The sequence below is a fragment of the Streptomyces sp. NBC_01476 genome, assembly GCF_036227265.1.
Lineage (GTDB): Bacteria > Actinomycetota > Actinomycetes > Streptomycetales > Streptomycetaceae > Actinacidiphila.
The window spans coordinates 7,767,074-7,823,289 of the sequence record NZ_CP109446.1 but is presented as its reverse complement, the minus strand read 5'-3'; the positions used below and the strand labels follow the sequence as shown (position 1 = coordinate 7,823,289).

The window sequence follows — 56,216 nt, the reverse complement described above, 5'->3', positions numbered from 1 at the left end:
CGGCTGGTGGACCGACAAGCACAACCGTCACCATGCCAACCCCAACCACGTCGGGAAGGACCCGGATGTCGAGGTGGGCGCGCTGGTGTGGACCCGCGCGCAGGCGGTCGAACGGGAGGGCTTCGCACGGTTCCTGACGAAATACCAGGCATGGCTGTTCTTCCCGATGGTCCTGCTGGAGGGCCTGGCCCTGAAGGTGGCGAGCCTCCAGGACCTGCGGCGGCTCCCGGCGAGGGAGCGGGCGGTCGAGGGCGGTCTGCTGGTCGCCCACCTGGCGGGCTATACGGCGCTGCTGCTCAGCACGCTGCCGCTCGGGCAGGCGATCACCTTCGCCGCCCTGCACCACGCGCTCCTCGGCCTCCACCTGGGCTGCTCCTTCGCCCCCAACCACAAGGGTATGGCGATGCCGGAGGAAGGCGCCCGCTGGGGGCATCTGCGGCGCCAGGTCCTCACCTCGCGCAATGTCCGCGGCAATCCGCTCACCGACTTCTTCCTCGGCGGCCTCAACTACCAGATCGAGCACCACCTCGTGCCGAGTCTGCCCCGCCCCCATCTGCGCCGGGCGCAGCCGCTGGTCCGCGCGCACTGCGAGCGGCTCGGCGTGCCGTACACCGAGACCGGGCTGTTCACGTCCTACGCCCAGGCGCTGGGCCACATGAACGCGGTGGGTGCGCCGCTGCGGTGACCGGCCACGGGACAGCGCACCCCCGCCGGGACGCCCGCTGTCACAGCCGCGCGGGCTTCGTCCTGCCGTAGAGCCAGGTGGCGAAGAGGGGTGTGAGGTCCTTCGTGGTCAGCCGCCCGCAGAAGGCGGTGAAGTCGGCGGTGGAGACGTTGCCGTACCGGTGGGCGGCGGGCCAGGTGCGCAGCAAGGTGGCGAAGGCGGTGGCGCCGAGGGTGCGGCGCAGTTCGTACAGGACCAGGGCGCCGCGCTGGTAGACGGGCGGGTCGAAGAGGGTGGCGGGCGTCGGGTCGGCGGGCGGGAAGGCCCAGGTGGCGGGGTCGGCGAAGGCGTCGGCGGCGCTGCGGGCCACCGAACTGCCGCCTTCGTGCTCCTGCCAGAGCCATTCCGTGTAGGTCGCGAAGCCCTCGTTCAGCCAGATGTCCGGCCAGGAGCGGGGCGTGGCCGAGTCGCCGAACCACTGGTGGGAGAGCTCATGCACCAAGGTGGTGGTGTCGACGGCCGGCGGGCCGCTGTCACCGGGGAAGACCGGCCTGGTCTGGGTCTCCAGCGCGTAACCGCCCTGGCCGCTGGGCAGATGGGCGACGATCGCGCCGCCCGAGGCGAAGGGGTAGCGGCCGAAGAGCCCGCTCTCCCAGTCCAGGATCTCCGGGATGTGCCGGAGCGCGGCGGCGCTCCGCGGGTCGTCGGAGTGCGGGTCGACCGCGACGTAGAGGGGCAGACCGGCGGGCGTACGGGACCGGGTGATCCGGAAGTGGCCGATGGCGACGGTGGCGAGGTAGGTCGCCATCGGCTCGGTGGTCCGCCAGTGGAAGACGGTGCGGCCGGCGGAGCCGGTACGGCCGGCGAGTTCACCGTTCGAGACCGCGTTCAGGCCGTCGGGGACCGAGACGGTGATGTCGTAGGCGGCCTTGTCCGAGGGGTGGTTGTTCGCGGGGAACCATGTCATGGCGCCGACCGGCTCACCGAGCGCCACCGCCCCGTCGTCGGTACGGAACCAGCCCTCGTGGGAGCCGTCCGGGTCGGTGAGAAGTTCGGGGACGCCCGCGTAGGCGACGGTCGTCACGAAGCGGGCGCCGCGGGTGAGACGAGCGGCCGGCCGTACCACCAGTTCGGTGCCGGACCTGGCGGTGGTCGCGGGCCTGCCGTCGACGGTGACCCGGCCGACGGTGAGTCCGGCCAGGTCCAGGTCGAAGCGGCCGAGGTCGGTGGTGGCGGTCGCGGTGACGGTGGCGGTGCCGGTGAGGCGCCCGGACGCGGGGTCGTAGGAGAGGCCGAGTCCGTAGTGGGTGACGTCGTAGCCGCCGTTCCCGGCCTGCGGGAAGAGCGGGTCCCCGACGCCTGGCGCCCCCGCGGGCGCCCCTCGCAGGGGGGTCGGTACGCCTTCGCCGCTGCCGCCGCCGGTGCAGGACAGGCAGCAGGCCAGCAGCAGGGGTACGGCGGCCCGCCACCGGACACGTACCGCACGAGAGAGCATCCGGCCAGCGTACGGCCGCCGCGTCGCCTGCCACGGGCGGCCCCGGCGCTCTTTCACACGTCCGGTGGCACAGCGATACTGTCCCGGTGCCGCACAGCGCTCTCACCATCGACGAACTGGCCGCCCGCGCCGGGGTGACCGTACGGACCGTCCGGTTCTACAGCGGACGCGGCCTGCTGCCGCCGCCGGTCATCGGACCGCGCAGGGTGGGGCAGTACGGGCCCGGCCACCTGTCGCGGCTGGCGCTGATCGAGGAGTTGCGGCACCAGGGGCTGACGCTGGCCGCGATCGAGCGCTATCTGCGGCAGCTGCCGGCCGGCATCAGCGCCCATGACCTGGCGATCCACCGCGCCCTGGTGGCGTCGTGGCTGCCCGAGGATGTCGAGGAGATCGACCGGGAGAAGCTGGAGCACCGGGCCGGCCGCCGGCTGGCGGAGGCCGATCTGGAGCGGCTGGCGGCGATGAACGTGCTGGAACGCACCGCTGACCCGGACGCCTTCCGGGTGGACCCTGGCACTCTGCACCTGGGGATGCGGCTGCTGGACATGCCGGTCCCGCTGGAGGCGATCCTGGCGGCGCGCGAGGTGATGCTGGAACACGCGCGGGCGGCGGCCCGGGAGATCAGCCGGATCTTCCGGGCCGAGGTGTGGCGGCCAGAGCCGGAGCAGGCGGCGGCGATGCGGTCGCTGTCCGCGCAGATGCAGCCGCTCGTGGTGCAGGCGCTGGTGACGACCTTTCAGCGCTCGCTCCAGGAGGAGGTGCGGGCCTGGCCTGATACCCGGCCGGACGGGTGAACCGCCGCTGAGCCGTGTCCGACGGATGGCGCCGTTCCGCCCGCGGGGCGGGGCAGGCGGGAGGTGTCGGACACGGCCCGGCGCCGGCTTCAGTCCGTGAACCGCTCGCCGGCCTCGGCCTTGGCCACCAGCAGCGCCGGCGGGGTGAACCGCTCGCCGTAGGCAGCGGCCAGTTCCCGGGCGCGGGCGGTGAATCCGGCCACTCCGCCCTGGTAGCCGTTGATGTACTGCAGCACCCCGCCGGTCCAGGCCGGGAAGCCGATGCCGAGTACCGAGCCGATGTTGGCGTCGGCGACCGAGGTGAGCACGCCCTCCTCCAGCAGCCGTACGGTGTCCAGCGATTCGGCGAAGAGCATCCGCTCCTGCATGTCGCGGAACGGGATCCGCGCCGCCGGGGTGCCGGTCCGGTCCCCGGCGGTGGCGGGCGTCCCGAAGTGCTCGGCGAGACCGGGCCACAGGCCCGTCCTGCGGCCGTCCTGGTAGTCGTAGAAGCCGGCCCCGCCGCTGCGGCCGGTGCGGCCGAAGTCGTCCACCATCCGGTCGATGACCCGCTCGGCGGGGTGTTCCCGCCAGACGCCGCCCGCGGCTTCGACCGCTTCGCGCGCCTCGCGGCGGATCTTGCGGGGCAGCGTGAGGGTCAGCTCGTCCAGCAGCGCGAGCACCTTGGCGGGGTAGCCGGCCTGGGCTGCGGCCTGTTCGACCGATGCGGCGGCGATGCCCTCGCCGACCATGGCGACACCCTCGTTGATGAAGTGGCCGATGACCCGGGAGGTGAAGAAGCCACGCGAGTCGTTGACCACGATCGGGGTCTTGCGGATCTGCCGGACCAGGTCGAAGGCGCGGGCCAGCGCCTCGTCGCCGGTGCGCTCCCCGCGGATGATCTCCACCAGGGGCATCCTGTCGACCGGCGAGAAGAAGTGCAGACCGATGAAGTCCCCCTGCCGCTGCACCCCTTCGGCGAGCAGCCCGATGGGCAGGGTGGAGGTGTTGGAGCACAGCAGCGCGTCGGGAGCGACGATGCCCTCGATCTCCTGGAACACCTTGTGCTTCAGGGCCGCGTCCTCGAAGACCGCCTCGATCACCGCGTCGCAGCCGGCCAGTGCGGTGGGGTCGTCGGTGGGGGTGATCCGGGCCAGCAGCGCGTCGCGCTTCTCCGGGGTGGTGCGGCCCTTGGCGAGCGCCTTGTCGAGCAGTCCCGCGGAGTACGCCTTGCCGTGGTCGGCGGCTTCCTGGGTGACGTCCTTGAGCACCACGTCGATGCCCGCCCGGGCGCAGGAGTAGGCGATGCCGGCGCCCATCATGCCGGCGCCGAGCACCGCGACCTTGGTGACCTGCCGGGGCGGGATGCCCTCGGGCCTGCTGGCGCCGGAGTTGACGGCCTGCATGTCGAAGAAGAACGCCTGGATCATGTTCTTCGAGACGGGGCCGCAGGCCAGCTCGGTGAAGTACCGGGCCTCGATGGTGAAGGCGGTGTCGATGTCGACCTGGGAGCTCTCCACCGCGGCGGCCAGGATGCTGCGGGGCGCCGGGTAGGGCGCGCCGGCCAGCTGCTTGCTCAGGTTCGCCGGGAAGGCGGGCAGATTCGCGGCGAAGGCCGGGCTCTTGGGGGTGCCGCCGGGGATCTTGTAACCGGGGGCGTCCCACGGCTGGCGGGCTTCGGGGTTGGCGTGGATGAAGGCGCGGGCGCGGGCGAGCAGGTCCTCGCGGTCGGCGGCGACCTCGTGGACGAGGCCGGCTTCCTGGGCGCGCCGCGGGGCGTACTGGCGGCCCTGGAGCAGCACCTTGAGCAGTGCGTCGGCGATGCCGAGCAGCCGTACGGTACGGACCACGCCGCCTCCGCCGGGCAGCAGGCCGAGGGTGACCTCGGGGCAGCCGACCTTGGTGCCGGGCGCGTCGAGGGCGATGCGGTGGTGGCAGGCGAGCGCGATCTCGTAACCGCCGCCGAGGGCCGCGCCGTTGATGGCGGCGACCACCGGCTTGCCGAGGGTCTCCAGGCGGCGCAGGCAGCGCTTGATGCGCATCGAGCCGGCGAAGACCTGTTCCGCGGTGTCGGGCGTGGCGCGGATCAGGTCGCGCAGGTCGCCGCCGGCGAAGAAGGTCTTCTTGGCGGAGGTGATGATCACTCCGCGCACCGAGGCGATCTCGGTCTCCAGGCGGTCGAGGACCGCGTCCAGGGAATCGGCGAAGGCCGCGTTCATGGTGTTGGCCGACTGGCCGGGGTCGTCCAGGACGAGGGTGACGATGCCGTCGGTGTCCTGCTCCCAGCCGATGGTGGTGGACTCGCTCATGTCAGGGGCTCCGTAAGGGGGTCAGATGCGTTCGACGACGGTGGCGACGCCCATGCCGCCGCCGACGCAGAGGGTGGCGAGTCCGTACCGCAGGTCGCGGCGTTCGAGTTCGTCGATGAGGGTGCCGAGGAGCATCGCGCCGGTCGCGCCGAGCGGGTGGCCCAGTGCGATGGCGCCGCCGTTGACGTTGACCTTGTCGATGCCGACCCCCATGTCGGAGGCGAAGCGCAGCACCACGGCGGCGAAGGCTTCGTTCATCTCGATCAGGTCGATGTCACCGATGGTCAGTCCGGCCTTGGCCAGGGCCTTGCGGGAGGCGGGGGCGGGGCCGGTGAGCATGATGGTCGGCTCGGAGCCGGAGACGGCGGCGGAGACGATCCGGGCCCTGGGGGTCAGCCCGTAGCGTTCGCCGATCTCCTTGCTGCCGACGGCCACCAGCGCGGCGCCGTCCACGATGCCGGAGGAGTTGCCCGCGTGGTGGACGTGGTCGATCTTCTCCACCCAGTGGTACTTCTGCAGGGCGACCGCGTCGAAGCCGCCGGCGTCGCCGATCGCCGCGAAGGACGGCTTGAGGGCGGCCAGCGTCTCGGGGGTGGTGCCGGGGCGGAGGTGCTCGTCGTGGTCGAGGACGGTCAGTCCGTTGGCGTCCAGGACCGGGACGACGGAGCGGGCGAAGCGGCCGTCCTTCCATGCCTCGGCGGCGCGTTCCTGGGAGAGCGCGGCGTAGGAGTCCACGTCGTGGCGGGTCCAGCCGCCGAGGGTGGCGATCAGGTCGGCGCCGATGCCCTGCGGGACGAAGCCGGTGCTGAAGGAGGTCATGGGGTCCATCGCCCAGGCCCCGCCGTCGGAGCCCATGGCGACCCGGGACATGGACTCGACGCCGCCGGCCAGGATGAGGTCCTCCCAGCCGGAGCGGATCTTGGCGGCGGCCAGGTTGACCGCTTCCAGGCCGGAGGCGCAGAAGCGGTTCTCCTGGACGCCGGCCACCGAGTCGGGCAGTCCGGCGGCGATGGCCGCGATCCGGGCGATGTCGGAGCCCTGGTCGCCGATCGGGCTGACCACGCCGAGCACGATGTCGTCGATGGCCGCCGGGTCGAGGCCGGGGAAGCGGCGCCGCAGTTCGTGGATGAGGCCGACCACGAGGTCGATCGGCTTGGTGCCGTGCAGGGATCCGTTCGCCTTTCCGCGCCCGCGCGGGGTGCGTACGGCGTCGTAGACGTAGGCGTCGGTGCTCAACGTCGTGCCTTTCGGTGAGGGGGCGGTCAGGCTCGCGGTCCGGGTCTGCCGAGCAGTGCGGGTACGTCCCAGTCTGCGGCGACGTCCGCGGTGTGCGCCCCCGGTGGCGCGGGCGGCCGGCGCAGGGCGGCCGGGGTGGCGGAGAAGCGGGGTGCGGGCGCCGGCTGGACCGTCCCGGCGTCCTCGGTGAAGGTGCCCCGGGCGGACAGCTGCGGATGCCCGGGTGCCTCCGCGAGCGAGAGTACGGGGGCGACGCACGCGTCGGTGCCGGTGAACACGCCGGTCCACTCGTCACGGGTGCGGGTACGGAACCGGGCGGCGACGGCGGTGCGCAGCGTCTCCCAGCGGGCCGGGTCGGCGCGCAGCGCCGCCTCGGGGCCTGACAGGCCGAGCAGCGCGGCGAATTCGTCGTAGAACCGCTGTTCCAGGGCGCCGACCGCCATATGGCCGCCGTCCGCGGTCTCGTACACGCCGTAGAAGGGCGCGCCGCCGTCCAGCAGGTTGGCGCCACGGCGGTCCTGCCAGGCGCCGGCCGCGCGCATGCCGTGGATCATCGCGGTCAGGTGGGCGGTGCCGTCCACGACGGCCGCGTCCACCACCTGGCCGCTGCGGTGTTCGCGGGCGTGGTGCAGGGCGGCGAGCACGCCGGTGACGAGGTAGAGGGAGCCGCCGGCGTAGTCGCCGAGCAGGTTGGCGGGGGCGGACGGCGGCCCTTGCCTGCCGCTCAGGGCGAGGGCGCCGGTGACCGCGATGTAGCCGATGTCGTGGCCCGCGGTGGCCGCGAGCGGTCCGTCCTGGCCCCAGCCGGTGATCCGGCCGTAGACCAGCCGGGGGTTGCGGGCCAGACACGCGTCCGGGCCGACGCCGAGCCGCTCGGCGACCCCGGGACGGTAACCCTCGATCAGGATGTCGGCGCGTTCGGCCAGGCCGAGTACGGTGTCCGCGCCGTCGGCGGCCTTGAGGTCGATCAGGACCGAGCGCTTGTTGCGGTTGGTGACGTCGCGGGCCGGGTCGATGCCGAGGCCGGGGCCGCCGGGCCGGTCGACCCGGACCACGTCGGCGCCGAGGTCGGCGAGGAGCATGGCGGCGAACGGGCCCGGCCCGATCCCGGCCAGCTCGACGACGCGGATGCCTGCCAGGGGACCGGGCCCGGCGGTGGCCGGCGCCCGGTCTGACAGTTCTGATGTCACATCAGCGATGCTAAGAACGTGTTCCAGTTTTGGCAAGGGCCGGCTGAGCGCTTGCTCAGCCGGTCCCCCGGCCGGCCGCGCCCGCCCACGGAGCGTCAGGGGTGGCAGTGGTCCTGGTGGTCCGCGCCGCCGTGGCCCTGTTCCGCCGGCAGGTCGAGCGCCGGGTTGCGGTCGAAGAAGCCGGTCGGCTTGAGCGTGAAGCCGCACACGTCGACCGGCATGACCGGCCAGTCCTCCAACCGGGGCAGGTGGGTGGGGCCGAACGAGTGCCAGAGCGTGAGGTCGGTGTTCTCCAGCGACTCGCCCGGCTGTGCCCAGCTGACGACGCCGGTCCTGCCCGGGTGCTGGTTGGGGTAGTCGCCGTCCGGGTAGTGCCGCTCGGGCCGGTAGCGGGTCACCCAGAGGTTCCGGGTCGCGTACGCCACCCGTTCGGCGACCGGCGAACCCGGCTGCGCGAGCAGCAGCGGGTTCTGCTCGGGCAGCAGGGTGTACGCCACCGGGCGGCCCATCCGGTTGAGCGAGCCGGGGTTGGCGATGCGCCACCGCCGGCCGGCCGAGGCGTCCGCCACCCGGCCGCCGTCGCCGCTGTCGGTGATCGGGGTGGCCCGGCTGGTGAACGCGTTGCCGTTGGGGTTGTCCGGCCCCATCGGCACCCGCACCACGTCGACTTCCTCGACCGTGTTGGCCGGGCCGTCGACCGCCACGTCGAGCCGGGCGCAGAACAGGTGCTGGTGGTTGGGGGCGAGCAGCCCGGGTGCGATCTCGGTGCCGTACGGCGAGTCGGTGCCCGCTGCCACGGCCGAGGTCTGGACGAGCCCGGTGGCCTTGGCCTCGAAGGCGATGGTGCCGTCCTGGTGGAGGTACCAGTAGAAGCCGTAGTCGTAGTTGCCGAGGGTGGCGATGTACGAGATCACCAGGCGGCGCGAACGGCGGCTGTCCACGGCGAAGTCGTCGAAGATGTTGGTGTGCTTCCAGAGCAGCCCGGCGTCCTCCTCGTGGATGCAGATCGCGTTGGGCAGCGGCTCGGGGCGGCCGTGGTCGTCGGTGAGCAGCGCGTCGACGTAGGTGATCTCGCCGAGGCAGTCGCAGCCCAGCCGCAGTGAGTTGGCGTTGCGGCCCAGCAGGTACTCGCCGGCGTCCAGGTAGCAGACCCAGTTGCGGGCCGCGTCGGGTTCTGCGTACGGCACCGCCATCTCGGCGATCGAGGCGCGGTGCAGCACCGGCCGCTCGCGGTCGCCGTCGCGGTGGGTGAGCTGGTGCAGCACCAGGCCCTCACGGGCGTTGAAGTCCAGCCGCAGCCGCCAGTTCTGCCAGCTGAGCACCGGTCCTTCCAGGGTGAAGGACGGCCCCTGCGGCTGGGTGATCTCCAGCGGGCGCAGGTCGGTGCGGGCCGGGCCGGTGAACTCGGCCTCGTAGCGCCCGCATTCGGCCGGGGTGGGGACGACGCCGGTGTCGATCAGCCGCAGGACCCGGCGTTCGGTGAGGTCGACGTCGGCGACCAGGCCGCCGACCGGGTGCGCGAACGGGTTGTCGCTCTCGGAGCAGCGCAGGAAGGTCAGCGAGCGGAGCATCCGGCGGCCGGTCTCGGCCGCGATACCGAAGTTGCCGGCCGCCAGCGGCGCGGCGATCACCAGGGAGAGGTCGGTGACACCGCGGTCGGCCATCGCCTTGCGCCAGCCCGGGTCGGCCTTGACGATCTCGTCGCAGGATTCGTACTCCTCGAAGAGCAGCGGCGGTTGGCCGTCCGTCGCCGCGTCGAGTTCCCGGTACGACAGCAGCAGCCGGGCGGTGACGTCCACCAGTGCCTCGGCGCCGCGGCCGGTCGCGGTGTCCAGCAGGGTGACCCGGACCCGGCGGGAGAAGGGGTCGCCCTCCCGGTGGGCGTGGACCGTGTGCCGGTCCGGCTCGTCGCAGAGCACCAGCGGGAAGCGGGTGCCGGCGGTGACCCGGCCCTCGGCCACCAGCACCTCGCGGGCGGTGGTGATCTCGGCGGCGGTGAGCGGGTCGAGCGGGTGCGGGGCGGCTGACGCGGTCGTGGCCGCGGGGTCGGTGGAGCCGATGGAGCCGGTGGAATCTGTGGAGTCCGTGGAGCAGCAGGTCATGGCGCGTCCCGAGGGCCGAGGGCGGAAAGGGGACGGCCCGCCCGCGCCCGGGTGGGCGGGGCGGGCCGTCGGAGGTCGTTGTCAGGCGGTCGGCTCCGCGGCGGAGGCCGCCTTGTCGAGCTGGAACGCCTCGTTGCCCTGGCCGATCCGGGCGTGTGCGGTGGGGTTCTTCACCTTCAGCACCGTGCCGTAGACCAGGCCGAGCAGGGCGGCGATCCCGACGATGCCGGGCAGCCACCAGCGCAGGCCGTAGCCCGGGTCGACACCGAGCAGCACCTTGAAGTCCTTCACCGCGTAGAACGCGATGACCAGCAGGGCGACAGCCGCGACGGCGGAGGTGGCCAGCCGGAAGGCCTGCACCCGGGCGGCGCCGCGCTTGATGAAGAAGACGATGATCGCGATGGACGACACGGCCATCAGCAGCACCACGCCGAGCGCGCCGACGTTGCCCGCCCAGGTGAACAGCCGCAGCATCGGTGCGAACGACGGGTCACCGCCGGGCTTGTTGTCGGTGACCGCGAAGGCGATGACGACCACCAGGGCGATGACGGTCTGCATCATCGAACCGACGACCGGGGCACCGCCCCTGCGGCTGGTCCTGCTGACCGCGTTGGGCAGCAGACCGTCGCGGCCCATGGCGAAGGCGTACCGGGCGACCACGTTGTGGAAGCTGAGCAGCGAGGCGAAGATGCCGGTGATGAAGAAGACGTTCAGGATGTCGGTGAAGGTGTTGCCGATCCGCGCCTCGTTGAGGTCGAAGATCATGGTCGGGCTCTTCCGCGAGGCGTCGACGACACCCGACGGGCCGGCCGCCACGGTGATCGCCCAGGCGCTGAACGCGAAGAACAAGGTGGCGAAGCCGACCGCGAGGAACATCACCCGGGCGACGACACGCTGCGGCTTCTCGGTCTCCTCCGCGTAGACCGGTGCCTGTTCGAAGCCGGTGAAGCCGGCGATGCAGAAGCAGAGCGCGGTGCCGAAGCCGGCGCCGGTGACGGCGTCGGGCGAGAAGGCGTGCAGCGAGACGCCCTGCGGGCCGGGGTCGGAGAGAAAGCTGACGTCGAAGATCACGATGAGCGCGGTCTCGACGAGCAGCAGCACGCCGAGCACCTTGGCGTTGACGTCGATCTTCAGCGCGCCGAAGACGCCCGCGACGACCACACCGCCGAGGGCCGGCCACCACCAGTCGACGGTGTGGTTCCAGTGCACGGCGATCTGGCTGGAGATCTCGAAGCCGAAGATGCCGTAGATGCCGCACTGCAGGATGCTGTACGAGGCCAGGGCGACATAGGAGGCCGCGGCGCCGACGGTGCCGCCCAGTCCACGGGCTATGTAGGCGTAGAAGGCACCGGCGTTGTGCACATGCCGGCTCATCTCGGCGTATCCGAAGCTGAACAGGACCAGGACGATGCCGAGGATGAGGAAGATCAGCGGCACGCCCACGATTCCCACCGCGGCGAAGGTGGTGGGCACCACGCCTGCGATCACCATCAGCGGTGCGGTGGCCGCGAGGACCGACAGGAGGAGACCCGGAGTACCGATCCGGTCCGCGCGCAGTGCACGGTCCTCACCCTTGAACGTGCTGATCTCGGTGGTACTGCCCGTCAGCATGGCTGCGGTTCCTTCCGGTGGAGGCGTTGCGGATGCGGGACTTACGAGGAACCGAAACCGAGCGCGTAGTTGCGCGCGGCGCGGAATGTCTTCTTCGGGTCGCTGTCGAGATACGCCCACGGAACACGTGTCGCCTGCGGCCCGATCCGGTTGAAGAGGGCGGCGGCGGCGACCGTGTCACCGGAGTGGAATTTCGCGAATGCCAGGTAGTTCAGGTCCAGTGCGAGCCGCGGGTGCTTGCGCTCGTCCCAGTCCAGCCACCAGTCGAAGGCGGCGCGCATGGCGGTGCGGGCCCGCGGGCTGTTCCAGTAGGCCAGCCGGGACGGGTCGGGGGGCAGCGCCCCGGAGGCGGCCAGCGCCCGGTACCGCTCCACCAGGGCGACCAGCGGCAGCACCTTCAGCGGCGAACCGGGTTCCGCCTCGCCCGCCGCCCACTCGGCGAACTCGTACACCTCGTGGAAGGGGTCGTCCCCGTCGGTCTTCTGACGCTCCGCCAGGCACTGGGTCATCAGGTAGTGCGCGTGGTGGTGGCCGCGGTGCCGGCCGCGCACCTGGTCGAAGGCGCGCACCTGCTCGTCGTCGGTGCCGGTGCGGCGGGCCAGCACCAGCAGGCCGAGCCAGGGCGTCGGGTCGGCCGGGGTCATCCTGGCCACCCGCAAACACGCGTCGCGGGCGGACTCGGCGCTCTGCTTGCCGATGGCGGCGCGGAAGACAGCGGCGGAGGCGGTGAGCGCGGCGGCGTCGGCGCTCTCCGGCTCGGCCAGTTGCCACTCGTCGGCCCAGGCCGCGGTGGATTTTCCCTCGCCGAGTACAACCAGACGGTGCCCACGGCTGTCCCACTCATCGCCGGTACGGGCGAGGAGCGCACGGACCCCGTCCCAGCGCCCCTGCGTCAGGGCCGCGCGGGCGGTGACGAGTTCCTCGTCGCCGAAGGCGGGGTCAAAGGCCACGTCGTCCTTGCCACGCGTGAAGCGGAAGGGTGGCGGCGGTGGGGTCATCCGCGGGCAGCCCTCCACGGCAGCGCGTTACGTCGAGTGATCGCGAACAGCCAACCGGTAGGCGGCAGTCTGCTACAAGCCCGCATCTGTTGTCTCGGTGTAGTCCCGTATCGTTACCGGGGTTTGGAACGCGAACAGGCACTGGTGGCGCGCTGCCGGGTTGGCGCGCAGGGCAGGATCGCTGATAAGCGAAAGCCTGATCGCAGGCAAGCGGGGCAGCACGGGCGTGCGACGGCAGGGCGTGTGGGGCGCCGTGCAGGGGGGACCGGACGGAATGGACGGCAGCAACGTGGCAGCGGAAGGCTCCGCCGCGTCCGCGCACCCGCTCGCCTATGTGCGGCGAAGACATGGCTGGAGCTACCAGGACCTGGCGCGGGTGATCGCCGACCACGCCAGGGCCCTCGGGGTGCCGATGGCGGCCCGCCGGGAGAAAGTCTGGCGGTGGGAGCACTGGGGGGTGGTGCCGGAGGCCGACAGCCAGCGGGCGCTGGCCCGGGCGCTCGGCATCCCGCCCAGGGAGCTGGAGTTGCGCCCCTGGCCACGCTGGCTGCCGGCGCACGGCGGTATGCCGGACGGTCTGCCCTGGACCGCCGGGGGCAGCCTCGACGCGCTCACCGCCCTGGTGGACGACGGCGGTTCGGATCCGCGCGGCTTCCCGATCACCGACGGGACGGGGCTGCGGGACGCGATAGCCGACTGGGACGCGGCGGTGTCGCAGGCGGCGCCGGCCGCCGACGCCGACACGGCTGCGGGCGCGCGGACGTCGGCGGTTCGGCCGCCCGGTGCGCCGGCGCCGGGTCGCCCCGAGACCTCCCGCGGCCGCGCCGCCGGGCGGGTGCCGGCGCAGAGCGCCGGGCCGGCGTGGGAGCGGGGGAACTCCCCGGAGGTGGTCGACGGCCCGGTCGTCGCGTGGCTCGAAGCGGGCGTGCTCGGCCTGCGGCAACTGGACGACCGGCTGGGCGGCGGCGCCGTACGGCAGCGGGTGGAGGCCGATCTGCGCCTGGTGCACGGGCTGTTGACCCGCGGTACGCAGCCGCCCGCCACCCGGGCCCGGCTGCTGGGGGTGGCCGCCGACCTGGCGCAGCTCGGCGGCTGGGCGGCCACCGACACCGGGCGCCACAGCGCCGCGCAGCGGCACTATCTGACCGGGCTGCGACTGGCCCACACCGCGGGCGACCGCGGCATGGCGGTCTCCTTGTGGAGCGGCCTCGCGCTGCACGCGGTGATCGCGGGCCGCCCGCAGGACGCGGTGGCCGCGGCGGAGGCCGCCGTCCGGGCGGCCGGCGGTACTCCCCCGCTGGTACGGGCGCTGGCCGCCAGCCGGCTGGCCCGGGCGGAGGCCGCCGTCGGCTCCGACGGGGGCTTCCGGCGGGCCGCGGCTGAGGCAGAACGCCGCCTCGAAGCGGCCGGCCGGGACGAGGCACCGCAGTGGCTGTACTGGTTCGACGGCGCCGAACTCGCCGCCCAGAACGGGCAGTCGCTGCTCGACCTCGGGCAGCCCGCAGAGGCCAGGCCACTGCTGGAGCGGGCGCTGGCGACACAGTCTCCGACCTTCCTGCGGGACCGCAGCCTCTATGCCGCACGGGCCGCCGAGGCCCGGGCGGTGACCGACGACATCGACGGCGCGCGGGTGCTCGGCCGGGAGGCCGCCCGGCTCTCCCGGCAGTGCGGCTCCCCGCGGCTGGCCGCCGCGCTCGACGCCCTCAAGCCGCACCTCGATCTCCGCCCCTGACACCGCGGAACGCGGACGGTGCGGTGTCACCGGCCGCCGGCTCAGACCCGGCGCAGTCTGATCACCGGAATGTCCCGGTCGGTCTTTTCCTGGTACTCCGCGTAGGGCGGGTACACCTCCAGCAGGTGCGGCCAGACCCGGGCCTTCTCCTCGGGCGGGAGCACCTCGGCGCGGGCGGTGAACCGCTCGCCCAGCACCCGCAGATGCACCTCGGGGTTCTCCTGGAGGCTGAGGAACCACTGGGGGTGCTCGGGTGCGCCGCCCTTGGACGCGACGATCAGGTAGTCGTCGCCGTCGCGGCCGTAGATCAGCACGGTGCGGAGCCAGTCGCCGCTGCGGCGGCCGAGGTAGTCAAGCAGCAGGCAGGGCGAACCGTTCAGGTCGGTGGCCTCGGTGCCGTCCGACTCCTCGTAGCGGGTGGCCTGTTCTGCCACCCAGCTGGAGGGGCTGATCTTCACGGTGGCCGGGTCGTATGCGGTGGTCATGCGGGTGCCTCCGGGGCGCGGTCTCACGTGGTGGTGATCACCACTGTAAGGTCATCCGCCCGCATCGGGGCAGCTCACAACCCCGGTGCGCCCCAGACCGGGAACCAGCGGGACAGATCGTTCTCCAGGCGCAGGTCGTTGACGACCAGCGCCTTGATCTGCAGTTCCAGCGCGCTGTCCCGCTTCTCGCCCGGCAGCGGCGCGAACGGGTAGAAGGAGCCGCGCTTGTAGAGATAGACCAGCGCCAGTGAGCGGCCGGCCGGGTCCTTGAAGCCGACCAGCGAGCAGAGCAGCTGCGGGCCGAAGCCGCGTTCCTCCAGTGCGGAGTTGATCGCGTGCAGATCGGTGACGAGGTCGGTGACCGCCTCCGGGTCGTGCCGGGTCAGCAGCCAGGTGTAGCCGTACGTGTCCTGGGACGTCTCCACCGGCACCAGTGCGCGCAGGTCCTGCTGCATCTCGGCGAAGGCGCCCCCTTCGACGGCGGCGAAGCAGACCGAGCCCAGCCCGGTGGGCCGCAGTTCGCTCGCCGCCCGCAGCGTGATCGCCGCGGAGCTGAGGCCGAAGAGCTGGTCGAGGTCGGGGCGGACCGGTCTGGTCCGCCCCAGCAGCACATCCAGCAGGCCCATCAGCGGCGGTCCAGTTCGAGGGTGATCCTGCCGAGCTGGGCCAGGCGCTGTTCGATTGTGGGGTGGGTGGCGAAGAGCCGGCCGAGGGAGGCGCCGTTGGTCAGCGCGGGGGCGAAGAAGAAGGCGTTGAACGGCTCGACCTTGCGCAGGTCCTTGGTCGGGATGGCGGCGATCTGGCCGCTGACCTTGGTGAGCGCCGAGGCGAGGGAGGAGGGGCGGCCGGTGAGCAGCGCGGCGCTGCGGTCGGCGGACAGCTCGCGGTAGCGCGACAGCATCCGGGTGAGCAGGAAGCTGATCACGTAGACGACCGCGGCGACCAGCGGGACGAGCACCGCGAGAGCGGCGGTGCCGGGGTCGCGGGCCCGGCGGAAGCCGCCCCACAGCCCGATCCGGGTGACCACGCCGGCCAGGATGCCGAGGAAGGAGGCGATCGTCATCACGGCCACGTCCCTGTGCGCGACGTGCGAGAGCTCATGGGCGATGACGCCTTCCAGCTCGTCGGGCTCCAGCCGGCGCAGCAGGCCGGTGGTGGCGCAGACCATGGTGTTCTTCTGGTTGCGGCCGGTGGCGAAGGCGTTGGGCACATCGGAGTCGGCGATGGCGACCCTGGGCTTCGGCAGGTCGCCGAGCGCGCAGATCCGGTCGACGACACCGTGCAGTTCGGGTGCCTGCTCGGGGGTCACCTCATGGGCACCCATGCTGAAGGCGGCGATCTTGTCGCTGAACCAGAACTGTGCAATGAACAGCACGGCGGCGATGATCAGGATCAGCGGCCAGGCGCTGTTCAGCAGGACGAGCAGTGCGCCGACGAAGACGACATAGAGCAGCCCGATCAGGAACATCGTGACGACCATGCGTGTCGTCAGTCCTCGATCCGCCGCGAAGCGGTTGCGGTTCATGGCCCCTCCCGAGTCGTGCGGGGCGCGGGTCGCAAGGCCGCGGCCCGACATACTCCGTGGGGTTGGTACAGCCCGTGGGTCGTATCTACCCATGGTTGCAACGACCAGCACACCCCGAACCGTTCCGCACTTCGGGTGGCTTACCGGAGCTTTACGATTCCCCGGCCGGCCCACCTCGGCGACATGCACAGATATGCACTGATTGCATGAATTGTCACACGTGACACGGTCAGCTGCGTACGTCGAGCACCAGCTTGCCGACCGTGCGCCGCGCGCGCAGGTCCTCATGAGCGCGGGACGCTTCGGAGAGCGGGTAGATTCCGCCGAGCTGGGGCCTGAGCCGGCCGGCCGCGACCATGGTGAGGAGTTCGGCTATCGGCTCGCGGTACATCCCGGGGCGCCCCAGGCAGTGCGCGAGCCAGAAGCCGACCACCGCGCGGGAGCGGCCCATCAGCTGCGCGGGCCGCACCGGGGTGGCCGGGACCCGGGAGGCCATGCCGTAGGTGACCAGCCGGCCGAAGGCCGCGAGCGCGGCGAGCGAGGCGTCGAAGACCGGACCGCCGGTCATCTCCAGCACCACGTCCACCTTCCGCCCGCCGTTCGCCTCGATCAGCCGTTCCTTGAGCCCGTCGGAAGCACCGTCGACCGCCACGTCGGCGCCGAGTTCCAGCGCCAGGTCGCGCTTGTCCTTGGTGGAGGCGGTGGCGATCACCCGCCCGGCGCCGAAGGTCCTGGCGAGCTGGACGGCCAGCGATCCGGTGCCGCCGGCCGCCGCGTGCACCACCACGCTCTCGCCCTCGGCGAGCCGGGCGGAGGTCCGCAGCAGGTGCCAGGCGGTGAGGCCCTGGACGACCACCGCCAGCGCCTGCGCGTCGGTGACGTCGTCGGGCACCTCGTGCGCCAGCCGCTCCTGGACGACCGCCCGCTCCGCGTAGCCGCCGTTGTCGGTGAGCGCGACGACCCGGCGGCCGTCCGGGGTACGGCCGACCACCTCGGCGCCGGGCACCATCGGCAGCGCCGCGCGGGAGAGGTAGGAGTTCTCCACGGTGTGGGTGTCGGCGTAGTTGAGGCCCGCGCTGTCGACCGCGATGACCATCTGGCCGGGGCCGGCCACCGGATCGGGCAGTTCGACCTGCCGCAGCACCTCGGGGCCGCCGAACTCGGTGATCTGGATGGCACGCACAGGGGACTCCTCCGTCGGGGCCGGGGTCCTACCGGCCGGTAGGAACGCTCCCCAGAGACTACCGACTGGTCGGTATGCGACGCACGCCCCTGCGCTCAGCCGACCGGGAGCGGCCGCGCCGGCGGCGGGCCGACATAGCGGGCGGCCGGCCGGATGATCTTGCTGTCCTCGGCCTGCTCCAGGATGTTGGCGCTCCAGCCGACCACCCGGGCCGCGGCGAAGGTGGGTGTGAACATCTCCCGCGGCAGCCCGCACAGCTCCATCACCACTCCGGCGAAGAACTCCACGTTGATGTGGAGGTCGCGGCCCGGCTTGAGCTCCGCGAGTATCGCTTCGGCGCGCTCCTCGACCCGCACCGCGAAGTCCACCAGGTCGCCGCCGAAACCGCGGGCGATGCGCTTGAGCAGCCGGGAGCGCGGGTCCTCGGTGCGGTAGACGGGGTGGCCGAAGCCCATGATCCGGTCGCCCGCCAGGATGTGCTCGCGCAGCCAGCCGTCGATCCGGTCCGGGGCGCCGATGGCGTCGAGGGTGTCCAGCGCGCGGCTCGGGGCGCCGCCGTGCAGCGGCCCGGAGAGCGCGCCGATGGCGCCGACCAGACAGGCGGCCAGGTCGGCGCCGGTGGAGGCGATCACCCGGGCGGTGAAGGTCGAGGCGTTGAAGCCGTGGTCGACGGTGGAGATCAGATAGCTCTCGACCGCCCGCGCCCTGGCCGGCTCCGGCTCCTGCCCGGTGAGCATGTAGAGGTAGTTCGCCGCGTACGGCAGGTCCTCGCGCGGCTCGACCGGGTCGAGGCCCTGTCCGAGCCGGTGGAGGGCGGTGAGCAGGGTGGGGACGACGGCGCAGGCGGCCAGCGCGTCGGCACGGCGGCGCTCGGGGCCGAGGTCGTACAGCGGGCGGAATCCGGCGGCGGCGCCGGTCAGCGACAGGGCGGTCCGCAGCCCGGCGAGCGGCCCGGAGAGCGCGCAGCCGCGGGCCATGGCGGGCAGCGCGTCGCGCACCTCGGCCGGCAGCCGGCGCAGCGCGGCGGTCTCGGCGGTGAAGGCGGCGCGCCGCGCGGCGTCGGGCAGCGTGCCGTGAAACATCAGATGCCAGACGTCCTCGAAGGTGCGCTGCTCCGCCAGCTCGACGGCGGAGAACTCCCGGTAGTGGTAGAAACCCTCGGCGCCGCGGACGTCGCCGAGCACCGTGTCGGTGACGATCACGCCCTTGAGACCTCGGGGTACGTCGACGGGGGCGTTGTGTTCAGTGGTCGGCATCGTCTTCCTCCTTGACTATTGACTTGACTGTCCATGATTGATTGAGTGGCTGTCAATGTTGATTGAATCAATGTGTATGCGGCTGCGGATCCCGGTACGGTGAGCGCATGACGGAGGGATCGGCGGACCTGGCCGGCACGGGTGCGGACCGCGGCGACGACGGCCGGATCTCCACGCGGGAGGCGGCCGGGCGGCTCGGCGTCAAGCCGGAGACGCTGTACGCGTACGTCAGCCGCGGCCTGCTCGGCAGCAGGCGGGCAGTGGGCGGCCGGGGCAGCACCTTCGATCCGGCCGAGGTCGAGGCGCTGGCCCGCCGCGGCCGGCCGGCGCCGCCGGAGTCCGCCGGTGGTCCGAGCGGCGGGACCGCCGACGGCTGGGCGCAGGTGCGCACCGGGATCACGCTGATCGACACCGACCGCTACTACTTCCGCGGGGTGGACGCGGTCGCGCTGGCCGGGGCGTACTCCTTCGAGGAGGTCGCCGAGTGGCTGTGGACGGGGGTGCTGCGGCGCGGGGTGCGCTTCACCGCTCCCCCGCAGCCGCTGGCCGCCGCACGGCGGACGGCCGCTTCCCTGCCCGCCGACTGCGGGCCGGTGGACCGGCTGCGGGTCGCGGTGATCGCGGCGGCCACCGCCGACCCGCTGCGCTTCGACCTGTCGCAGGAGGCGGTGCTCGGCTCGGCCCGCGCGCTGATCCCGACGCTGGTCGACGCGCTGCCGCCGGCCGGGCAGCCGCAGCGCGCCGGCGGCCCGCTGGCCCGGCGGCTGTGGTCCCGGCTCACCGCGCGGCCGTCCGACGAGGCGTCGCTGCGGGTGCTGGACGCGGGCCTGGTCCTGCTCATCGACCACGATCTGGCTGCCTCCACGCTGGCCGCGCGGGTCGCCGCCTCCGCCCGGGCCAACCCCTACGCGGTGGTGTCGGCGGGGCTCGGCGCGCTCGACGGGCCGCTGCACGGGCAGGCCAGCGCACTGGCCCACCGGATGCTGGTGGAGGTGCTGGAGCGGGGCAGCGCCGGTCCGGTGGTGGCGGAGTACCTGCGGGCAGGGCAGCGGATCCCGGGTCTCGGCCACCGCCATTACCAGGGTGAGGACCCCCGGGCCCGGCTGCTGTTCACGCTGCTGGACCAGGTGCCGGCCGCGGCCGGGGCACTGGCCGCGGCCCGCGACGTGGTGGCGACCGCCGCCCGGCACAGCCCGCTGCACGCCAATGTCGATCTGGCCCTGGGTGTGCTCTCGGCGTCCTCCGGAATGCCGGTCCAGGCCGGCGAGACGGTGTTCGCGGTGGCGCGTACGGCCGGCTGGATCGCGCACGCGCTGGAGGAGTACGGGGAGCGGCCGCTGCGGATGCGGCCGGACGGTTCGTACGACGGCCCGCGCCCGGGCCGGCCGCTGCCGTGAGACGGCGGACGGGCCCCGCGGTCAGACGCCGGTGAGGCGGGGGATGCGGCCGACCAGTTCGGCCCACTCGGTGTCGGCCTGGCCGGGCACCATCCGGCCGGCCGACTGCCACTGGTCCACCAGCGCGGCGAAGACGGGGGCGTCGCGGCTCTGCAGAACCGTTCCCCCACGGGCGGTCCGCCATGGGCGGACAGGGTCCGCGTCGCCGGAGCAGTCGTCTTGTGCGATCCACTGCGTTGCTGCCATGTGCCGACCAACGAGATGACCGCCGGCATGCCACCGGGTGGCCGCTCGGCACCACTCTGATGAGTGAACCGGCGGTGCGGGAAGGAGCGGAATTTCCGCGCGGTGGTGCTCGTTGGGGGGGACATGAGCACTGTGGAGCTGACCAAGGAGAACTTCGACGAGGTCGTGTCATCCAACGACTTCGTCCTCATCGACTTCTGGGCCGACTGGTGCGGGCCGTGCAAGATGTTCGCGCCTGTCTACGACAAGTCGTCGGACAAGCACCAGGACCTGGTCTTCGCGAAGGTCGACACGGAGGCACAGCCGGAGCTGGCCGCGGCCTTCCAGATCCAGTCGATCCCGACGCTGATGATCGTCCGCGACAATGTGGCGGTCTTCGCCCAGCCCGGCGCGCTCCCCGAGCCCGCCCTGGAGGACATCATCGCCCAGGCCCGTGGGCTGGACATGGAAGAGGTCCACAAGTCCGTGGCGGAGGCTCAGCAGCAGGCCGAGTGACCCCGCTCGGACCGCGGAGCCCGGCGCCCACCGGATCCCGGTCCGCGGCGGCTTGACCCCATCACCGAATCCCGGCGGTGCCGGGCCGGACGCAGCCACATGCGGCCGGTCCGGCACCGCTTGTGCTTGCCCCGCGTGATGTTCTCGGCCCTTCGCCCGTCAGGGGGCACCTTCGCCGGCACCGGCACCGGCATTGTCAGTGGTCACGCATACCCTCAGCTGGTGGGTACCGGAACCGTCGCCGTAGTGGCCGATCCCGTGGGGAGCGGAGGCCGGCTCCAGGCTGTCCGGGAGACCGGGGAAGCCGCCGCCCCGGTCGAGGTGGTGCGGGACCTGGCCGGCGCGGTCGCCGCCAGGGAAGCGGCCCAGGGCCCGCGGTGGGTGTGGGCGGCGACCGACGAGATCTACCCGGGGCTGCTGGACCGCGGCGGGATCCGGGTCGCGCGGTGCCACGACGTCAAGCTGGTGGAGTCGCTGCTGCTCGGCCAGGAGGGACGGCACGGGCGGCCCCGGTCCCTGGGCGCGGCGTGGGCCCGGCTGAACGAGCTGCCGGAGCCGCCCGACGCGCCGGAGTCCGGCGCGGACGACCAGCCGGTCCTCTTCGCCGCCGACCGGCAGCATCTGCCGCAGGACACCGACCCGCTGACGGCTCTGCTCGCCGTGCACGCCGGCCAGCTCCGCCGGATCGCGGCCGGCGAACACCCGGACCGGATGCGGCTGCTGGCCGCCGCGGAGTCCGCGGGAGCGCTGGCCGCGGTGGAGATGGGCCGCGACGGCCTGCCGTGGAGCGCCGCCGCACACGACGAACTGCTCACCGGTCTGCTCGGCCCGCGCCCGGCCGGCGGCGCCCGGCCCGCCCTTCTCAACGACCTCGCGGCCCAGGTCCAGCAGGCGCTGGGACAGCAGGTGAACCCCGACTCCCCGGCCCAGGTGCTGCCCGCGTTCGCCCGGGTCGGCGTCCAGCTCACCAGCACCCGCTCGCACGAACTCCAGCAGACCGGACACCCGGCCGCCGCCCTGCTGCTGCGCTACAAGGAACTCTCCCGGATCCATGTCGCCCATGGCTGGGCCTGGCGCGAGCGGTGGGCGCCCGGCGGCCGTTTCCGGCCGGAGTACGTGGCCGGCGGCGTGGTCACCGGCCGCTGGGCCACCCGCGGCGGCGGCGCGCTGCAGATCCCCCGGCTGCTGCGGGGCGCGGTGGTCGCCGACCCGGGACACCGGCTGGTGGTGGCCGACGCCGGCCAGCTGGAGCCGCGGGTGCTGGCCGCGATGTCCGGCGACGCCGGCCTCACCCGGGCCGCGACGGCCGGCGACCTGTACGCGGCGCTGGCCTCGGACGCCTTCGGCGGTGACCGGCCGCGGGCCAAGATCGGCCTGCTCGCCGCGATGTACGGCGGCACCGGGGGTGAGGCGGGGCGGCAGCTCGCGGTGATGCGGCGCCGTTTCCCGGACGCGCTGGCGCTGCTGGAGACCGCGGCCCGCACCGGAGAGGCGGGCGGCGTCGTCCGCTCGCAACTGGGCCGTACCTCGCCCGCGCCCTCCGCCGACCGTTTCGCCGACGACCCCGACGACGGAGCCGACGGAGCCGACGGAGCCGACGGAGCCGACGGTGGTGACGGTGCCGGCAGCGCCTCCCGCGGCCGGCAGGCGGCCCGCTCCTGGGGGCGCTTCACCCGTAACTTCGTGATCCAGGCGAGCGCTTCGGACTGGGCGCTCGCCATGCTGGCGTCGCTGCGGCGGCGGCTGACCGCGATCGGCCCGCAGCCCCGGCTGGTCTTCTTCCAGCACGACGAGGTGATCGTGCATACGCCCACCCCGCTCGCCGCGGAGGTCGAGGCGGCGGTGACGGCGGCGGGCGAGGAGGCCCGCCGCCTGGTCTTCGGCACCACACCGGTGCCGTTCCCGCTGCACACGCACACCGTGGAGTGCTACCAGGACGCCAAGTAGCCCGGCTCCTGGGCCGCCGGCGTCACTTGTCGCCGGCGGCGTCCGCGTCCGCGGTGGCCGCCGCCGCGTCGGCGTCGTCCACCAGCTTGCGCATGTCGGCGAGCCGGGACGCGGAGCCGGCCGGGCTCGGGGTGCCCGCGGCCGGTGTGTGGTGCCGGCCGCAGCCGGCCAGCAGGGCCACCGTCAGTGCGGCGGTGGCGGCTGCCGCCGGCAGCCGTGCCGCGCGGGTCACGTGGCGTCCGCCGTTCCGCACCAGGTGCGCACGGCGTCGAGGTCGGCGCTGCGCTGATTCAGCGTCGGGACCAGCGACTTGCGGAAGGTCAGCTTGTCGTTGAGGTACTTCTCGACCGCGGTGTCCCCCTTCGCCGTGGCGTTGTCGACCCGCTTCTGCAGCCGGGCCACCGAACCCCGCACGGTCGCGGGGCCGTTGAGGCGCCTCAGAGCCCGGTCGATGCGGGCGTCGACCTTCGGCAGCCGTGTGCAGAGCGCTGCGGCGCCGTCGCCGGCGGGCGCCTTGGCGGTGGCCTCGCCGGGCGTGGTCGCACCGGGCGTGGGGGTGTTGGGCGCAGGGGTGTCGGCGGCAGCCGCGCCGGCGGCACCGAGCAGTGCGGCGGCGACGGCCGCGGTCACCGCGACCGCGCTTCGGGTGGTGCGCATGGTTCTCCTCCTCCGGGTCGGCAGGCGCGGTGGAGCGCCCGCCGGGCCGGAGCGTAGGAAGGGTCTTTGTGGAAACTCTGTGGGTCGCGGCGGAGCGCCCGCTGCCGGGTTCAGCGCGGCAGCAGACGGCCCTCGCGGCCGAGCAGGAAGCGTTTGAAGGCGGCGACCGGCGGGGTGTCGCGCTGACCGGCCGGCCAGGCGACGCCGATCTCCCGGACCGCCCGGACGCCGGTGACGTCCAGTTCGACCACTCCGGGCCGGGCGACCGTCGGCTGCGGCAGCAGGGCGACGCCCAGGCCGGCCGCGACCAGGCCGCGCAGGGTCTCGGCCTCTTCGCCCTCGAAGGCCACCCGCGGGGTGAACCCGGCCTCGGCGCACAGGGCGTCGGTGATGTGGCGCAGGCCGTAGCCGGGTTCCAGTGTCACGAAGGGTTCGCCCGCGGCCTCCGCCAGCCGGACCCTGCGGCGGCCCGCGAGCCGGTGGTCGGCGGGCACCACCAGCCGCAGCCGCTGCTCGTCGAGCCGCCGTACCACCAGGCCGGTCTCGTCCGGCAGCGGCGAGGTCAGGCACAGGTCCAGGTCACCGGCCCGCAACCGCTCCACCATCGCCTCGCCGTAGGTCTGCACGAGCTGGAAGCGCACCCTCGGGTGCTCGGCCCGGAAGGCGCGCAGCAGCGCGGGTACGGTCTCCGGCCCGAGCGTGTGCAGGAAGCCGAAGGCCACCCGGCCGGCGTCGGGGTCGGCGTCGAGCCGGACCGATTCCGCGGCGCGTTCGACGTCGGCCAGGGCGCGTTCGGCGGCGGCGCGAAAGGTGGCGCCGGCCCGGGTGAGCCGCAAGGTCCGCCCCTGCCGGGCGAAGAGGGTGACCCCGAGGTCGGCCTCCAGCCGGGCGAGGGTCCGGCTGAGGGTGGACTGCGGCATCCCGAGCTGTTCGGCGGCGCGGGTCATGTGTTCCTGCCGGGCGACGGCGACGAACTGGGCCAGCCGGGGGGCGAGCAGCGGCGCCCAGGCACCGCCGGACAGATCGGCGGCCGGTACGCCGGTCCGCACGAGTGGATTTGCCTCGCTCTCCTGCGGCATGCAAGCCCTCCATGGTGCGCTGATGCGTCAGTGGATCGATTCTGCACCTTCCCCGTATTGGACGCATCGAAAGCGCCGGCTCTAGCGTCGGTGCCATGAACCCCGCTGCCACCGGGGCGGCCGCACGTTCGCACGGGGACGCCCGGCCGCCCGCCCCCGCCGCCGACGACCGGCTCCGGGCGGGCACCGCCGCCTACCGCCGGGCGAACCTCGCGCTCTTCGCGGCCGGCCTTGCCACCTTCGCGATGCTGTACTCGACCCAGGCCCTGCTGCCGACCCTCTCCAGCGGGCTGCGGCTCTCGCCTGCGCAGGCCAGCCTGACGGTGTCGGCGACGACCGCGGCGCTGGCCGTCGCGCTGCTGCCGATGAGCGCCCTCAGTGAGAAGTACGGTCGCACCACGGTGATGACTGCCGCCGTCTTCGGTGCGGCACTGCTCGGCCTCGCGGTGCCCCTCGCTCCGGACCTCGGCACGCTGGTCGCCCTGCGCGCGGCCCAGGGCATCGCGCTCGCCGGCCTTCCGGCCACCGCGATGGCGTTCCTGGCCGAGGAAGTCCACCCCTCCGCCGTTCCGTCCGCGATCGGCCTCTATGTGGCGGGCAACTCCATCGGCGGCATGAGCAGCCGGGTGGCGGGCGGCGCGCTCGCCCAGGCCTGCGGGTGGCGCGTCGCGCTGCTGGTCCTCGGCCTGACCGCCCTCGCCTGCGCCACCGTCTTCCGGGTCCTCGTCCCGCCGGCCCGTCACTTCGTCCCGGGGCCGCTGCGTCCCGCCGCCCTGTGGCGCACCGTCACCTCGCACCTCGGCGACCCGCGTCTGCGGCGGCTGTACGCGGTCGGCATGCTCTTCATGGCGGTCTTCGGCGCGGTCTACACGGTGCTCGGCTACCGGCTCACCGGGGCGCCGTACCACCTGTCGCAGACCGCGATCGGCGCGATCTTCCTGGTCTACCTGGTCGGCACCGGGACCTCCGCGGCCTCGGGCGCCCTCACCGCGCGGATCGGCCGCCGCGGGGCGTTCTCGGTCGCCCTGGCCTTGTGCGCGGCGGGCCTGCTGCTCACCCTCGCGGGGTCGCTGTATGCCATCCTCGCCGGTCTGGTGCTGGTCACCGGCGGCTTCTTCATCGGCCACGCGGTCGCCTCCGGCGCGGTCAGCCGTACCGCGACCACCGGGCGCGCCCAGGCGTCGGCGCTGTATCTGACGGCCTATTACATCGGCAACAGCGTCGGCGGCCAGCTCGGCGCCCAGGCCTACCACCTGGCCGGCTGGGCGGCGACGGCCGCGCTGGCCCTGGCCGTCACGGCACTGGCCGCGCCGGCCGCGCTGCGAACCGGCTCACAGCGCCGCGCGGCCCGCGCGGTCACCGGCGTGTCCTAGGCCGGCGTCTTCGCGGGCCCCGCGGCCGACCGCCGGTGTCCCCCGCAGGCCGTTTCCGTACGGCGCCGGGTCCGGTGCGCTACGGGATGAGCACGATCTTCCCGCGGGTGTGCCGCTGTTCCAGTTCGGCGTAGGCGTCGGCGACCCGGTCCAGCGGATAGGTGCCGGCGATGGGCATCTCGATCGCGCCGGAGGCGGCCAGTTCGGCCATCTCGGCGAGGACCTCGCGGGTGGAGGCGTCCTGGCTGCCCTCGGCCTTGGTGCCGAGTTCCTGCGCTTCCTGGAAGGAGATGATCGTCTCGATGCGGTTCCTGGGGATGCCCAGTTCGACGGCGAGCCGGACGTACTGCGGGCCGAACAGGTCGATGAAGGCGGCGATCCCCTCGGGCGCGGCAGCCGTCAGGCGTTCGCCGAGGCCGTCGCCGTACGCCACCGGGGTCGCGCCGTGGGCCGTCAGCCAGGCGTCATTGGCGGGCGAGGCGATGCCCAGCACCCGGGCCCCGCGCAGCGCCAGGAGTTGCACCACGATCGACCCGACACCGCCGGCCGCGGCCGACACCGCCACCGTCTCGCCGGGTTTGGGGTCCACCGCCCGGACCGCCGCGTAGGCGGTGCACCCGGCGACATACAGCGCGCCGGCCACTTTCCAGTCGAGCCGGGGCGGCTTGGGGACCAGCTGCGTCACCGGCACCGCCACATGGGTGGCCTGGCTGGAGCGCCCGAAGGAGAAGCCCAGCACCTCCGCGCCGACGCCGAACTCGGTCACTCCCTCGCCGACCGCGGTGACCACGCCGGCCAGGTCACTGCCCTGCCCTGACGGGAAGGTCGCGGGGTACCTGTCGTGCATCGCCCCGGCCCTGACCGCCGCCTCACCGGGGTTGATCCCGGCGGCCTTCACCTCGACCACCACTTCGCCGGCCGCCGGTTCCGGTGTGGCCACTTCAGCCACGTAGAGGACATCCCGGTCGCCGTACCTGTCGAACCGCACCGCTCGTGTCATCACGTTCTCCTTGTCCGGCCTGTTCCCGTACGTTTCCGCCGATCGCGCCGTGGCCGGTCACCGGCCGTCCGCCGCGCCCCGGGTGCCTGCCCCGCGCAGCGCCGCGAGCGCGGCGCCCAGCTGCCGCAGCTCGTCGTCCCCGAGCGTTCCCCGGAACCACCGCTCCAGCTCCTGGTCGAAGACCCGTCCGGCGCTGTCCACCACGGCCCGCCCCTCGTCGGTGAGTTCCACCACGGAGGACCGCCGGTCCACCGGGTGGGGCCGCCGGGCGAGCTGTCCGCGCCGCTCGATCCGGTCCACCGCCTGGCTCGCCCCGCCCACCGTGATGGACAGGGCCGCGGCTATCTCGTTCACCCGGCAGCCGGGTGTGCGGGCCACCACGTTCAGGACGTCCAGGCCGCCCATCGACACCCCGCACTCCTGCCGCAGCCGCGCGTCCAGCCCGCTCCACAGGTCGGTCTCCAGGCGCACGAGATCGTCGAACAGCCGCCGCAGGTCCATGGACCCTCCGATGAGCAGAATGGATTAGCTCTAACTATATTAGCACTATCCTACTGCGTGATCGGAGGCCACGCCTCTCAGGACGGGGTGGTCGGTCCGGCCAGCCAGTCGCGGCGGCGCGGCAGCACGGCGGCCCGCTGCGGCAGGTCGAGGGTGAAACAGGCGCCCTGAGCGCCGTCGGGGCGGTCCGTCACGGTGATCGTGCCACCGTGCAGTGCGGTCTGCTGGCCGACGAGCGTCAGGCCGAGACCGGTGCCGGGGCTGTCGGGGTGCCGGTGGAACCGGTCGAAGACGTACGGGCGGGCGGCGGGCGGGACTCCCGCACCGTGGTCGGCGACGGTGAGGCGGACGGTGCCGGCCCCCGGCGGCCCCGCGGCGCCCAAGGTGATGTCGAGGGCGGCGGTGCCGTCCGGACCCGCGCCGTGGACGGCCGCGTTGGTGAGCAGGTTGTCGATCGCCGAGCGCAGGCCGGGCGGCCACCCCTGGACCACGCAGCCGGACCGGACGGCAAGGCGGACCCCGGCACCCGGGTGCTCCTTGCGGAAGTCGCCGACGGCCGCGTCCAGCAGGTCGGCGAGGTCCACCGGGACAAAGGCGTCGGCCTCCACCAGATCGCCCTGGGCGAGGGTGCGCAGCATGACCAGCAGACCGAGCAGCCGTTCGTGCTCGGCCCGCAGATCGGCGGCGATCTCGGCACGCTCGGCGGCCGAGGGCGCCGGATCCCCGTCGAGGACATCGAGGTTGATCCGCATGCTCATCAGCGGGGTGCGCAGTTCGTGGGAGGCGGCGGCCGCGAAGGAACGGGCGGTGGCCAGCGCCTCCCCGGTTCGGGCGGCCTGCTCGTCGTACCGGTCGAGCACGGTGCGCAGGGTACGGGCCAGGCCGTCGATCTCCGGGACACCGGTCGGGGTGTGGTCGAGGCGGACCGCGCTGGTCCGGGGGTCGATGCCGGCCGTCCGGCGCTCCAGGAGCAGCAGCGGGCGGGCCAGCCGGGCCGCGGCCAGCCACGCGGCGGCGCCTGCCACCGGGGCGGTGAGCAGCGCGACGGTGAGCACCCGCCGCCGTACCTGGGCGATCTGTGCCTGGCCCGCGGTGTCGGAGGAGAAGAGCCACAGCGTGCCGGCAGCGGCGGGCCGGGCCACCGTCACCGGGACCGCCAGCACCCGCCAGCTCTGCGCGCCGGCCCGGACGGTGACCGGCAGGGCCGCTGCCGGGGCGGCGGGCAGCGGCACGCCTGTGGCGGGCTGGGGTCCGCCGGAGACTGTTCCGCCGGGTCCTGTGACGCGGATGCCGACGTCGAGGGCGGCGGTGAAAAGCCTGCGCTGACGGGCCTGTTCGACGCTCGGCGGCCGGTCGTTGGCCATCGCCCGCAGCAGGTCGCGGGCCTGCGGTCCGACGTCCGCGGCGCGGGCCCGCAGATGGGCGTCCGCCGCACGGTGCACGTCGTCGCCGACCAGCCGGACCATGATCCAGCCGGAGGCGAGGACGAGCAGCGGGACGACGGCACCGACGGCCAGCGCGATCCGGGTGGAGAGCCTCATGCCCTTCGCCCCTCGCCGCCGGCCGGCCGCAGAACGAAGCCGACGCCCCGCACGGTGTGCAGGATCCGGGGACGGCCGCCTGCTTCGAGCTTGCGCCGCAGGTAGCTGACGAAGGTGTCGACGGCGTCGGTGCGGACGTCGAAGTCGTACCCCCAGACGCGGTCAAGGAGCTGGACCCGGGTGAGCACCAGGCCGGCGTTGCGGGCCAGGATCTCCAGGAGTTCGAACTCGCGCCGGGTCAGGTCCAGCGGCTCGCCGTCCCGGGTGGCGGTCCTGGCGGCCGGGTCGAGGACCAGGCCACAGGCGCGGACCTGGTCGTCGGGGCGGGGCGGCCGGCGGCGCAGCAGGGCGTGCAGGCGCAGCACCAGTTCTTCGAGGGCGAAGGGTTTGACCAGGTAGTCGTCGGCACCGGCCTGGAGCCCGGCGACCCGGTCGGCCACCTCGTCACGTGCGGAGAGCACCAGTACCGGCAGGTCGCTGCCGCCGTCGCGCAGCGTACGGCAGACCCGGATGCCGTCGACGCCGGGCATCGAGATGTCCAGTACGAGGATGTCGGGCGGTGCCGTGCCGAGCAGGTCGAGAGCGGCTGCGCCGCCCGCCGCCTCGGTGACGGTGAAGCCGCGCAGCCGCAGGCCCCGGCCGAGCGAGCGGCGGATGGCCGCGTCGTCGTCGACCACCAGCACCCTGCCCGCGCCGCCCCCAGCGCCCCCACCACCACCAGTTGTCGCCGTTTCCATCCGGACACACCTCCGCTCCCCGGCCGTGCAGCATGGTTGCATCGCGGGAACCATGACCGCACGGCGGGGAGCGGAGAGCTCTGTCACCCGGGTGGGTGAGGCGGCCTCAGCCCTGGTACTGGGCGAAGGTGCGGGTGAAGTCCCAGGCCTGCTGGGAGACCCCGGAGCAGGTGTCGTCGTTGGGGTAGGCGCCGGAGCAGGGCCGGTCCCGGTTGGCGGACCAGAAGGTCAGCCGGGCCAGGTGGTGGGCCTGTGCGTAGGCGAGGATGGTCCGGAAGTCGTTGACGGTGACGGTCTCGTTGTTGTCGGTGATGCCGTTCATCGACGAGATGCCGCTGTGCCGGTACGCCTGGTCGTCGCTGTAGCCGTAGGCGCTCTTGAGGGCGTTCTTCAGACCGTCGGCGGCCCGGGTGGTGAGGGTGCCCATGTTCTGGCCGGCGCCGCCGAAGTCGAACGGCATGATCGTCCAGGCGTCGACGGTGAGCCCGGAGGCAGCCGCCTTGTTGATCAGGCCGGTGTCGGGGCCGCTCTGTCCGGTGCCGATGGTGACGTAGACGGCGATGCCGGGGTTGTTGGCCTTGACGGTCTTGAGGGCGTCCACCGTGCGCTGCTGGACGGTGCCGTTGCTGTAGGCGTCGGCCTCGATGTCGATGTCGATGGCCTTGAGCCCGTAGGCGCTGATCACCTTCTGGTAGGCGCCGGCCAGCGCGCTCGCGCTGGTGCAGGACTGCTCCAGCTTGTTGCCGCTGTAGCCGCCGAAGGACGGGACGACGTCGCCGCCGGCCGCCCTGATCTTGTTGATGGTGGTCTGGTCGACGCCACCGGTGAGTGCCCGGCCGCCGTCCCACTGCGGGTTGCAGGTGCCGTTGCTGAGCACGAAGGCGAGGGTGAACCACTTGACGCCGGTGGCGTTCATGACGGTCGTGGGGTCCGGCGGGTTGCCCCAGCCGTTGTAGAGGTAGGGCGCCACGGCCTGGACGCCGCCGCCGGACGGTGGCGGGGTGGTGCCGCCGCCACCGGTGGGCAGGGTCCACTGCTGGTTGGCGCCGGTGCCGCAGGTCCAGATCTGCAGCCGGGTGCCGTTGGCCGAACTCGGCCCGGTGGCATCCAGGCACTTCCCCGACCCCGCGTTCACCAGCGTGCCACCGCTCGCCGCCCACTTCTGCGCGGCAGTGCCGTTGCAGTCGTACAACTGCACCGTCGTCCCGTTCGCCGTCCCGGCCGCCGTCACATCCATGCACTTGCCCAGCGCCCGCAGCGAACCGTCAGAACCCACCGTCCAGCTCTGCGCATCGGTGCCGTTGCAGTCGTAGAGCTGCACCGCCGCCCCGTTCGCACTGCTCGCCGCCGCGATGTCCACACACTTGCCGCCGTACCCGACGATGGCTCCGGTGGCGTCGGCGCCGGAGGCGGCCTGGGTGATGCCGAAGGCACCGAGGGCTCCCGCGGCGACGGCCACGGAGGTGAGGATGCCGGTTGACCGCTTCATCAGCCGTTCACCGTCCACTTCTGGTTGCTGGTCCCGGTGCAGGTCCAGATCTGCAGCCGGGTGCCGTTGGCGGAGCTGTTGCCGGTCGCGTCGAGACACTTGTTCGCGGCCGGGTTGACGATGTCGTGGGCGGCGGTGACGACCCACTGCTGGGCCGCGGAGCCGTTGCAGTCGTAGAGCTGTACGGGGGTGCCGTCGGCGGTGCCGGCCGCGGTGACGTCCAGGCACTTGCCGAGGGCGCGCAGGGTGCCGCCGGTCACGGTCCACTGCTGGGCGGTGGTTCCGTTGCAGTCGTAGAGCTGGATCGGGGTGCCGTTGGCGCTGCTGGCGCTCGCCACGTCGACGCACTTGCCGGCGATGCCGGTGATGGAGTGGCCGCCGCCCGGGGCGCCGCTGTCGCTGGTGGTGACGTGCACGTAGTCCACGACGAGCTGCTGGGGGAAGGTGGTGCTGCCGTCCGGGTCGCCGGGCCAGTAGCCGCCGACCGCGAGGTTCATGATGAGGTAGAACGGGTGGTCGAAGACCCAGCGGTTGCCGTTGAGATCGGCCGGGGTGCGGGTCTCGTAGACGTTGCCGTCGACCGACCAGGAGATGGAGTTCGGCGCCCAGTCCACGGCGAAGGTGTGGAAGGCGTCGGAGAAGCTCTGTCCGTTCGGCAGGGAGTAGCCGGCGCCGATGCCGCCCGAGCCGGAGTAGCCGGGACCGTGGATGGTGCCGTGCACGCTGCCGGGCTCGAAGCCGACGTTCTCCATGATGTCGATCTCACCGTTGCCCGGCCAGCCGGCCGAGCCGGTGCCCAGCATCCAGAACGCGGGCCACATGCCCTGTCCGCGCGGGAGCTTCATCCGGGTCTCGAAGTGGCCGTACGCCTGGGTGAACTTCTGCGGGGTGGACAGCCGCGCCGAGGTGTACTGGCAGGTGCCGTACCAGCACTGGTAGTTGGCGGGATTCTCCTTGCGGGCGGTGATGACCAGGTCGCCCTGGCCGTCGAGCGCGGCGTTGTGGGTGCCGCTGGTGTAGTACTCGCGCTCGTGGTTGTTGACGTTGTCACCGGTCTCGTAGCCCCATTTGGAGCTGTCGACGGCGCTGCCGGCAGCGCCGTTGAAGTCATCGGTGAAGGTGGCGGTCGCCGCGGCGGGGGCGGCGTCCAGGGTGCTCGCGCGGCCGGGGGCCGCGGTCAACTGCAGCCAGCCGCAGAGCAGCAAGGCGGCGGCGGCGAACACCGCGAAGGGTCGTATGCGCCGGGTGGGGGGTGATGCCGACATGGAACGGACTCCTCAGTGGGGGGAGACGGCAGAACGCCAGAAACCGGAAGGGGGGTCATGCTCCTGACAGTCCGTGAGGTGCGATGCACCCTGTGAGACTTCCATCACGTCTTAGTTCAGGACGTGATTTAAATGGCGGGAGACGACGGCCGTCAATACTTCCGGCAAAGGTCTGTACCTTAAAGTTCGCGGTACCGCACGAGCCCCGCCAGTACCAGCACCCCCGGGACCAGTGGCAGCCAGGCCGTGAAGAGCCGGTAGCCGAGGACCGCGGAGGTCGCGGCGACCGCCGAGGCACCGGCGGTGACCAGCGCCAGACCCAGCGCCGCGTCGAGCGAGCCGAGGCCGGCCGGCGTCGGCAGCCAGCCCGCCGCGGTGCTCGCGAAGAGGTACGCCACCACGACACCGCTCACCGGCACCGGCGCGTCCACCGCGCGGACCACCGCGACCATCACCGCCGCGTGCATCATCGGGAAGGCCAGCGAGCCGCCCCACAGGACCGCGACCCGGGTGCGGTCACGGTGCAGCGCCCGCAGGTCGTCCGCGACCGACGCCAGGAAGAGCCGCAGCCGGCAGCGTACGAGACGCGCGCACCGCGGCAGCAGCAGGACGACCACCAGCAGCGTCGCACCGACCCCGGCGATCAGCAGCGGCTGGCCGGGCATCACCAGGCCGCCGGGGGCGATCCGGTGGAAGTGCAGCGCGTCCGGGAAGACCGACAGCAGCGCGAGCAGCAGCATGATCCTGGCCACCGCGGCGGCGCCGGCCCGCACCGCCAGCGAGGTCAGCCCGCGGGTCGGGGTCAGTCCGCGGCGGATCAGGAAGCGCAGGCTGACCGCGTTGCCGCCGACCCCGGCCGGCAGCACGTGGTTGGCCGCCGAGGCGGCGAACTGCGAGGCCAGCAACCGCAGTGGCGGCAGCCGCTCCACCACCGCGCCCTGCAGTGCGGTGGACGAGCAGACCCAGGTCATGAACGCGGCGAAGGCGGCCACCGCCAGCCAGGTGTGGTCGGCGGAGCTCAGCCGGCCGGCGCTGGAGTCGATCAGCGGCCACTGGCGGACCAGGAAGAGCGCGACCAGCAGGATCGGCAGCAGAATCGCCACGGACCGTACGGAGGCGCGCTGCCAGGCCGAGCGCCCCGGAACTCGCTGCCAGGCAGTGCCCTCGGTACGGGTGATGGTCACGGGGACTCCTCGGCGCGGGGAGGTACGGCGGCGGGGGACCGCCGTGAGCGGGACTCTGCGTGGCGAAGAAGGCGGCGGGGCCGGGGCGGTGTGCCGGCCGGGGAAACGGAGGGTGAAGCGGAGGGTGAGGGTGGCGGCGGGCGGCGGGGCGAAGGGGCGGAAGCGCCGCAGGACAGCTGACGGCCCGTTCAGATTAGGTGCCCGCAGCGCGCGCGACCTACCCGCGCAGGGCCACACGGGTCAACACACTCAGTGAACCCGGCGCAACGAACAGGTGCTTCCCGGCCATCCCTCCGGGCCTTGTCGCCCGCCCGGGCGGTCAAACGGGCGCCTTGGGCAATTCCTCCTATCGATGGGCATGGCGCGGGCCCCGGGCACGGAAAGTCACCGTCCCGGGGCATGGCGAGTCGCCGGTCCGCTTCGAGCGTTGCGGACCGGCGACTGCTTCCTTCAGCGCGGCACCCGGCGGTGAGAGGTCCACCGGGCGCCGTCCTGGGGTGTCAGCGGATCAGGCGGGTGCCGTCCACTGCTGGTTGGCGGCGCCGGTGCAGTCCCAGATCTGCAGCCGGGTGCCGTTGGCCGAGCTGGGCCCGGTCGCGTCCAGGCATCTGCCGGACTGCGGGTTGACCAGGGTGTTGTTGGCTCCCTTGGTCCACTGCTGCGAGCCGGTGCCGTTGCAGTCGTAGAGCTGCACCTTGGTGCCGTTGGCGGTGCCGGCCGAGGTGATGTCCATGCACTTGCCGAGCGACTGCAGGGTGCCGCCGGTGGCGGTCCACTGCTGGGCGGTGGTGCCGTTGCAGTCGTAGAGCTGGACCGCGGTGCCGTTGGCGCTGCTCGCCCCGGCGACGTCCACGCACTTGCCGCCGTAGCCGGTGATGGTGCCGGTGTGGCCGCCGCCGGTGGAGCCGCCGGTGCCCTGGGTGCCGGACCAGGTGAAGGTGGCCGAGGCGCCGCCGGGCAGGCTGTAGGAGAAGTTCTCGTTGCCCCAGTTGACCCGCACCGTCTGGGCGGCGGTGGACTCGTTGTAGGCGATGAGCGCCTTGGAGCCGTCCGGGTTCTGCCAGGCGACGTTGCGGATGGTGGAGTTGTCGGTGGAGGAGATCCGGGTGGCGCCCGGCTTCACGAACTTGGTCAGGTGGCCCATCGTGTAGTACTCGACGGTGTAGTCGACCTGTCCGCTGCGGCTGTCACCGTTGTGCACGGTGATCAGGCCGGTGCAGGTGCCGCAGCCGCCGTTGTGCGGGCCCATGTTCTGATCGACCGCCAGGCTCCACTTCACCCAGCTCTGCCCGTAGTTGCGGGTGTAGTCGATCAGGTTCTCCATGTCCTCCTTCTGCTGGTTGGCGATCCAGGTGCCGCCGGAGTGCTCGGTGTCGAACTGGGGCGTGTTCGGGTACTGGTTGTGGATCGTGGTCTGCGTCGGGATGTTCCCGGTGTACCCGTGCCAGGCGATGCCGCCGAAGTTGGGGTCGTTGCGGATGGCCGCGTCGTCCACCGTCGGTGCCGCGTAACTGGCGTACGAGTCCGGGTTCCAGTCCAGCGCGAGGACCTTGGTGGACAGGCCGGCGCTGTGCAGCGCGGGCAGCAGGTTGGTCTTGGTGAAGTACGCCAGCCCCGAGCCGTTCCAGTTCGCGCCCGGGTAGTCGCTGCCGACGGTCGGCTCGTTCTGTACGGACACGTAGTCGATCGGCACGCCGGCCGCCTGGTACGCCTGGATGTACTTCACGAAGTACTGCGCGTAGGCCGCGTAGTACTGCGACTGCAGCCACCCCTGTACGTAGCTGCCGTTGTCCTTCATCCACGGCGGCGGCGTCCACGGGGTCGCCATCACCTTCAGGCTCGGGTTGAGCTGCTTGGCCTGCTGGGTCAGCGGCAGCACATCGGCCTGGTCGTGGGCGATGGAGAAGTGCGTGAGCGACGGGTCGGTCTGCCCGGCCGGCATGTCGTCGTAGGTGTAGTTGCTGCGGGCCAGGTCGGAGGCGCCCATCGGGTTGCGCAGGAAGTCGATGCCGATGCCGTTGACCGGGTCGAAGAGCTTCTGCATGACCGAGGTGCGGGTGCTCGCCGACAGGGCGCCGCTGGAGTTCATCAGCCAGGCGGCGGTGTCGGTGAAGGACGCGCCGGCGCCGGTGAACTGCTGGTACTTGGTGTTCTCGTCCACCGTGATCTGCTGGCCGGCGCCGCCGGTGCCCGCGGCGAAGGAAGTGGCGGTCTGCTGCTGGAGGCCCTTGGTGACGGTACGGCCGTCGGAGCCGCTGGTGGTGGTCAGGTAGACCTGCACGGCCTCGTTCGCGGCGTTCGCGGAGGACGGGAGGACCAGGGCGGGGGTGACGGCCGCCGCAGTGGCGGCCAGCACTCCGATGAGGACGCGTCGCAGGGTGAATCTGCCCGCACGGCGGCGGGTTGCTGAGCTCATGGTCGTTGCCCCTTCGGCAGTGGCATGGGCCTGACATGAACGACCGTGCAGCGAGGGGGTCTGCACGCTTGTTTCATCACTTGTTTCACGACTTATATCGCGTCGTGATTTAACTAGCGGTCAGGAGGGCCGTCAAGGCGTCAGGAGGGGTGGAAATCCATGAAACACCGTGAAACAACGGGGTGTTGGGGAGGGCAGGCCCGATGACCTGCGCAGTATTGGTCCAGACCGATGGAGGCCGGACGGCGGCCTGCGGAACGGCTCGATCCGTTTCCGGCCGCCCGGGCGGCACCGACCCTCAGCGGCGGGCCGGCGCCGGGGCGGTACTCCCCCGCGGCACCAGCACCGGGGCGTCCAGCAGCATGTCCGCCACCTTCTCGCCGCGGATGAGCGCGAGCAGCGCCGCCGCGGCCCGCTCGCCGTACTGCGGCACCCGGCGGCTGACCGCGGTGAGCGCGGGGTGCACCAGCCGGCACAGCTCGCTGTCGTCCCAGGCGACGAGGGAGAGTTCGCCGGGGACCTGGATGCCCATCTCCTGGGTGACGCTCAGCGCGGCCACCGCCATCACGTCGTTGTCGTAGACGATCGCGGTGGGCCGGTCCGGTCCGGACAGCAGCCGCCGGGTGGCGCGGGCGCCGTCCTCACCGGAGTAGTCGGTGTGCACGCACGGCACGCCCGGCAGGGAGAGTTCGGCCGCGCACGCGGCGAAGACCTCGCCGCGCTCGCGGGTGTGCACGAACCGCGCGGGGCCGGCGACGCGGGCGATCCTGCGGTGTCCCATCGCCGCCAGGTAGGCCAGTGTCTCGCGGACTGCGGCGGCGTCGTCGATCCACACCGAGGGAGCGCCGTACGCACCGGCCGCATGGCCCACCACCACCGCGGGCAGGCCCAGTTCGGCGAGCAGGCCGGGCCGCGGGTCGTCGTCCCGCAGGTCCACCAGCAGCACCCCGTCCACCCGCCGCTCGCCCCACCAGCGGCGGTACGCGGCCTCCTCGGCGCCGGCGTCCTGGGTGACCTGGAGCAGCAGCGCGGTTCCGGTCGCGGCCAGGCCCGCCTCGACCCCGGAGATCAGCTGCATGAAGAAGGGCTCGATGCCCAGGACCCAGGCGGGCCGGTCCACCACCAGGCCGATCGCGCCGGCCCGCCCGTCGGACAGCGCCCGGGCGGCGCTGCTCGGATGCCACCCCATCCGCGCGGCAATCTCCGTGATCCGCTCGCGGGTCTGCGCCGAGACGCCCGGTTTGCCGTTGAGCGCGTACGACACCGCGCCCTTGGAGACCCCCGCCGCCTCGGCGATGTCGGCGATGGTGGGACGCTTCATCGGGCTCATACGTCCTGCACGTCCTCGGTACCGGCGGACCCGCGCGGCGGACCGCCGGCGGTGCTGACCGGCCACACCTTAACAACGCTGAACCGGCCAAGAGCCGCCGGTCGGCCGATCCGGACGTGTCGCCCCGCTCAACCGGTTCAGCGCAGCTCCCCGTGTCACAGCGGCCCGGGCGTACGGCCGGTGCCCGCGTTCACGGCGTGGCGCCGGGTACGGAATCCGGCCGCGGCCGGGGCCCGGCGGCTCAGGCCCGGGTGGCCGAGATCTCCAGCCGTACGTAGTCCACCACGGGTTCGGCCAGCCGTCCGGCGACGGCTTCGACGAATGCCTCGTGGTCGCCCTGCGCCATGCCGTCCAGGTGCGCGCCGAGGACGACGGTGGCCAGGAACGCCTCCAGTTGGGCGCCGGGTTCGAAGCGGGCCGGGTCGGGCCGCAGCCGGACGCCGATGCCGGTGAAGCCGGCCGCGGTCAGCCGGTCGCGGGTGTCCTCGACGCCGGCGAACTCCCAGGAGTGCTCGTCGGGCGCGGTGCCGAGCACATCGGCGACCGCCACGTTGACCGCGGTGACATTGCCCCGCCCGCCGCATTCGGTGACCAGCCGGGCGCCGGGCCGCATCCGGGAGTGCAGTGCGGCGAAGAGCGCGGCGTGGTCCTCGATCCAGTGGAAGGCGGCGACGCTGAACACCGCGTCGACCTCGCCGGCGAACGGCAGGGGCGCGGTCAGGTCGGCGCGCACCACCTCCACCCGGTCGAGCCGTCCGGCCAGCCGCTCCCGCAGTTGTTCCAGCATCCGGACCGAGCCGTCCACCGCGACCACCCGGCCGGCGGGCAGCCGGTCCAGCAGCCCCTCGGTGTCCCGCCCGGTGCCGCAGCCCGCGTCCATCACCCGCTCGTCGCCCCGCAGCGGCAGCCGGGCGAGGGTGCGGCGCCCCCAGCGGAGGTGGGGCAGCGGCAAGGAGTCATAGGTCCTGGCGTCCCATTCCCGGGGCATGGCGCTCCCATCACGGTCGTCCGGCCGGCACGGCACGCAGCACGCGGCACGCGGCACGCACGTTACGCCGCACGTCCGGATGCTGACACCCGCGTCTCACATGACGGGCTACGGATACGGCGACCAGGCCGGATCCCGGTCCTTGTCGATCAGTGCGGCCCGCACCCCTTCATGGAAGTCGGGCGCGTGGGCGGTACGGCGGGCCAGCGCCAGTTCGCGGGCCAGGCACTCCTCCAGGCTCGACCCGGCGCCGGCCCGCAGCAGGTCGAAGGTGATGGCGAGGCTCATCGGGGAGGCCCGGCGCAGTACCGCGAGCGTCTCGTCGGCCCACTCGCGGTCCTCGTCCTCGGCGGCCAGCCGGGCCCGCAGGGAGTCGAGGTCCGGGGCGGTGAAACAGCGCTCGATCGCCGCACGGTGCCCGGCCAGTTCCGACCGGGGCGGCACACCCGCCGAGCGGGCCAGTGCCGCGGCGGGCTCCTCCCCGGCCAGCAATGCCTCCTCCAGCGCGGGGAGTTCCGCGGCCGGCACGTAATGCGTGGCGAGTCCGCACTCGACCGCCGCGGCGCCGTCGATCCGCAGCCCGGTGAGGCCGAGGTACCAGCCGACCGCGCCGGGCAGGCGGGGCAGGAAGTAGCCGGCCCCGATGTCGGGGAAGAAGCCGATGGCGGTCTCCGGCATGGCGAGCACCGCCCGCTCGGTGACCACCCGGGCGGAACCGTGCACCGAGATGCCGAGACCGCCGCCCATCGCGTAGCCGTCAATCAGCGCGGTGTACGGCTTGGGGTAGCGGGCGATCAGCGCGTTCAGCGCGTACTCGGCGGAGAAGTACTCAAGGACGGCCGCGTCGTCACCGCGGACGCCGGCGTCCCGCATCGCCCGGATGTCGCCGCCGGCGCAGAACGCCTTCGGCGAGGTGCTGCGGATCAGTACCGACCGTACCGCCGGGTCGTCCCGCCACTCCTCCAGCGCCCGGGTGATCAGCCGGACCATGGTGAGGTCGAGCGCGTTGAGCGCGGCGGGCCGGTCGAGTTCGATCACCCCGGCGCCTTCGCGCACACGGGCGTTCACCGGGGGGCGGGACTGGTCCATGGGGCTCCATCGCGTCACTGGCGGGTCGGCCGCCCGCGCCCGGACAGCCGCGACCGGCCCGAACCGCCGGGTGTCCCCGGCACGCGGCCCGTCACCTCCCATCCAAACACCCGCCGGCCGGGCGCCCCGACCCGGGCACCCGGCCCGGCATCCCGACCCGGGCGGCGGCCCCTGCGCCCGGCGGCCGGCCGACACGTCCGGGTGGCGGTACAGGTCGCCGGGCCGCCCGGCCCGTTGGTAGGCTCGCGGCGAGCCGTGACTGGCGCGCTGGGATGGGGTCAACCATCAGGGAGCGGCTCGTTCGTCCACCGAGAGCCGTGCGCCTGGGCCGTCCCGTTTCCACTTCGAACCGGAGGACCCCCATGGCCGAGCAACCGTCAGCCGCAGTATCCGGCAGCACCGCCCTCACCCCCGAGTCGGTCGCGTACCGCAGCGCGCTCGAGGTGATCCGGGCGGTGGAACCGCGGGTGGCAGACGCCATCGCGAGCGAGCTCCACGACCAGCGCGAGATGCTGAAGCTGATCGCGAGCGAGAACTACGCCTCCCCCGCCGTCCTGCTGGCGATGGGCAACTGGTTCAGCGACAAGTACGCAGAGGGCACCGTCGGCCGGCGCTTCTACGCCGGCTGCCGCAATGTGGACACCGTCGAGGCGCTGGCCGCGGAGCACGCGCGGACCGTCTTCGGCGCCGCGCACGCCTATGTGCAGCCGCACTCGGGCATCGACGCCAACCTGGTCGCCTTCTGGGCGGTGCTCTCACAGCGGGTGGAGAGCCCGGCGCTCGCCAAGGCCGGCGTCCGGCAGGTCAACGACCTGTCCGAGCAGGACTGGGCCGAACTGCGGTCCGCCTTCGGCAACCAGCGGATGCTCGGCATGTCGCTGGATGCCGGCGGCCACCTCACCCACGGCTTCCGCCCCAACATCTCCGGCAAGATGTTCGAGCAGCGCAGTTACGGCACCGACCCGCGGACCGGACTGCTGGACTACGACGCGCTCCGGGCGGCGGCCCGCGATTTCCGGCCGCTGATCCTGGTGGCGGGCTACTCGGCGTACCCGCGGCTGGTCAACTTCCGCATCATGCGCGAGATCGCCGACGAGGTGGGCGCCACCTTGATGGTGGACATGGCGCACTTCGCGGGCCTGGTCGCGGGCAAGGTGCTGACCGGTGACTTCGACCCGGTGCCGTACGCGAACATCGTCACCACCACCACCCACAAGTCCCTGCGCGGGCCGCGCGGCGGCATGGTGCTGTGCGACGACGCGCTGGCCGAGCACGTGGACCGCGGCTGCCCGATGGTGCTCGGCGGTCCGCTGCCGCATGTGATGGCGGCCAAGGCGGTGGCACTGGCGGAGGCGGCCCGGCCGGAGTTCGGCGGCTACGCGCAGGCGGTCGTGGACAACTCCCGCGCGCTGGCCGGGGGCCTGCTCAAGCGGGGCGCCAAGCTGGTCACCGGCGGCACCGACAACCACCTGGTGCTGATCGACGTGTCGGGCTACGGGCTGACCGGCCGGCAGGCGGAGGCCGCGCTGCTGGACGCGGGCATCGTCACCAACCGGAACTCGGTGCCGCAGGACCCGAACGGCGCCTGGTACACCTCCGGCATCCGGATCGGGACGCCTGCTCTCACCACGCGCGGCCTCGGCGCCGTCGAGATGGACGAGATCGCCGGGCTGATCGACACGGTGCTCGCCGGGACGAGCGCGGCGCCGGCGCCGAAGGGCGGCCTGTCGAAGGCGCATCACGTGCTCGACGCGGGTGTGGCCGACCAGGTCGCGCAGCGTGCGGCCGACCTGCTGGCGGGCTTCCCGCTCTACCCGGGGATCGACCTGAGCTGACCGCCGGGCGGGCCCGGCCGTACCGCGTACCCGTGGTGGGTACGGCGCTCGGTACGGCCGGGCCCGCGGGCGCGTCGGGGGTTCGGATCAGGTGGCGGACCAGATCACGCCGCCGTTGCCCACGATCAGCGCGACCAGGATCACCAGGTCGGCGACACCGAGCGCCAGGCCCAGAAGGGCGCGGCCACGGCGGCCGGTGCCGCGGGCCAGCGCGACGAGCGCCAGCACGATGGCGATCGGCCCGAGCACCATGTTGAGGACCAGCAGGCCGGGCAGGCCCAGCAGGAAGGACGCGACGGCCATGCCGTCGGCGTCACGGTTACGGGTCCGGGGGGCGTCACTGCTCTGCGCGGCCGGTGTACCGGTCGCGACCGGGGTGGCTGCGGTGTTCACGGGGTTCCTTCCGGGATCTGTCATGGGGACGGCGGTCGGAGGCGGTCGGAGCGGCCGTTGGGGGTCAGCCGCGGTGCCGGCCGATGCGCTCGCGGACCGCGAAGACGGCCAGCCAGAGCGCGATGGCACAGGCCGCGACGGTGAAGACGGTGACGGACGTGTGGGCGGCGGCTCCGAGCAGCACGCCCATGCCCAGCAGGACGACGACGAGGCTCATATCGGCTGCGCCTCCAGGGAGTTGAGGTTTCGGCTGACAGTTGTTCACTGACACTTGAAGTCTAGTCTGGCCAAAGTCGGAGAACGGTTGTTTACTGAATGACATGAGTCACACTTCCGCCGCGAGCCCGGCCGGCGCACGTCCGGCCGGTGTCCGCCAGGCGCAGAAACAGCAGACACGCCAGGCCCTTCTGGACGCGGGCCTGCGGCTGCTGGAGCACCAGAACCTCAGCAGTCTGGGCCTGCGCGAGCTCACCCGCGAGGTGGGTGTCTCCCCGGCCGCCTTCTACCGCCACTTCCCGGACATGGCGGACCTCGGCGTCGCCCTCGTCGGCGAGGCGCTGGGCAGCCTGCACACCGCCATCCGCGCCGCGATGGCCGACGGGTCCGCGGACTCGGCCCGGCTCATCGACCGCACGGTGGCGATCACCGGTGCCTATGTCGACGAGCACCGGCCGCACATCCGGTTCATCGCCCGGGAGCGCTTCGGCGGCGTCCAGGCGGTCCGCGAGGCCATCGCCGCCGAACTGCGGCGTTTCGCCGACGAGGTGGCGGCGGGCCTGGCCGCCCAGCCGCTCTCCGCCGGCTGGCGGCCCGACGACCTGCGGGTGCTGGCCGAGCTCTATGTCGACCACATGGTCATGACGGCGACGGCCTTCCTCGACGTCCCGCCCGGCGACCGTGTCCAGCGGGCCCGGATCGTGCACGCGGCCGGCCTGCGGATGCGGATCATCAGCATCGGCCGCGCCCACTGGCTGGACGCGGAGCCGTCGTGACCGGGACCCGCTCGTCGGCCGCGGTGACCTTGCCCCGCTCACCGGCCGTCGTGACCGGTCGTGCGCGCCCGCCGCTCGACCCGGCAGGGCGCCGGTTCACCGCAAAGTGACCGTGCTTGCGCCGGTCAGGAGTCCTTCCCCGGTGCGTCCTGGCCGGCTTCGGGCGGGTCGCCGGCCCGGGGGCGCGGGGCGCGCTCGAAATCCTCCTGGGCCCGGCGCTGGATCTCGTCGCTGTTCGCCAGGAGCCGGGCGACCCGCTCCGGCCCGCCCGGGACGGGCGGCGGCACCCGGGTGACCGTGTCGTACAGGTAGCCACAGGCCTCCGCCTCGGTCCCGAAGCGCGCCATGACGCTGTCCTGGCCGCGCTGCCGCAGGCCGACCAGCCACGCGTCCGCCTCGGGACGCAGGAAGTAGGCGGCGTCCAGCTGGAGGGGCACGGCGTGCACACCGGGGATCTCGTACAGGGCGTCCGGGATCCCCTCGCGGCGGAGGCGGTCGGCGAGTTCTGCCCTGTTCATCGTGTGGACCCTACCGGGGCGGCCCCCGGACGGGTCCCGGCCTCGCCGGGACCGCCCAGGAGCGTTGCGGCCCGGATCAGTTCAGCGCCAGCAGTTTGTGCGCGGTGATGAGGTCCGGAATCGTGTTCGCGGTCATGTACTGCAGGCCAAGTCCCGGCTGCCCGAACCACGGCCGGATGGGTCCCGCCTCGACATCGAGCGGCGCGACGACCCGGTACAGGTGGTAGCTGGACGGGTAGTCGGTGGTGTACTCGTCGAGGTTGCTCGGCGGGATGGCGCGCTTGGCGTAGGGCGTACCGGCGGGTGCGAGGAAGTTGCCGCGCCCGCTGCCGAAGAGGTCGACCAGCTGTCCCACGCGGAGCGTCACCGGCTTCTCCACCGGCCGGCCCTGCTTGTCGAGGGCGAAGCCGTTGTTGTCCGGATACCACCAACCGGACACCCCGGTCTGGGGGTTGGTCTGCCAGTAGCATCCCAGGATCCAGTACGGCGAGGTGTGGTCCGCCGGGCGGTATCCGCGCAGCATGTCGCCCATGGGGCCGGTGGTGGGAAGCTCCTCGGGGCCCAGCCGCCAGTCATCGAGGAGGTACTGTTCCAGCGCCGGATTCGGCGCGGTGTTGGTCCCGCGCGACCGTCCTTCGGTCGGGCACTGCACGGCTGGACGGGCCTGGCCGTCCTCCGCGTGGACGGTGGCCGGAGCGAATCCGACCAGGAGCAGCGAGGCGATCGCGCTCCAAACGAAATGCCGCAGCACCCGCATGCGGTGTCCCCTTCTTCGTGCCCGGAGTCCGGCCGTCGCAACGGCCCGCGTCCAGGTGTCACCGGTCGGGCGGGGTAGCGCCGTGGCTCACAAGGGCTGCCCCCGCCGTTTTGTGACGCTCAGTCAAGGGGGTGTGCCGCCGGGGGCGGAAATCCGGACGGGCCGCCGCCACCCGATCGGCCCCCGACGTTCTCCCAAGTGGCCTACACCGCGTGCTTTCTCGCACCGCGCCGACCCGAAGCACCCATCGGCCGGGCTGCCGTGGACGTCACCGATGAGTTGTGGCGGACTTCGCCGTCAGCACGGTCATGACTGCTGAAACCAAACCGACGGTCGTCCCCCGCCCGCAGTGGCTGGCCGCGATCGACACCCTGCGTGACCGGGAAAAGGCGCACACCCGAGAGGGCGACGCCATCGCCGCCGCCCGGCGACGGCTGCCCATGACCGAGGTGGACCCGTCGACCCCGCTGGTCGCGGGCACCGGCGAAGTCCCCCTGGCCGACGTCTTCGAGGGCCGTAGCCAGCTGTTCGTGTCGTATCACATGTGGCACGACGGCCTGCCCGCCGCGGAACAGTGCGAGGGCTGCACCTTCTTCACCGGCCAGGTCCGCGAACTGTCCTATCTGCACCAGCGTGATGTCACCTTCGCCGTCCTCTGCCAGGGCCCGTACGAGGAGTCCGAGCGCTACCGGCGTTTCATGGGCTGGGAGGCGCCCTGGTACTGCGTGCCCGCCGGGTCCCGCGAACGGCTCCTCGCCGGCCGCCACTTCGGCATGCAGGCGTGCTACCTCCGTGACGGGGGGCGCGTCTTCGAGACGTACTGGACCACCGGCCGCGGCGCGGAATCCATGGCGTCCTCGTACGGCATCCTCGACATGACCGTCCACGGACGGCAGGAGGTGTGGGAGGACTCCCCGGCCGGCTGGCCACAGCCGTACGAGATCCGCGGTCAGCAGTTCCGCAAGGACGGGCGGCCGACCGCGCAGTGGGCACGGATCGCCGCCGGGCACGACGACGGCCTCCATGACGGCGGCCACCACGACGGCGGGTCCGGCGCTGGCGCTGCGGGCTGCTGCGGATGAGTCCGGGCACGGGCGCCGCGGCGGGAGCGAGGGGCGCGCGCGGACTCCGCGCGCGCCTGGAATCTCGCCGTTCCCGGGTGCAATCGGCAACCGTTCTACTACCCTGAGTCGCCAGCAGGGTCGGTGACGTCGGAGCCGGGAGGGCCGGATGGACCCAGAGCCCGCACGCACGGTGGAAGTGGACGCCGAGAACAGCACGGAGCGCCCGGACAGCGGGGCGAGAACGGAGATCCCGGAGAACGCCGACGTCGTACGGTCGGGCGGCCGGCCTGCTGAGCAGCTGGCCGCCCTGCTGGCCCGGGCGGAGAACGGCGCCCGGGCGGCAGCGGAACTCGCCGGGGTGCGGTTCGCGCTGATGCACTTCTGCGGGCTCCAGGCGTGCCGGCACGCCAAGGGGCCGCCGCGCCGTCTGGACCGCCGTACGTTCCGGCACAGCTTCCTGCTGCCGGACGGCCAGGTGCGGCTGCTGTGGGAGCTGGAGCACAACACCGGGCCCGAAGGGCGCTTACAGCACGCGGTGTTCACCGACCGGGAGGATCTGGCGCTGGCCGAGTGGCAGGTGGACACCGCCTTCGGTGTCGCCGCGGGGCCGCCGGAACCGGCCGTGGACTGGGCCCCGTTCGGGCCGCCGGTCGACCTCACCGCCGAACCCGGCACCCTCCACGACCTCTTCGACCCGGCCGCCGACCCTGGCTCGTACCGCCACGCGTACACCGAGGGCGACTCCCCCGAGCACGCCCGCCGGCTGCTGCGCCGGGCGGCCAACGCCAACGCACCGGGCGAGGACGTCCTGCGGCGGCTGCACGCGGCCATCGCCCACGACATCACCATCCTCACCCGGCGCAGCACCCTGATCAGGGACCGGATGGTCAACTGGGCACTCTACGAGCACGCCTTCCTGCTGCTGGACGGCACCGAGCTGAGCCTGTGGGAGATCGACCACACCCGTACGCCGGACGGCCGGCCGGTGTGCGAGGTCTACCCGACCCGGGACGCGGCCCTGGACACCGTGGTCCGCCGGATCGAGGCCGGCGGCTGACACCGCGCGCCGCCGCCCAGCGATCACCCGCCGGCCGGCACCGCGTCAGGGCCTTCGTCGGCCTCGGCACCCGGCCCGGCGCCAGGCGCTCCCAGGCGGGGCGCCCCGACCGCCGGTGTCAGGGGCGTTTCACATGGCCGGCGGCATGCTGGTGGCCGTCCGGCGGACCGGACCCGGCCCGGTCGGCCGTCTCCTGGGCGTCCGGGCTCGTCCCGCCGGGGTCCTGGCTGCCCGGACCCTTGGCGTCCGATCCCTTGGCGTCCGAGCCGTCGCCGCCCGGACCGTCGCCGCCCGGCCGGACCGCGCCGTTCCCGGGGGCCAGCAGCCGGTGGCAGTAACCGGCGATGCGTGCCTGGCCGCCGGCCTCCTGGCGGAGCCGGTCGGTGATCCGGCGTCCCGGCTGCCTGCCCTGGCGCAGGGCGTGACGGTACTGCCGGCACAGTGCGCGCGGCCCGCGGGCGGCCGGAGCCGGCGACGCGGTGACCGTCGGCCCAGTCATCGGCCCAGTCGTCGGCCCAGTCGTCGGCTCCGCGGTCGGCCCAGCCGCCGGCGCGGTCGTCGGCACCCCGCGGGACCGGCCGCCGCCGTCGGGTACGGGCTCGCCGGTGTGCCCGGGCCCCGCGGTGGTGGCGCCGCGCCCGGCGGCGCCGGTCGGCGGCCCGGCGTGCACCCCGCCGGTGGGCAGCGGTGAGGGCACGCCGCCCACGGCGAGGGTGAGGACGCCGAGCGCGCACACCGCGAGGACCCCGCCGGCCAGCGCACGCAGCGGCCACGCGGGTCCGCGGTGCGGCCGCGCCGCCTGTACGGTCCGCGCCAGGCGGAAAGCCGACAGCGCACGCTGTTCGCGTACCGGATCGAGCGTGGCCGGGGCGGCGAGGGTCGCGACGAGTTCGGCGAGCCGGGCCTCGGCGAGGTCGCCGGGCACGACGGGCGCGCCGCGCAGGAGTTCCTCGATCCGCCGGGGCGCGGGCCAGGGCCGCTCCCCGGATGCGGGCCGGGGCCGTTCCGCCGCTTGGTCCACCGCGTGCCTCCCCTGGGTCGTCCGCGGCGCCGCCGGATCGCTCGGCCGGATCGCCGCCCTACACCTCACAGCGCTCACGGCGGCGAAAACGTCACACCCGTCCCACCGGTGTCGAGGACCCTACCGGAACCGGCCGGCGCTCCCTGGCCGCTACTCCTCGGCAGGCACGCCCCGGTTCAGCACTCTTCGGGCGCGGGGTCGAGCGAGCGGATCGCCTCCGTCAGTTCGGCGAAGCGCTCCGCACCCAGCGGTTCCACCACCCGGTCGCGCACCACCCGGGCCAGCGAGCGGGACGCGGCCAGTACGGTCTCGGAGCCGGCCGAGGTGAGCGCGGTGTAGGTGACCCGGCGGTCGGAGCAGGACGGGCGGCGCTCCACCAGCCCGGCGTCGGCGAGCCGGTCCACCACCTTGGTCGTACCGGCGGTGGAGAAGCCGAGCGCCTGGGCGAGCTGGTTCATCGGGGCGGCCTGGTCGGGCGCGGTCATCAGGAACATCAGCGCCTGGAAGGAGGACGGCGCGAGGCCGTTCTCCGCCTCGACGGAGGCGAAGAGGCTGTCGGTGAGCCGCTGGACGCCGGTCTGCAGGCCGTGCCACTGGTGGAGGATGGCGAGCTCCTCGGTGCCGGGACAGCCCGGTGCACCGCTCCGGCCTTGGGTTTCCGTCATGGGTGCGCTCCCGGGTCCGCTGTCCGCCACTGCCCCGGCAGCGGCCGGCGAACGGTTTCGTCGCCGCCGACCAGAATAACCGTGAGCTATTATCTCGCTGGCTATCTAATTCTCTGTTAGCGTGTTGAATGCTCAATCACATGTCCCCGGTGACCGTGCCGCCGCTACGGCGCGGTCCGCACCAGAACCCCTGAACGAAGGACCACCCCCATGACGAACCCCACCTCCGGCCACCCGGCAGCCGGTGCGGCAGCCGGCCACTGGGTCCTGGACCCGGCGCACTCCTCGGTGCGCTTCCGCAGCAAGAGCGTGTGGAACCTGATCACCGTCAAGGGCGAATTCGGCTCGCTCGGCGGCTCGGGCGAGGTGCAGCCGGGCGGGACCGCGCAGGGCACCCTCACCGTCCAGACCGCTTCGCTGGACACCAACCACGGCAAGCGGGACACCCACCTGCGCTCTGCGGACTTCTTCCACTCCGAGGAGCACCCGGAGCTGGTCTTCACCGCCGCCTCCGTGACCCCGGTCGGCACCGACGAACTCGACGTGGCAGGCGAGCTGACGGTCCGCGGCACCACGCGACCGCTCAACTTCACCGCCCGCATCACCGCCGCCGACGCGAACGCGGTCACCCTGGAGGCCGAAGTCGCCGTCCACCGGGCCGACTTCGGCATGACCTGGAACCAGCTCGGCATGATCAAGGGCCCGACGACGGTCTCCATCACCGCCCGCTACCAGCGCGAGAGCTGACCGCAGGCGCGACCGCGGCGCCGCCGCCCGGGCCCTGCGAGCAGCCGGGCCGGCAGCGGCGCCCGCCGGCCCGCGTCAGGTCGTCAGGCGGGGACCGAGGATCGGCAGCAGCCGGTCGGCCAGGAGGCGGTGCGCCGGATCGGATGACCGCCAGTGCAGCTTGTGCAGGGTCCCGTCGGCCATCCGCACGGTGAGGCTTGAGGTGGTCAGGCCCCGGCGCAGTTCCGCCGCTGCGATGTCCCGGAACGGGATGATCTTGTTGGTCCGGTGGGCCGCGAGCACGGCGTCGGGGTCGTAACCGACGCTGTGCCCGGACTTGCGCGCCGACGTGCCCGAGCCGTAGCTGTTCGCCAGGGTCTCCAGCCAGCCGCTGCGCATCCGCAGCAGGCAGCCCGGCATCACCCACAGGTTGCCGTGCACCCAGTCCCGCCAGCCGGTGGTGCAGGTGCGGGCCACCAACTGCCCGTGTTCGAGCCGCATCCGCGACGCCCGGCCCACCGCGCGTTCGAGCAGCGCGTCCCAGGTCTCCACGGAGCGGATCCGGCGGCGCTCCCACACCGCGTCGTTCTCCGAGACGAACCCGAGGTGCACCCGGCCGGCCGGGCTGAGGTCCGCCACGACCCCGACCCCCCAGTCCGGCCCGGCGACTTCCACCACCAGATGCTCGGCGCTTCCCTCGTCATCGGCGGGCGCCGGGAGCTCCTGCGAACCGAGCAGCGCGGACGAGGCCCACAGCCCGTCGGCGGTCCACTGCGCCGCGCTGTGGGCCGTCCGCGCGGCGGCCAGCCCCAGGTCCACTCGTGTGCCCATCGCTTCGATGATGGCGGATGGCAGGGGCGGCAGGCCAGGCCGGGGTCAGCGGGCGCCCGCGGTGAGCAGTTCGTGCACGGGCAGCGTCGCCGCCCCGAGAGCCACCGCTTCCTGGCCCAGACGGCCGAGTTCGAGCCGGGTGGCGGCCGCCGTGTAGTGCAGGCTGTGGCGGCGCATCGCGTCGTGGACGGCGGGGAGCATGGCGGGGCCGAGCGCCATGCTGAGCCAGCCGGAGAGGATCACCCGGTCCGGGCTGAGCAGGTTGACGAGGTTGGCGATGCCGATCCCGAGGTACTCCGCGGCCCACCCCACGGTGTCGGCGGCGGCGCCGGGGCGGCCGGCGCCCGCGACCAGGGCGGCGATCCGCTGCTCGGTGCCGGCGGCGGGCAACACCGGCGCACCGGGGATGTGTTCGTAGTGCCGCAGGATCGCCTCGGCGCCGACATACGCCTCCAGGCAGCCGCGTGAGCCGCACCGGCAGGGGTCGCCGCCCGCCACGACGACGGTGTGGCCCCACTCGCTGGTGGTGCTGGTGACCCCGCTCGGCGAGCCGGTGGCCACCGCGGCACCGACACCGACCGCGAGGAGTGCGACGATCGCCCGTTCCGCGCCGCGGCCCGCGCCGCGCCACATCTCCGCCTGGCCGAGGGTACGGGCGCAGTTGTCCATGTGCAGCGGCGCGGCGACCTGCCGGCGCAGCAAGGTGCCGAACGGCACACCGGACCAGCCCAGGGTGGGGGCGTGCACCAGGCCGTCGGGCAGCACCGTGCCGGGCACCCCGACGCCGACGCCCAGCAGTCCCGCCGGGTCGGCGTCCGCTGTGGCGGCGACCTCCTCGATGCCGGTGGCCACCAGACCGGCCAGGTCGGCCGGTTCCAGGTGGCCCTCGTCCATCGGGTAGGTGGCGGTGGCGAGGGTGTCCAGGGTCCAGTCGAAGAGGCCGACCTGGACGTGGGTCTCGCCGATGTCCACACCGACCACCCGGGCGTAGCCGGGGCGTACGTCCAGCAGGGTGCGCGGCCGGCCCCCGTCGGAGTCCAGCAGCCCGGCCTCGGCGACCAGACCGTCCCCGACCAGATCGGTGACGACGTTGCTGACCGTGGCGGAGCTGAGGCCGGTGGCGCCCATCAGGTCGAACCGGCTTGAGGGGCCGTGCAGATAGAGCTTGGACAGCACGGAGACGCGGTTGTGACGACGGAGATCCCTCGTCGTCCGGCCCACGTCGCGCTTCACCGGGCTCCCCTTCGCGATGTCGCAGTACAGCCCACATGGTGCCAGAACACGGGCGTTTCACCCTCGGCCGGGGAGCGCTCTCCCAACGCTACGGGCCTGGTGGCCGAGGAGACCTCCGATGGCTGGGGCGTCGGGTCAGCCGCGACCGGTGCCGCGGTAGAGGTCGAGTTCGCCGTCGAGTTCGAGGGCCAGCACCGTGGCGTACGGGTCGCTCTGCGCCGGTTCCGGCGCGTCGATCCACAGCACCCCGGGCACCTCGTGCAGGCCGCCGGTGACACGGTGGGCGAGTTCCACGCCGGTGGAGACCACCGTGACGCGCCGGACCGCGGTGCGCAGCCCCCGTACCGAAACGGTCTCGCGCGGCGTGTCGAAGCAGGTCAGATAGAGGGTGCGGCGGTCGGCTGACAGGGTGCTCGGGCCGTAGTGGTGGCCGGCCGGCAGCCCGGCCACCGTGCCGTACACCGCGGGTGCGTGCCGGGCGATCCAGTCGCCGAGCCCTTCGAGCCGCACGGTCTGCTCGCCGGTGATGGTGCCGTCCTCGCGCGGGCCGACGTCCAGCAGCAGATTGCCGCCGGCGCCTATCGTCTCGGCGAAGTAACGGACCAGCTGGCCCACGGACTTGTGGCTGTGGTCGTCGCCCTGGTAACCCCAGGACTCGTTGATGGTGAGGCACAGCTCCCAGGGGCCGTCCGGAGCCCGCATCGGCACCCCCTGCTCGGGGGTGGCGTAGTCGCCGCGGCTGAGCATGCGGGCGTTGAGCACCGTGGCGGGGTTGACCGCGAGGATCTGGTCGGCGAGTTCCCCGATGCCCCACTGCTCCTCGCTGCGCTCCCACTCGCCGTCGAACCAGAGCAGATCGGGGCGGTAGCGGGTGGTCAGCTCCCGCACCTGGGCGTCGCGGTAGGCGAGGTAGCGCCGCCAGGCGGCGGGGTCCTCGGCCCCCGGCGCCGGCGCGCTGAACCGGTTGTCGTTCACCGGGACCGGGGCGGTCTCCGGGTGCGGGTGGCGGACGGTCGGGTAGTCGGGGTGCGACCAGTCGGAGTGCGAGTAGTACAGGCCGACCTTGAGGCCCTCCGCGCGCAGGGCGTCGGCGTAGCCCGCGACCAGGTCGCGGCCGGCCGGGGTGTCGCGGGCCACCGACAGGCCGCGCTGCGCGGTGTCCCAGAGGGCGACGCCGTCGTGGTGACGGGCGGTCAGTACCGCGTACCGTGCTCCGGCGCGGGCGAACAGCCGGGCCCAGGCTTCCGGTTCGTAGCGCGCCGCGGTGAATCCGGCGAGCTGCTTCATGTACTGCTCGCGGCTGACCCGCCCGTCGTAGAACGACCAGGACTCCGGCACGCCGTCCACCGCGTAGATCCCGTAGTGCACGAAGATGCCGAGCTTCGCGTCGGGGAACCAGGGTTGCATGGGCATGGGCGTGTCCTCGCTGTGGTGCGTGCCGGAAAACCGATTCATCGGATGTGTCGCTTTTTACGTCCGACCCTACGGGTCGCCGCGGCCGGCGATCAATCCCCGGGGGGCGCCCCTCGCGGTCAGGGCTGAGGGGCGCCCGGTCCCGGGACGGCGGTGCTCCGCCCGGGTGCGCGGTCAGAACGCCAGGGGCCGGGAGAGCGGTTGCCGGGCGGCGGACGGACCGGCGTGCAGCGTGTACGGGCCCGGGCGCGGCTCCCAGCGCCCGTGCTCCGGTGACCAGCGCTGGAAGGCGCGGGAGGCAATCACGACCTCGGCGACCGCTGTCGCGCCGGGGTCGGCCAGGACCGCGGCGTATCCGGCCAGCCGCAGCCCGCCGTCGTCGTAAGGGTCGGGGCCGGTGGTGAGGTAGAGCTGGACGACCTCCCGGCCGGGGCGGGTACCGGTGTTGCGGACCGTGACGCGGGCGAGGGCGGTGGGTGTGCCAGGAGCGGGTGCGGCCGGGCCGGGGGCCCGGATGACCTCCAAGTCCTCGTAGGTCCAGGTGGTGTAGCCGAGGCCGTGGCCGAACCAGTAGGCCGGTTCGGTGCCTGCCCGCCGCCAGGCGCGGTGGCCGATGTACGGGCCCTCGTCGTAGCGGAGCACGCCGTCGACGGGGGTGGTGGCGGGGTGCGGGGAGTCCGGGCCCCGCGCGTCGCGGGAGAGCGCTCCCCAGGTGGTGGGCAGGCGCCCGCCGGGCTCGGCCTGGCCGAAGAGCACGTCGGCCAGGCCGTGACCGGCTTCCTGGCCGGGAAACCAGCAGAGCAGCACCGCGGGAGCGCTCTCCCGCCAGGGCAGTTCGACCGGGCCGCCGGAGTTGACGATCACCACGGTGCGGGGGTTGGCGGCGGTCACGGCGGAGACGAGGTCGTCCTGGCGGCCGGGGAGGGCGAGCGAGGTGCGGTCGAAGCCCTCGCTCTCGATCTCGTCGGTGGTGCCGACCACGACGATCGCGGTGTCGGCGCCGCGGGCCGCCTCGACCGCCTCGGCGATCAGGGCGTCCTCGTCCCGGCTCGGCGGGTCCAGCGCCAGTGCCACCGCCTGTCCGTGCCCGGCCTCCCAGCGGCGGGTGGCGGTCAGCAGCAACTCCCGCCCGGCGCCCACCTCGTGGGAGGCGGTGCGGAAGGGCGGGGTGACATGCACATAGGTGGGGTCCTGGGACTCGGGAACGACATAGGTGTCCACCAGCGGCCGGCCGTCGACGGTGAGGGCGACCGCGCCGAGGCCGATCACCGAGAAGCGCCACGGGCCGGGCCGGTCGGTGGTGACCCGCGCACTGACCTCGACGGCGGCCGCGGCCGCGGCGGCCTCGGGCGCGTCGCCTGATTCCAGGATCCGGCCGCTGAGCCGGTGTTCGGCATGGAGTTCGGTCCCGTCCGCGGCGAGATAGCGGACGAGGACGCCGGGCTCGCCGGTGCGCGGGTCACGGGCGTTCCCGGTGTGGAGGGGGGTCGGGCGAGTGGTGAGCACGGCGCCCTCGGCGTAGACCACCTCGGTGCCGGTGCCCAGGAGCGCTTCCTCGATACCAGTCAGCGGTGAGACGACCTCCTCGGGGAAGACCGCCGCGCTGCCGCCGCCCTGGAAGCGGGCCGCGGCGGCGTTGGGCCCGACCACCGCGATCCGGCGCCGACGCGCCGGGCCGTCAGTGGTCAGCGGCAGCAACTGGCCCTCGTTGCGCAGCAGTACGCATCCGGCGGCGACCGCGCGCCGCAGCAGGCCCCGGGGGTCGGCGGGCGCGGGGGGCGTCCGCGGGGCGGGTACGCCGTCGAGTGCGCCGACCCGGGCGGCCAGCAGCAGGATCCGCCGCACCTTCTCGTCGATGACCTTCTCCGGTACCCGGCCGTCCCGGACGGCGGCGAGCAGCGGGGCCGCCCAGCGGGGTTCGGGTCCCGGCATGGCCAGGTCCTGGGCGGCCAGCGCGGCGGCCTCGGTGGAGCGGACGGCGCCCCAGTCGGAGACCACCACCCCGTCGAACCCCCACTCCCCCTTGAGCGGTTCGGCCAGCAGCGGACTCTCGGACATGGTGGCGCCGTTCACTCCGTTGTAGGCGGACATCACCGCCCACACCCCGGCCCGTACCGCGGCTTCGAAGGGCGCGAGATAGAGCTCCCGCAGGGTGCGCTCGTCCAACCGGGCGTCCAGGGTGAGGCGTTCGGTCTCCGAGTCGTTCGCCACGTAGTGCTTCGCGGTCGCGGCGACTCCGCCCGCCTGCACCCCGCCGATGTACGCGACCGCGATCCGCCCGGTGAGCAGCGGGTCCTCGGAGTAGCACTCGAAGTGCCGCCCCGCGCCCGGGCTCCGGTGCAGGTTGAGCGTGGGCGCGAGCAGTACGCCGACGCCCTTGCGGCGGGCCTCTGCCGCCAGCAACCCGCCCAGTTCACCGACCAGTTCCTCGTCCCAGCTCGCCGCCAGGGCGGTCGGCGACGGCAGCGCGAGCGATGTGTCCCGCTCGTCCCACCGCTCCCCCCGCACCCCGGCGGGCCCGTCCGACACCCCGATCGCCCGCAGCCCGATCTCCGCTTCCCCGCACAGCCGGAACGACGCCGCCCCGGAGAGCAGCCGCACCTTCGCCGCCAGCCCCAGCCGGCCCACCAGACCGTCCAGTTCCCCGGACGTCAGGGGTGACGCCGTGTCCGGCGCGGTCGCCGCCACCGCGGCCGGCCCGGGCCGGAGCGCAGGCGCCGGCGGGGTCGGCGGTGTGGGCGGTGTGGGCGGTACGGCCGCGGATCCGGCTGCGCGCAGCGCCGTGGGGCCGGCCGGCAGATCGGCCGGTGCCGTCTCCGACTCGATTGCGCCGAGGAGACGTTGGGGTACGGAGTCCGGAGGCGGCACAGGGGACGCGGGGGTGAGCATGGTCATCCCTTCGGGGCCCGGCGGGTACCCCGGCCCGCCGCCGGGACGGCTGTTCGGGGTACGGGGCCGCGTGGTCGGTGGGCGGAGGGGGGACGGGCGCCGACGGCCGCGTCGGGTCGAGCCGGCGGCCCGCAGGCCGACAATCACCGGGAGAGCGCTCTCCCGCACCCCCGTACCTTCAGCTCCCCCGCCGCCTCCTGTCAACCCCGCACCGGCGGGCACCGCCCCCGCGCACCGCCCGCCCTCCCGCTCACCGGGGCGGGTAGTCCCAGGCGAACACCCGCAGGTCACGGACGTTGAGCCCCGGGTTCCTGTACCGGTCGACGAGCCGCTGGACCACGGTCGTGAAGACTCCGCTGATCCGCGCCAGGAAGAACGGCCCGCGCCCCTCCTGGTCGTAGCTGAACAGCCTGAGCACATTCACCCAGTGCCCCTCGGCCGGGCCCAGCGCCACCGCCTCAAGTCCCGCGAAGAGTTCGTGGACCGGCCGCCGCATGCGGGCCCTGATGTCCTCCAGCGGGACCCAGGCCAGGTCGTCGCCGGTCAGATACCTTCCGGCGCCGACCGCCGCGTCGTTGGAGAGCGCGTACCAGCGCAATGCCACCAGTGTCCTGGTCAGGGCGTCCGCGGTGGGGACGGCCAGCTCCAGGCTGCGGTAGGCGTCCATCCTGCGGTCCCGCTGGTACCACACCTGATCATGGATCCAGAACACCAGGTCGCTGTGCCGGACGCACGCTTCCCAGACGTCCTGGGGCGTTTCCCCGGAGTCCGGCATGGATTCAGTGTGCGGGCGCCGCCCGCCGGCGAACAGGCCGCCTCGGCGGACACCGTGCGATTGTCCGGTTCCCCACCGCGCCCCTGCCCGCGCGGCGCCGTGTCCCCGCCTGCGGCCGGCCCTCCGTCTCTGCCCCGACCAGCGGTTCCGCCCGGCGAAGGACGTCAACTCCGGCCGCGGTGGCCCGCCTTCACTCCGCCCCCGCACCCGCCGGAACCGGCCCCGCTCCCCCGCCTCCGGCCCGGCGTCCGTCCACCCGCTTCCGGTCCGATCCCTTGACACCCCGGAAACGCACGGGCAACCATCAGGCGCACTGAGAGAGCGCTCTCCCAAGCCTCATGCCGTCCCCTGGAGCGCGCCCTCCCCTCCTTCCCCCCTCGCACCACAGGAGACCGGCATGAGAGCCTCACCCTCAGCGTCCGCCCGGCTCGGTTCGATCCCCCCGCCTCTTCGCGTACTGCTGCTCGCCTTGCTGGCCCTGGGCCTGGCGGCGTACGCGCTCGCCGTCCCCGCGACCTCCGCGCACGCCGCCGACATCCTGCTCTCGCAGGGCCGGCCCGCCACCGCCTCCAGCACCGAGGGCGACGGCTACCCGGCCTCGGCGGCGGTCGACGGGAGCACCACCACCCGCTGGGCCAGCGCGTGGAGCGACCCGCAGTGGCTCCGGATCGACCTCGGCGCCACCTCCACGCTCAGCAAGGTGACGCTGAACTGGGAGAACTACGCGACCGCGTACCAGATCCAGGTCTCCGAC

The 56,216-nt window shown here is 73.2% G+C and carries 51 protein-coding genes and 1 riboswitch (2 of these 52 running past the window's edge); of the genes, 13 read left to right on the top strand and 38 right to left on the bottom strand.

Going from position 1 to position 56,216, the window contains the following annotated elements:
* Positions 1-685 carry the 3' portion of a fatty acid desaturase family protein gene (locus OG552_RS33895; RefSeq protein WP_329139602.1) on the top strand. 377 nt of this gene lie to the left of the window's left edge, so only the last 685 of its 1,062 coding nucleotides appear in the window; the start codon falls outside the window, past its left edge; its stop codon occupies positions 683-685.
* Between the two features lie 40 nt (positions 686-725).
* Here the strand turns inward: OG552_RS33895 and OG552_RS33890 are convergent, their stop codons facing one another.
* The gene (locus OG552_RS33890) at positions 726-2,159 is read right to left on the bottom strand and encodes a M1 family metallopeptidase (protein ID WP_329139600.1); all 1,434 of its coding nucleotides are present in this window, start codon (positions 2,157-2,159) and stop codon (positions 726-728) included.
* Between the two features lie 86 nt (positions 2,160-2,245).
* Between OG552_RS33890 and OG552_RS33885 the strand changes: the two genes are divergently transcribed.
* Complete coding sequence (locus OG552_RS33885; RefSeq protein WP_329139598.1) at positions 2,246-2,953, top strand: MerR family transcriptional regulator; 708 nt, start codon at positions 2,246-2,248, stop codon at positions 2,951-2,953.
* An 89-nt stretch (positions 2,954-3,042) separates the two neighbouring features.
* On the opposite strand, the gene OG552_RS33880 is transcribed toward OG552_RS33885, so the two are convergent.
* From OG552_RS33880 to OG552_RS33855, 6 genes are all read right to left on the bottom strand, one after another.
* Positions 3,043-5,241, bottom strand: a complete 2,199-nt coding sequence (locus OG552_RS33880; protein WP_329139596.1) for a 3-hydroxyacyl-CoA dehydrogenase NAD-binding domain-containing protein — start codon at positions 5,239-5,241, stop codon at positions 3,043-3,045.
* Positions 5,242-5,262: 21 nt separating this feature from the next.
* Entirely contained in the window at positions 5,263-6,477 is a 1,215-nt protein-coding gene (locus tag OG552_RS33875) for an acetyl-CoA C-acetyltransferase (RefSeq protein WP_329139594.1), read from the bottom strand.
* 26 nt (positions 6,478-6,503) lie between these two features.
* Complete coding sequence (locus OG552_RS33870; RefSeq protein ID WP_329139592.1) at positions 6,504-7,667, bottom strand: CaiB/BaiF CoA transferase family protein; 1,164 nt, start codon at positions 7,665-7,667, stop codon at positions 6,504-6,506.
* Positions 7,668-7,762: 95 nt separating this feature from the next.
* Positions 7,763-9,769: a primary-amine oxidase gene (locus OG552_RS33865; RefSeq protein ID WP_329139590.1), complete on the bottom strand. Its 2,007-nt coding sequence runs from the start codon at positions 9,767-9,769 to the stop codon at positions 7,763-7,765.
* A gap of 81 nt (positions 9,770-9,850) precedes the next feature.
* Entirely contained in the window at positions 9,851-11,380 is a 1,530-nt protein-coding gene (locus OG552_RS33860) for an APC family permease (protein ID WP_329139588.1), read from the bottom strand.
* A gap of 41 nt (positions 11,381-11,421) precedes the next feature.
* The gene (locus OG552_RS33855; protein WP_329139586.1) at positions 11,422-12,378 is read right to left on the bottom strand and encodes a hypothetical protein; all 957 of its coding nucleotides are present in this window, start codon (positions 12,376-12,378) and stop codon (positions 11,422-11,424) included.
* Between the two features lie 274 nt (positions 12,379-12,652).
* On the opposite strand from OG552_RS33855, the gene OG552_RS33850 reads away from it, so the two are divergent.
* Positions 12,653-14,110 (top strand): hypothetical protein, encoded by a 1,458-nt coding sequence (locus tag OG552_RS33850; RefSeq protein WP_329139584.1) that lies wholly within the window; start codon positions 12,653-12,655, stop codon positions 14,108-14,110.
* Between the two features lie 41 nt (positions 14,111-14,151).
* Here the strand turns inward: OG552_RS33850 and OG552_RS33845 are convergent, their stop codons facing one another.
* From OG552_RS33845 to OG552_RS33825, 5 genes are all read right to left on the bottom strand, one after another.
* Entirely contained in the window at positions 14,152-14,595 is a 444-nt protein-coding gene (locus OG552_RS33845; protein ID WP_329139582.1) for a nitroreductase family deazaflavin-dependent oxidoreductase, read from the bottom strand.
* A 74-nt stretch (positions 14,596-14,669) separates the two neighbouring features.
* Positions 14,670-15,221 carry a PspA-associated protein PspAB gene (pspAB, locus tag OG552_RS33840; protein WP_329139579.1) on the bottom strand — a complete coding sequence of 184 codons (552 nt, stop codon included), beginning with the start codon at positions 15,219-15,221 and terminating at the stop codon, positions 14,670-14,672.
* Entirely contained in the window at positions 15,221-16,120 is a 900-nt protein-coding gene (gene htpX / locus OG552_RS33835; RefSeq protein ID WP_329139577.1) for a zinc metalloprotease HtpX, read from the bottom strand. The genes pspAB and htpX overlap by 1 nt, the downstream gene beginning before the upstream one ends.
* A gap of 229 nt (positions 16,121-16,349) precedes the next feature.
* Positions 16,350-17,303 carry a quinone oxidoreductase family protein gene (locus OG552_RS33830; protein WP_329139575.1) on the bottom strand — a complete coding sequence of 318 codons (954 nt, stop codon included), beginning with the start codon at positions 17,301-17,303 and terminating at the stop codon, positions 16,350-16,352.
* A 95-nt stretch (positions 17,304-17,398) separates the two neighbouring features.
* Positions 17,399-18,559, bottom strand: coding sequence for a citrate synthase/methylcitrate synthase (locus OG552_RS33825; RefSeq protein WP_329139573.1), 1,161 nt, complete (start codon positions 18,557-18,559; stop codon positions 17,399-17,401).
* A gap of 107 nt (positions 18,560-18,666) precedes the next feature.
* Between OG552_RS33825 and OG552_RS33820 the strand changes: the two genes are divergently transcribed.
* Positions 18,667-19,956 carry a citrate/2-methylcitrate synthase gene (locus OG552_RS33820; RefSeq protein WP_329139571.1) on the top strand — a complete coding sequence of 430 codons (1,290 nt, stop codon included), beginning with the start codon at positions 18,667-18,669 and terminating at the stop codon, positions 19,954-19,956.
* Between the two features lie 21 nt (positions 19,957-19,977).
* On the opposite strand, the gene OG552_RS33815 is transcribed toward OG552_RS33820, so the two are convergent.
* Positions 19,978-20,202, bottom strand: coding sequence for a hypothetical protein (locus OG552_RS33815; RefSeq protein WP_329139569.1), 225 nt, complete (start codon positions 20,200-20,202; stop codon positions 19,978-19,980).
* 123 nt (positions 20,203-20,325) lie between these two features.
* Here OG552_RS33815 and trxA point away from each other — a divergent pair, with 123 nt between their 5' ends.
* Complete coding sequence (trxA, locus tag OG552_RS33810) at positions 20,326-20,697, top strand: thioredoxin (RefSeq protein ID WP_329139567.1); 372 nt, start codon at positions 20,326-20,328, stop codon at positions 20,695-20,697.
* Positions 20,698-20,835: 138 nt separating this feature from the next.
* Positions 20,836-22,644 carry a bifunctional 3'-5' exonuclease/DNA polymerase gene (locus OG552_RS33805; protein WP_443071226.1) on the top strand — a complete coding sequence of 603 codons (1,809 nt, stop codon included), beginning with the start codon at positions 20,836-20,838 and terminating at the stop codon, positions 22,642-22,644.
* Positions 22,645-22,666: 22 nt separating this feature from the next.
* Here OG552_RS33805 and OG552_RS33800 read toward each other — a convergent pair whose 3' ends face one another.
* From OG552_RS33800 to OG552_RS33790, 3 genes are all read right to left on the bottom strand, one after another.
* Positions 22,667-22,876, bottom strand: coding sequence for a hypothetical protein (locus OG552_RS33800; RefSeq protein ID WP_329139563.1), 210 nt, complete (start codon positions 22,874-22,876; stop codon positions 22,667-22,669).
* Positions 22,873-23,301, bottom strand: coding sequence for a hypothetical protein (locus OG552_RS33795; RefSeq protein ID WP_329139561.1), 429 nt, complete (start codon positions 23,299-23,301; stop codon positions 22,873-22,875). Before OG552_RS33795 ends, OG552_RS33800 begins: the two co-directional genes overlap by 4 nt.
* 110 nt (positions 23,302-23,411) lie before the next feature.
* Complete coding sequence (locus OG552_RS33790) at positions 23,412-24,380, bottom strand: LysR family transcriptional regulator (protein ID WP_329139559.1); 969 nt, start codon at positions 24,378-24,380, stop codon at positions 23,412-23,414.
* Positions 24,381-24,475: 95 nt separating this feature from the next.
* On the opposite strand from OG552_RS33790, the gene OG552_RS33785 reads away from it, so the two are divergent.
* On the top strand, positions 24,476-25,753 hold the full coding sequence (locus tag OG552_RS33785; RefSeq protein WP_329139557.1) for an MFS transporter: 1,278 nt from the start codon (positions 24,476-24,478) through the stop codon (positions 25,751-25,753).
* Between the two features lie 79 nt (positions 25,754-25,832).
* Here OG552_RS33785 and OG552_RS33780 read toward each other — a convergent pair whose 3' ends face one another.
* From OG552_RS33780 to OG552_RS33730, 11 genes are all read right to left on the bottom strand, one after another.
* Entirely contained in the window at positions 25,833-26,753 is a 921-nt protein-coding gene (locus tag OG552_RS33780) for an NADP-dependent oxidoreductase (protein WP_329139555.1), read from the bottom strand.
* 57 nt (positions 26,754-26,810) lie between these two features.
* Positions 26,811-27,254, bottom strand: coding sequence for a MarR family winged helix-turn-helix transcriptional regulator (locus OG552_RS33775; protein ID WP_329139553.1), 444 nt, complete (start codon positions 27,252-27,254; stop codon positions 26,811-26,813).
* A gap of 77 nt (positions 27,255-27,331) precedes the next feature.
* Complete coding sequence (locus OG552_RS33770) at positions 27,332-28,795, bottom strand: sensor histidine kinase (RefSeq protein ID WP_329139551.1); 1,464 nt, start codon at positions 28,793-28,795, stop codon at positions 27,332-27,334.
* Complete coding sequence (locus OG552_RS33765) at positions 28,792-29,532, bottom strand: response regulator transcription factor (RefSeq protein ID WP_329139549.1); 741 nt, start codon at positions 29,530-29,532, stop codon at positions 28,792-28,794. The genes OG552_RS33770 and OG552_RS33765 overlap by 4 nt, the downstream gene beginning before the upstream one ends.
* A 106-nt stretch (positions 29,533-29,638) precedes the next feature.
* Positions 29,639-31,021 (bottom strand): ricin-type beta-trefoil lectin domain protein, encoded by a 1,383-nt coding sequence (locus OG552_RS33760; RefSeq protein WP_329139547.1) that lies wholly within the window; start codon positions 31,019-31,021, stop codon positions 29,639-29,641.
* Positions 31,021-32,286 carry a ricin-type beta-trefoil lectin domain protein gene (locus tag OG552_RS33755; protein ID WP_329139545.1) on the bottom strand — a complete coding sequence of 422 codons (1,266 nt, stop codon included), beginning with the start codon at positions 32,284-32,286 and terminating at the stop codon, positions 31,021-31,023. Before OG552_RS33755 ends, OG552_RS33760 begins: the two co-directional genes overlap by 1 nt.
* 179 nt (positions 32,287-32,465) lie before the next feature.
* Positions 32,466-33,470, bottom strand: a complete 1,005-nt coding sequence (locus OG552_RS33750) for a lysylphosphatidylglycerol synthase transmembrane domain-containing protein (RefSeq protein ID WP_329139543.1) — start codon at positions 33,468-33,470, stop codon at positions 32,466-32,468.
* A 508-nt stretch (positions 33,471-33,978) separates the two neighbouring features.
* Positions 33,979-35,886, bottom strand: coding sequence for an RICIN domain-containing protein (locus OG552_RS33745; RefSeq protein ID WP_329139541.1), 1,908 nt, complete (start codon positions 35,884-35,886; stop codon positions 33,979-33,981).
* A 298-nt stretch (positions 35,887-36,184) separates the two neighbouring features.
* Entirely contained in the window at positions 36,185-37,207 is a 1,023-nt protein-coding gene (locus OG552_RS33740) for a LacI family DNA-binding transcriptional regulator (RefSeq protein WP_443071225.1), read from the bottom strand.
* A 250-nt stretch (positions 37,208-37,457) separates the two neighbouring features.
* Positions 37,458-38,204, bottom strand: a complete 747-nt coding sequence (locus tag OG552_RS33735; RefSeq protein ID WP_329139537.1) for a class I SAM-dependent methyltransferase — start codon at positions 38,202-38,204, stop codon at positions 37,458-37,460.
* Between the two features lie 108 nt (positions 38,205-38,312).
* Complete coding sequence (locus OG552_RS33730) at positions 38,313-39,293, bottom strand: enoyl-CoA hydratase/isomerase family protein (protein ID WP_329139535.1); 981 nt, start codon at positions 39,291-39,293, stop codon at positions 38,313-38,315.
* Between the two features lie 245 nt (positions 39,294-39,538).
* Positions 39,539-39,629: riboswitch (ZMP/ZTP riboswitch) on the top strand.
* 26 nt (positions 39,630-39,655) lie between these two features.
* On the opposite strand from OG552_RS33730, the gene OG552_RS33725 reads away from it, so the two are divergent.
* Positions 39,656-41,128, top strand: coding sequence for a glycine hydroxymethyltransferase (locus OG552_RS33725; RefSeq protein WP_329139533.1), 1,473 nt, complete (start codon positions 39,656-39,658; stop codon positions 41,126-41,128).
* Between the two features lie 87 nt (positions 41,129-41,215).
* Here OG552_RS33725 and OG552_RS33720 read toward each other — a convergent pair whose 3' ends face one another.
* Both OG552_RS33720 and OG552_RS33715 read right to left on the bottom strand, forming a co-directional pair.
* The gene (locus OG552_RS33720) at positions 41,216-41,545 is read right to left on the bottom strand and encodes a DUF4190 domain-containing protein (RefSeq protein WP_443071103.1); all 330 of its coding nucleotides are present in this window, start codon (positions 41,543-41,545) and stop codon (positions 41,216-41,218) included.
* Between the two features lie 40 nt (positions 41,546-41,585).
* Positions 41,586-41,738: a hypothetical protein gene (locus tag OG552_RS33715; protein ID WP_329139529.1), complete on the bottom strand. Its 153-nt coding sequence runs from the start codon at positions 41,736-41,738 to the stop codon at positions 41,586-41,588.
* 103 nt (positions 41,739-41,841) lie between these two features.
* On the opposite strand from OG552_RS33715, the gene OG552_RS33710 reads away from it, so the two are divergent.
* A complete protein-coding gene (locus OG552_RS33710) occupies positions 41,842-42,513 on the top strand; it encodes a TetR family transcriptional regulator (protein WP_329139527.1) in 672 nt (223 codons plus the stop codon).
* A 125-nt stretch (positions 42,514-42,638) separates the two neighbouring features.
* Here the strand turns inward: OG552_RS33710 and OG552_RS33705 are convergent, their stop codons facing one another.
* On the bottom strand, positions 42,639-43,031 hold the full coding sequence (locus OG552_RS33705; RefSeq protein WP_329139525.1) for a hypothetical protein: 393 nt from the start codon (positions 43,029-43,031) through the stop codon (positions 42,639-42,641).
* 76 nt (positions 43,032-43,107) lie between these two features.
* Entirely contained in the window at positions 43,108-43,788 is a 681-nt protein-coding gene (locus OG552_RS33700; RefSeq protein ID WP_329139524.1) for a TNT domain-containing protein, read from the bottom strand.
* A gap of 308 nt (positions 43,789-44,096) precedes the next feature.
* Between OG552_RS33700 and OG552_RS33695 the strand changes: the two genes are divergently transcribed.
* Both OG552_RS33695 and OG552_RS33690 read left to right on the top strand, forming a co-directional pair.
* Positions 44,097-44,870 (top strand): DUF899 family protein, encoded by a 774-nt coding sequence (locus OG552_RS33695; protein WP_329139522.1) that lies wholly within the window; start codon positions 44,097-44,099, stop codon positions 44,868-44,870.
* A 148-nt stretch (positions 44,871-45,018) separates the two neighbouring features.
* Complete coding sequence (locus tag OG552_RS33690) at positions 45,019-45,909, top strand: DUF6227 family protein (RefSeq protein ID WP_329139520.1); 891 nt, start codon at positions 45,019-45,021, stop codon at positions 45,907-45,909.
* Positions 45,910-46,027: 118 nt separating this feature from the next.
* On the opposite strand, the gene OG552_RS33685 is transcribed toward OG552_RS33690, so the two are convergent.
* Both OG552_RS33685 and OG552_RS33680 read right to left on the bottom strand, forming a co-directional pair.
* Positions 46,028-46,930 carry a hypothetical protein gene (locus OG552_RS33685; RefSeq protein WP_329139518.1) on the bottom strand — a complete coding sequence of 301 codons (903 nt, stop codon included), beginning with the start codon at positions 46,928-46,930 and terminating at the stop codon, positions 46,028-46,030.
* A 176-nt stretch (positions 46,931-47,106) separates the two neighbouring features.
* Entirely contained in the window at positions 47,107-47,595 is a 489-nt protein-coding gene (locus OG552_RS33680) for a MarR family winged helix-turn-helix transcriptional regulator (protein ID WP_329139517.1), read from the bottom strand.
* A 210-nt stretch (positions 47,596-47,805) separates the two neighbouring features.
* Between OG552_RS33680 and OG552_RS33675 the strand changes: the two genes are divergently transcribed.
* Positions 47,806-48,342: a YceI family protein gene (locus OG552_RS33675; RefSeq protein ID WP_329139516.1), complete on the top strand. Its 537-nt coding sequence runs from the start codon at positions 47,806-47,808 to the stop codon at positions 48,340-48,342.
* A 75-nt stretch (positions 48,343-48,417) separates the two neighbouring features.
* Here the strand turns inward: OG552_RS33675 and OG552_RS33670 are convergent, their stop codons facing one another.
* From OG552_RS33670 to OG552_RS33650, 5 genes are all read right to left on the bottom strand, one after another.
* Entirely contained in the window at positions 48,418-49,152 is a 735-nt protein-coding gene (locus OG552_RS33670; protein WP_329139515.1) for a hypothetical protein, read from the bottom strand.
* Between the two features lie 45 nt (positions 49,153-49,197).
* Positions 49,198-50,385 (bottom strand): ROK family protein, encoded by a 1,188-nt coding sequence (locus OG552_RS33665; RefSeq protein WP_329139513.1) that lies wholly within the window; start codon positions 50,383-50,385, stop codon positions 49,198-49,200.
* A 135-nt stretch (positions 50,386-50,520) separates the two neighbouring features.
* The gene (locus OG552_RS33660; protein WP_329139511.1) at positions 50,521-51,840 is read right to left on the bottom strand and encodes an alpha-L-fucosidase; all 1,320 of its coding nucleotides are present in this window, start codon (positions 51,838-51,840) and stop codon (positions 50,521-50,523) included.
* Between the two features lie 132 nt (positions 51,841-51,972).
* Positions 51,973-54,687 (bottom strand): glycoside hydrolase family 3 C-terminal domain-containing protein, encoded by a 2,715-nt coding sequence (locus OG552_RS33655; protein WP_329139509.1) that lies wholly within the window; start codon positions 54,685-54,687, stop codon positions 51,973-51,975.
* 250 nt (positions 54,688-54,937) lie between these two features.
* Positions 54,938-55,462 (bottom strand): hypothetical protein, encoded by a 525-nt coding sequence (locus OG552_RS33650; protein ID WP_329139507.1) that lies wholly within the window; start codon positions 55,460-55,462, stop codon positions 54,938-54,940.
* Between the two features lie 397 nt (positions 55,463-55,859).
* On the opposite strand from OG552_RS33650, the gene OG552_RS33645 reads away from it, so the two are divergent.
* A protein-coding gene (locus tag OG552_RS33645) for a discoidin domain-containing protein (protein WP_329139505.1) crosses the window boundary here: on the top strand, positions 55,860-56,216 show its 5' end (the start). The gene runs 2,703 nt beyond the window's last position; only the first 357 of its 3,060 coding nucleotides appear in the window; it begins with the start codon at positions 55,860-55,862; its stop codon lies off the right edge, out of view.

Coding starts and splice junctions, on each gene's coding strand:
- OG552_RS33890 (WP_329139600.1), bottom strand. CDS start 2,159: ATGCTCTCTCGTGCGGTACGTGTCCGGTGGCGGGCCGCCGTACCCCTG.
- OG552_RS33880 (WP_329139596.1), bottom strand. CDS start 5,241: ATGAGCGAGTCCACCACCATCGGCTGGGAGCAGGACACCGACGGCATC.
- OG552_RS33865 (WP_329139590.1), bottom strand. CDS start 9,769: ATGACCTGCTGCTCCACGGACTCCACAGATTCCACCGGCTCCATCGGC.
- OG552_RS33860 (WP_329139588.1), bottom strand. CDS start 11,380: ATGCTGACGGGCAGTACCACCGAGATCAGCACGTTCAAGGGTGAGGAC.
- OG552_RS33855 (WP_329139586.1), bottom strand. CDS start 12,378: ATGACCCCACCGCCGCCACCCTTCCGCTTCACGCGTGGCAAGGACGAC.
- OG552_RS33850 (WP_329139584.1), top strand. CDS start 12,653: ATGGACGGCAGCAACGTGGCAGCGGAAGGCTCCGCCGCGTCCGCGCAC.
- OG552_RS33845 (WP_329139582.1), bottom strand. CDS start 14,595: ATGACCACCGCATACGACCCGGCCACCGTGAAGATCAGCCCCTCCAGC.
- pspAB (WP_329139579.1), bottom strand. CDS start 15,221: ATGGGCCTGCTGGATGTGCTGCTGGGGCGGACCAGACCGGTCCGCCCC.
- htpX (WP_329139577.1), bottom strand. CDS start 16,120: ATGAACCGCAACCGCTTCGCGGCGGATCGAGGACTGACGACACGCATG.
- OG552_RS33825 (WP_329139573.1), bottom strand. CDS start 18,559: ATGCCGACCACTGAACACAACGCCCCCGTCGACGTACCCCGAGGTCTC.
- OG552_RS33820 (WP_329139571.1), top strand. CDS start 18,667: ATGACGGAGGGATCGGCGGACCTGGCCGGCACGGGTGCGGACCGCGGC.
- OG552_RS33815 (WP_329139569.1), bottom strand. CDS start 20,202: ATGGCAGCAACGCAGTGGATCGCACAAGACGACTGCTCCGGCGACGCG.
- trxA (WP_329139567.1), top strand. CDS start 20,326: ATGAGCACTGTGGAGCTGACCAAGGAGAACTTCGACGAGGTCGTGTCA.
- OG552_RS33805 (WP_443071226.1), top strand. CDS start 20,836: ATGTTCTCGGCCCTTCGCCCGTCAGGGGGCACCTTCGCCGGCACCGGC.
- OG552_RS33795 (WP_329139561.1), bottom strand. CDS start 23,301: ATGCGCACCACCCGAAGCGCGGTCGCGGTGACCGCGGCCGTCGCCGCC.
- OG552_RS33790 (WP_329139559.1), bottom strand. CDS start 24,380: ATGCCGCAGGAGAGCGAGGCAAATCCACTCGTGCGGACCGGCGTACCG.
- OG552_RS33785 (WP_329139557.1), top strand. CDS start 24,476: ATGAACCCCGCTGCCACCGGGGCGGCCGCACGTTCGCACGGGGACGCC.
- OG552_RS33780 (WP_329139555.1), bottom strand. CDS start 26,753: ATGACACGAGCGGTGCGGTTCGACAGGTACGGCGACCGGGATGTCCTC.
- OG552_RS33775 (WP_329139553.1), bottom strand. CDS start 27,254: ATGGACCTGCGGCGGCTGTTCGACGATCTCGTGCGCCTGGAGACCGAC.
- OG552_RS33770 (WP_329139551.1), bottom strand. CDS start 28,795: ATGAGGCTCTCCACCCGGATCGCGCTGGCCGTCGGTGCCGTCGTCCCG.
- OG552_RS33765 (WP_329139549.1), bottom strand. CDS start 29,532: ATGGAAACGGCGACAACTGGTGGTGGTGGGGGCGCTGGGGGCGGCGCG.
- OG552_RS33760 (WP_329139547.1), bottom strand. CDS start 31,021: ATGAAGCGGTCAACCGGCATCCTCACCTCCGTGGCCGTCGCCGCGGGA.
- OG552_RS33755 (WP_329139545.1), bottom strand. CDS start 32,286: ATGTCGGCATCACCCCCCACCCGGCGCATACGACCCTTCGCGGTGTTC.
- OG552_RS33745 (WP_329139541.1), bottom strand. CDS start 35,886: ATGAGCTCAGCAACCCGCCGCCGTGCGGGCAGATTCACCCTGCGACGC.
- OG552_RS33740 (WP_443071225.1), bottom strand. CDS start 37,207: ATGAAGCGTCCCACCATCGCCGACATCGCCGAGGCGGCGGGGGTCTCC.
- OG552_RS33735 (WP_329139537.1), bottom strand. CDS start 38,204: ATGCCCCGGGAATGGGACGCCAGGACCTATGACTCCTTGCCGCTGCCC.
- OG552_RS33730 (WP_329139535.1), bottom strand. CDS start 39,293: ATGGACCAGTCCCGCCCCCCGGTGAACGCCCGTGTGCGCGAAGGCGCC.
- OG552_RS33725 (WP_329139533.1), top strand. CDS start 39,656: ATGGCCGAGCAACCGTCAGCCGCAGTATCCGGCAGCACCGCCCTCACC.
- OG552_RS33720 (WP_443071103.1), bottom strand. CDS start 41,545: ATGACAGATCCCGGAAGGAACCCCGTGAACACCGCAGCCACCCCGGTC.
- OG552_RS33715 (WP_329139529.1), bottom strand. CDS start 41,738: ATGAGCCTCGTCGTCGTCCTGCTGGGCATGGGCGTGCTGCTCGGAGCC.
- OG552_RS33710 (WP_329139527.1), top strand. CDS start 41,842: ATGAGTCACACTTCCGCCGCGAGCCCGGCCGGCGCACGTCCGGCCGGT.
- OG552_RS33705 (WP_329139525.1), bottom strand. CDS start 43,031: ATGAACAGGGCAGAACTCGCCGACCGCCTCCGCCGCGAGGGGATCCCG.
- OG552_RS33700 (WP_329139524.1), bottom strand. CDS start 43,788: ATGCGGGTGCTGCGGCATTTCGTTTGGAGCGCGATCGCCTCGCTGCTC.
- OG552_RS33695 (WP_329139522.1), top strand. CDS start 44,097: ATGACTGCTGAAACCAAACCGACGGTCGTCCCCCGCCCGCAGTGGCTG.
- OG552_RS33690 (WP_329139520.1), top strand. CDS start 45,019: ATGGACCCAGAGCCCGCACGCACGGTGGAAGTGGACGCCGAGAACAGC.
- OG552_RS33680 (WP_329139517.1), bottom strand. CDS start 47,595: ATGACGGAAACCCAAGGCCGGAGCGGTGCACCGGGCTGTCCCGGCACC.
- OG552_RS33675 (WP_329139516.1), top strand. CDS start 47,806: ATGACGAACCCCACCTCCGGCCACCCGGCAGCCGGTGCGGCAGCCGGC.
- OG552_RS33670 (WP_329139515.1), bottom strand. CDS start 49,152: ATGGGCACACGAGTGGACCTGGGGCTGGCCGCCGCGCGGACGGCCCAC.
- OG552_RS33660 (WP_329139511.1), bottom strand. CDS start 51,840: ATGAATCGGTTTTCCGGCACGCACCACAGCGAGGACACGCCCATGCCC.
- OG552_RS33655 (WP_329139509.1), bottom strand. CDS start 54,687: ATGCTCACCCCCGCGTCCCCTGTGCCGCCTCCGGACTCCGTACCCCAA.
- OG552_RS33650 (WP_329139507.1), bottom strand. CDS start 55,462: ATGCCGGACTCCGGGGAAACGCCCCAGGACGTCTGGGAAGCGTGCGTC.